This window comes from Tenacibaculum sp. XPcli2-G (genome assembly GCF_024124505.1).
GTDB lineage: Bacteria > Bacteroidota > Bacteroidia > Flavobacteriales > Flavobacteriaceae > Polaribacter > Polaribacter mesophilus.
On record NZ_JAMXSH010000004.1, the window covers coordinates 346029 to 403699 of the forward strand.

A 57671-nucleotide genomic window follows, 5' to 3' on the forward strand; every position below is an offset into this window, starting at 1 on the left:
TTCCAGGCCCCCTCCTATTTATTAGTTCTTTATTAAAATACAGAATTAAACACTGGTAGTTTATCTTAAAATAAGATACTAAAAAACAAAACATTACTACATAATTAATATTTCTATTTTTTAGAGTTTATTAATTACTGTAGTAGTACTAGATATTAATAGAATTAGTTACTTAAAACTTACATATACATGATACAAACAAACAAGCTGACAAAAAAATATGGTGATTTTATTGCTGTAAACAACTTAGACTTACAGGTTAATGAAGGTGAAATCTTATGTTTACTTGGTGCCAACGGTGCTGGTAAATCTACAACAATTAACATGTTATTAAACTTTATTAATCCTACATCTGGAATTGCAAAAATTAATGGTTTGGAGGTTACTAAACATCCAATCAAAACTAAAAATTTCATTACTTATATTCCAGAAAATCTAATGCTATATGCTTCATTATCTGCTATAGAAAATTTAGATTATTTTTTAAAACTCTCTGGAAAAAAAATTGACAAGCCTGAACTTAGTTTATTTTTAGAAGAAGCAGGTTTACAAAAAGAAGCTCATAATAAATATGTCAATACATTTTCTAAAGGAATGCGACAAAAAGTAGGAATTGCTTTAGCAATTGCTAAAGAATCTAAAGTTCTACTTTTAGATGAACCTACATCGGGTTTAGATCCTAAATCTAGTAATGAATTCTCTGATCTTTTATTAAAAATGAAATCTGAAGGAGTTGCTATTTTAATGGCTACTCATGATTTGTTTCGTGCAAAAGATATTGCTACTCACATAGGCATTATGCGTAATGGCACACTACAAAGTACTAAAGCTTCTGATGAAATAACATTATCAGAGTTAGAGAAATTGTACTTAGATATTATGAATTTTAAAAATGTAACAGCTTAATTATGAAAACTATTATTTGTAAAGAACTTACTGAACTACGGAGAGATGGACGCTTTGGGTTTTCTATAATCATAATACTTATACTCCTTTTAATTGCTGGTATTACTAGTTATAATCAATTTAAAACTATAAATAAACAATATAGTATTTCTAAAGAAAAGGAAAGGAGTATGTGGGATACACAAGGAGATAAAAATCCTCACTCTGCTGCTCATTACGGCACATATGCTTTTAAACCTAAGTTTGCTTTATCATTATTTGATAATGGTGTGAATAAATATACAGGAAACTCTATTTTCTTAGAAGCTCATAAAAGAAATGAAGCTGCTTATAGTGAAGCTTCGGATCAAACAGAACTAGCAAGGTTTGGTACATTATCTCTCAACTTTGTACTGTTATATTTGATTCCTCTGCTTATATTATTAATGGGCTACAATACTTTTACTAAAGAAAAAGAATTAGATACACTACGTTTGTTAAAAAGTCAAGGTGTTTCACCTGTAAAACTAGCTTTAGGTAAATGGTTTTCTATCTTTATTCCAGTTTTCATATTAAATACAATAGTTTTTCTTGTTGTTGGCATATTCCTTTCTTCCAACAGTTTTACAGGTCTTTTTAGTTGGAACAATTTAAGTCTACTTTATACCTCTTACTTAGTTTATTATATGATTATTGTTACCATAACTATACTTATATCATCAATTAGTAAATCTTCAGGAATTTCTTTAGTTGTAAATATGTCTTTATGGATCCTGTTTTGCTTCATTACACCGAAAATAGCTACCAACTTAGCAAACGACTTTCATCCTTACCCAACGAAACAACAATTTCAAGCTAGCATTAAACAAGATAAAGAAAAAGGACTAGATGGTCATAATCCATGGAGTAAAGAGGCTCAAATTTTAAAAGAAAAAACATTAAAAGAGTACGGTGTAGATAATATTCAGCAACTGCCTTTTAATTACGATGCTTACAGAATGCAAAAAGGAGAAGAACATGAAGCTAGAGTTTACAAAAAACATTATGGTTTTTTAAAAGAGGTTTTTGAAAATCAAAACACTACTTATCAAAAACTAGCCGTAATTTCTCCTTTTATACCAATTAGAATTCTTTCTATGGATATTGCCAATACTGGTTATATAGCGCATTGGAACTTTACCGATGCAGCCGAAAGTTATAGGGTTAGTACTCAGAAGTTTTTAAATGATGATTTCAAAAACAATTCAAAAACAGGAGATTGGAGCTACAAAACCGAAGCTGATAAGTTTTCAAAACTACCCGAATTTAAATATCATCCTCCAAATTTATCTACTATCATTACCTGGAACTTTAAGAACTTTTTTATTCTTTTTATTTGGTTGCTTGTACCTTTTTATTTACTAATTACTTTCTCTAAAAAATTATAATTATGTTTTTCCAAACCATAAATTACGAATTGAAAATTTTATTTAGAAATGGATGGATTACACTTTTAACTGTAATACTTCTTTCTATTATAGGTTTTGCTACATATAATGGACAAAAAAAAGTAAAACAACGTACCGACGATATTATTAAAGTAAAACAAAACTTAGTAGAGAGTGATACTAAAATGCTAAAAAACATTCTTGATATTGAAAACGGTATAGACACAGGACTCCCTTATTGGATGCTCCCTAACAATCCTTCAACTGTTGGTACAAGACACCCTAGGGTTGTTGCTATGGATGCTCAACCTCTATCTTTTATTGCTACAGGTCAAAGTGATTTATACACTCATTTTATGAAGCCAAGCATATTTGGCAATAATTTTGCACTAGATTATACAGAAATTGCTAACCCTGTCCAATTATTGTTTGGTACGTTTGATATTTCTTTTGTATTTATTTTCATTCTACCATTATTAATCATTGCATTTACCTATAATATTTTATCCCGAGAAAAAGAACTAGGTACATTAAGGCTTATCGGATCTCAACCTTTAACAATTAGAAAGTGGTTGATTCAAAAATTAGGTTTTCGTTTTATTTTATTTGCTAGTATTTCTTTAGTTGTTTTTTTAGTTTGTATTTTAATTTTTACAAAAAATGCTCTTTTAAACTTTTCTCAATTATTTGCTACTATTATGTTATTAATTGCTTACGAAGCTTTTTGGTTTTCGCTAGCAGGTATTGTTAATTTAAAGATCAATAATTCTTCTAAAAATGCTTTATCTCTTATTGGTCTGTGGTTACTAATTGTTTTAGTTATTCCTGCAACTGCTAATCAAATTAGTACCTCTATATACCCTACACCTTCTCGCTTAAATATGATTAATGAGATTAGAGAAGCAAATAGAGAAATTGAGAAAAAACAAGATGAAATTTTAGATGGGTATTTACGAGATCATCCTGAGTTAGCTAATAAAGAAAATAAAAATTTTACTTTCTGGCATCGTTATTTTGCCTCACAAGATTTACTTGAACAACAACTTTCTCCTTTATTATTAAACTATAATAAGGCTTTAAAAAAACAACAACAGGTTGTTGATTATTTTAAATACACATCTCCAGCTATTCTCATGCAAGAAGCTTTAAATAAAATTGCTGGAACCTCAGCTAACGATTACGAAAATTATAAACAACAAGTAGTATCTTTCTCCAATAAATGGAGAGACCACATTGTTCCGCTTTTATTTAAAAACAAAAAATACACAATAGAAACCTATGAGAGTCGTCCTACTTTTATATTTAAACCTTTAGAACAGAAAACAACAAAAAACTTAATAGCTATTTTAATCTTGACTTCTGTAGTGATAGTCACTGGTTTTCTTATTAAGAAAAAAACATCTTATTTTAGTTAGTCTTTTACCTTCCTAAAAAAGGGTATAGACTTCATTAGTATAAAAATTAAAAAACCTTGGAAAGTACCAAGGTTTTTTTGGATAAACTAAATATTTTAATAATACTCCTATAATAAAAACAATATTAATTTGCAGGATCTAATTTATTAATTGCTGTAATCGTTCCTCCTTCTACTTCGATTCCCTGTGTAGCTTTTGCTGTTCTAGCATCTATATTGTAAACATAGCTCCCGTTTTTTGTTGTTATACCAATATAAACTATTCCTTCAGCTTTAGACACATAATGCCCTTTTGATGCAATACTTTCTATTTCTTCTTTTGTAGGAAGCCCAGTTACATCTGTTAACGTTTTAGCATATACATCTACAATAGCCAAATCTTTTCCAGAACTATATGTCCCTTTTGAAGCTGTATCGTGCAAGTTTACTAAAAATTTACCATTTCCTAAATATAAATGAGAAGTAACATATCTATTACCTGAAGCTTCTTCAATGTTATAATAAAAAGCTTGGTCAAATGCTGTTTCTCCTTTTTTTATTCTTGTTATTGCTGATGGTTTTGTAGATGTTATTTCTCCATTAGTTGTTGCTACAGAAGAAGAAAAAGCATATGTATCTCCTTTTTCATCTACAGACAAACCATTGTTAAAATAACGTCCAATATGACTAGTTCTATCGTCATGAATCGTTTTTACATACTCCATTTCTGGATAAGAATACACTGCAATATTGGCTTCGTTAGGGTAGTTCGTTCCAAATCTATCTGTAGAATTTCCTTTAATTGTAAAATAAGGCAAATACACATAATCACCTACTTGAGTTATCCAAGTAAAGAAAGCTAACTCACCATTTTCCTTATTTGCTAAGTCCTTAGTATTAATTTGTCCTTCGGCTACAAATTGTGATGTTCTGGTATCAAGACGGTACCAAGAAGCTATAGGGGAGTCAGAACTTCTTGATATTTTTATTAATAGTAAATCGTCTTTAACTGGCGCAAACGCTTGTACAGTTTCTGATTGGAAGTTAGATAACTTTTCTAATGCTCCTTTATCGTCTAACTGATAAGTTGTAACAGCTCCTGGGTTTCCTTGTCCGTATAATAAACTAAAAAACTTATTATTACTAGTTACATAATAACGATATGTTCCATCTTGCTCAATACCGTTTCCTACTGTGCTAATTTTTCCTTGGGTTAAATTATCTGTTGTAAGTATATAATCTGCAACTCCTTCTGATGCTTTTGGTGTCGCAGTTATTAAGTATTTTGCTCCTTTTTGAGGTGTTTCTCCCTGTTTTGGAGTATTATCATCACTACATGACGTAAAAATTGCCGCTGCAATAAATAAAGCTGAATAAAGGTTTTTGTACTTCATTTGTTTTAATTTATAATTGTTATTTAATTATCTTCTATATATGTGTTCTTAAAAAAAAGTGTATTTAATTTTTCCTGTAAAATTTCTACTAGGTTTTTGTAAACTAAAATTGTCATAAAGCTCAGCATTTAACAAGTTTCTACATTCTAAAGTAAATTGTAGTTTCTTGTTTAATGAGTATGTAAAACTTATATCATGTGATATTTGTTGAGGAATTTCAAGTTTATTACTCCCTAAACTTGGCCAGTACAAATAAAAATCATGAACAAACAACAAGTTATAGGCTACATTTAATTTGTCTTCTTTATTCCATAGATTAGAAAAAGTGTAGCTCGCGTCAGCATTTCCAAATAAATAAGGCTCGTTAGGAACTCGATCTTTGTAAACAACACTAACTTCTGTTTGATTATCTTCATATTTTGTGTTATTTCTTAAGTTTTGATAAGTTATGTTTGCTCCTAGTGAGACTTGATTATTAAAGTTATATCTTGCCTCTGCTTCTACACCAAGGTTGGTTACACTCGCTAAATTATCCATAACTTGCCTACTTTGATTTTTATTAAGTGTAGGTCTAATGAAATCTTTTGCATCTCTATAAAAACCATTTGCATTAAAATTAAAAGAGTGATTACTGCTTGTATGCTTCCAAAGACTAACTCCTAAATTATAATTATTACTATTTTCTGGTTTTAGACTTAAGTTTCCTTCTAAATTAATTACATCTCCATAAAGTTCATTTGCTTCTGGTAAACGATAACTTTTTTCATAAGAAGCTTTTAATTGTATATCATCGTTTACAAAATATGTTGCCGCAAGCCCATACCCTGTATGATTAAACTTATTAACTTGATTTCTATACGCTACATCTCCGTAGTTTCCACTAGGATTATATGCCTCTGCAAACTTATTTCGTTGATAGTATTTTTTTATAAAAGCTGAAGTACTCCAGTTTGAACTTTTAAAATCATAACCTAAACCCATCACATTTTTCATCACTTTTTTGGGGTGTTCGTAAATTTCGTTATCTGGATTTAACTCATTATGCCCTACTCTATCAAACGTATTAAGAGTATTACTAAATGTAATTTTATGCTTATCATTCAACTTATAGTTTAAGCTTGTTGTTGTAATACCTGCGTTATTTTTGTATTTATATAAAGAATACGAACGTTCTCCTCCGGGGCCATCATATTCTTTAAAATCTCCAAACCAATTGTAACGCCTATGTAACGTATCAATATTTTTTTCTTCTCCCAAGTTGATATTAGCGGTTAACTTAAAATCTAAGTTTTTAAATATAAAGTCGTTCTTTTTATACTTTACACTAGGCATTATAATATTACCTTTTGTATGCCAAGCACCAAACACGCTTACCATTCTTGCTCCTGTTTGAATTTCTCTATAACTCTGTCCTAGGGTTATACCAAATAATAATTGATCTGCGAACTCAGTATTTACAAAACCTACATTAAGAATGGCTACTTCGTTATGGTAAGTATCATTAAAACGTTTTACTCTTTGGTTGGGAAAATATTCTCCCGTGTTTAAATCAGATACATCAACGTTTACTTTATAATTGTTATCAGAATAGTTTTGAAAAGCATTTAATTGCGCAGTAAACCCAGATTTTGCTACATAAACAGCATTTACATGTGATCTATGAGTATTAAACGAACCAAAAGAATACGAAGCTTCTAAATGACTTTTTTTATGCTGTTGTGTTATAATGTTTACAGCTCCTCCCAATGCATCTGCTCCTAAACCTATAGGTACTACTCCTTTATATATTTCTATGCGTTCTGCTAAACTTATTGGAATGTTATTAATTTGTAGAGATGAACCAAAATTATCCATGGGTAATCCATCAATAAAAAATCGAACTTGATTTCCTCTAAAACCGTTAAGTGAAAAATTCATTCGAGAACCAACCCCTCCACTTTCTCTAATGCGTACTCCTGCTACTCTATCTAACGCATGTCCTAAATCTAAAGAGGTATGATGTAACTGCTTAGCATCAACAACACCCACATTATATGCTTTTTCTTTTACTATTTTTACGATACTTTTTCCTGTTACAAGTACCTCATCTAACTCTACTGATGATTCTTCTAATTGTATTGATAATACTAGTTCTTCTCCCTCTTCTATCTTAAAAAATAGTTCCTTAGTTTTAAAGCCTACAAAAGAAACTTTAAGTACATATTTTCCTTTAAGCTTACCTTTAAAAAGAAAATGACCATTTATATCAGTTGAAATTCCTTTATTCGTGTCTTTTATAATAACTGTTGCTCCAGGAATTGGTTTTTTCCACGCATCTACTACTGTTCCGGATAATTTAGACTGTGTATATCCTACGAATAAAAATAGAAGGTTAATCGTTATAAAACTTATTGATTTCTTAAATATATTCACTTTGTTTTTATTTAGACTTAATTGAAATTAAAACAAAATTACTCCTATAAAACTGTAAGTTTTATACGCTAAACGGATAATTAGCTACGCTAAACGGAGTAAATAATATTGATTATTAAGATGATTCTTTTAAAGCTTTTTATTTCTTTTTATTTTGAAGAAAATACTAAATGCTGTTATTGAAAGTAGCAACCAAAAAGCATCTACCACAAAAATTTGTGAATATCCTTTTTGCCAAGAAATCCATAGCCAATTGCCTGTAATAGCACCATTTGAGATAGGTACTAGAAATCCTAAAATACTTCCTAATAAAAGTGATATTTTATTGGTAAAGTAATTGTCTTTTTTTACGATAAAAAGTGAGCTTAGTATAAGCCATCCCCAGAAAAATATCTGATAAATAAATACTTTTCTATTGTCTCCATTGCTGTCCGAAAAACATTTAACGCTAATAAAAACAAGAGCAGTTATTGGATATAAGCTTAAACATATAGCCATATAAATATTTACTAGCCAACTATTGAATTTACGTTTGTAATTAGGTACGCTTTTTTTATCTCTTGCAACTAACCAAATAAGTACACCAGATATGATTACAAAACAGGTAATAAAACCCAAAACCAAGTAAATTAATTTCATTCCATAACCACCAAAATCTCCAAAGTGTAATCTTTTTAAAAGATTTGTAGCTCCTTCTACATATGATAAGCTATTTTTTGAATCTTTTGTTTGCACTATATATCCATCTGAAGCTTTGAATGTGATTGACCCTGAACTTAAAAAGTTATCCTTATACTTTGGGTATCCTCCTACTTTTACATGCATATTTGCATCTCCATAATTAAATATTTCGACACTATTTAATTGTAAGCTTGGGTATTTTTTTTTAGTTCTAACTAAAAAATCATTAATAGAAATAGTTTTTTCTAATTCTACTGCTTTGTACTCATAATTTATATCTTTTTCGTAATTCAATGCTTCTGTTAAAGCTTTAGAATTATCATTAAAAATATAGTTTTGCACAGGTGCTAGCATTACCATATAACCAATAATTAGGTATGCGCCTGTAACAGCAAATATAAACTGATATGGTAGTCCTATTACACCGAGTGCAACATGCGCATCTGTCCAAATAGTTTTCCATTTCGTTTTTGGTCGAAATTGGTAAAAATTAGGTACTACTTTTTTCCAGTGAACGATAATTCCTGTTATAATTGCAAACAAAAAGAAAAAAGCTATTAAACCAGCAAAAACATACCCAGATCGTCCATAAAAATTTAATTGCGCAAAAAAATGTAGCCTGTAAAAAAATTCTCCTAAAGAATAGTTTTGGTTATAATTTGCTTTTTTAAAGGTTTTTAAATTTGTATAAAAAAAAGCTCTTTTAGGCTCTTTTTTTGGTGCCAATGTATCTTTAGACTGCCCCATTCTGGTGATTACATTTTGTCCTTCTATATTTCTATAAAAAGAAATGTCTCTACCTTTTAGGTAATACTCTTCTCCTAAATTATTTAATAAAGCATCAAAATCTCCTTCTAAAAAAAAGTTTTTTTCAACGGGCTCATTTCTTTCCCAAGCTATTATTTCATCTCTTAAAAAAGAAATAGATCCTGTAAAAAAAATTACATATAATGCTGCACTTATAACAATACCACTAATGGTATGTGTATGAAACATTATATTATATACTCTCTTAGTCATAATGGTATTTTAATATAATTGATTCGGATTATTTAAGTAAATGACTATAATAAATAGAAGACTAACAAGAGTATAAAGCGCCCATATTTTCCATGCACTTTTGGCTAAAAAGGCTAAAATCATTAAAACCGCCCACATAATAAATCCAAAAAAACGTAGTGTCATTATTACATTTGGTATGTTAAAAAAAGTCATTAACATGATGTGAAAGGTTTCTGTTACAACATATCCTCCTACAAAACCAGCACTTATTTTTGCAATACGCTGGATAGGTGAACTTGTCAAATATTTTTTATTTGCTGGCATAATTATTTAAGATAAACTTCAAGTAATAGTGATAAAATCATCATAACAACTAATATTGAGAATTTTAAAAAGCGTAAAGGTTCAATTAAAACAACTAAACTTGACACTAACATTAATAGAGTTAAATATGAAAATATTCCTGCGCCAAAACCTAAATATAAAATCGCGCTAGTTAAACCAATAATTAACAAGACTACACCTATATACTTTCCTTTTATTTTATTCTCATTAATTCATTTTTGAAGAGGTAAATAAAATGTTAAATCTGCTCTATTTGAAGTACTGTATAAAAAATAAAAACCTGTGAGAGCTAAACAGCCTATAATTGTTAACATGCTATTTTTTTTATAAGTTATAACTAAAATCGATTTTGTCATTTTTTATGTTAAAACTAATTTTACTTATTAAGACTAAATAAAAATAAATTATTTTTGTCTTCTGCAAAATTAATTTTTATTCGAAAATCGGGGGATACGTTAAACGGATAAAAAACATACGTTAAACGGAATAAGAAAGTATGAAGGTTACCATATATAATAATGAAGAAGCTATTTTTGATAAGCTATCTAATATTAAAAATATAAATGATAATTTTTACAAAACCTTAGTAACTAACTTTAATGAAGATAATTTTAAAGGTTGGTATAAGGAGCATGTATTTGAAAACTTCAAAATAGGTTTTGGCTCCATAAAAACTATAAAAGGCTATAAAATATCTTTTAATATTAAAGGAGAAAGTATAGAAATGTTATTTAACTTAAGAGGGAAATTTACTATACATATACCTGAAATAGAAAGTAAGTATTTTTTTAACTCTAACTCACATAATATTAACTTTTATAGCAATACAAAAGGCTTTTTAGAGTGTGGATCTTCAGAATCTTTTATTGTACGCCTTAACTTATCTCCTTTATTCTTCATTCAGTATTTACCCGATGATATTAGGTTTGATGATTTTAAAAAAATCATTAGTGATAAAAAATTTGGTAAACTTAATTCAGAAAACTGCTTAATAAATTCAAGAATGCATTTTTTGATAAAAGAAGTTATTGCCTCTGAATGGGATAATCATTTTCGAAAAATACATATTACCTCTAAAATATTAGATCTTCTTTTATTACAACTTTATCAGTTTACACCTAGTACTCCTAAAAAAAACACAACAAAGCTAACTACTACTGAAGCTAATAAAATTGAAAGGGTTTATGAATATATACTTAATAATTATACATCTACGCTAACCTTATCTTTGTTATGTAAAGAAATTGGCACCAATGAATATGCCTTAAAAAAAGGATTTAAAACCACATTTGGTATTACCGTATTTAAATTTATTGCTAATTTAAGAATGAATAAGGCTAAAGAACTATTATTAAAAGGCCATACCGTAAATGAGGTTTCTGAAAAGGTAAGTTATAAAAACCCACAACACTTTTCTACTGCCTTTAAAAAGAAGTTTGGTACTTCTCCTAGTAAATTTTTAAGTGAACTAAGTTTTTATGATATAAAAAATTAATAAGTACTTCTTTTTTAAAACAAAAAAACCTTGGAACTACATGATTCCAAGGTTTTACAACTAACTCTACAAATCTAACATACTTGCTTAACAAGAATGCTATTCTTTTAATAAGACTTCATCAAAAAATTTGTCTTTAAGTTTTTGATAAGCTTCTAAATTATTTTGATAATTCTCACGTAACCTATCGTACTCTTCTAAATAAGCCATATCGCACTGTATATCGTCACATTCTGCTACATTTACATAGGTATTTGAATATGATAAAACAGTTTTATAAAGCTCATTATTTACTTTTTTTATCTTAGAAAAGAGTTCTAGTATTTCTTTAGAAATAGTTTTATTGACTAAAGAGTATTCATGCAAGCTTAAAAGGTTCTCAATCTCTTTATTAATATACTGTAACTGATCTACCCATCCTTTTAATTCTACATGGTTGTATTTATGTACTACATCTATATCGCTACCGTGATTATTAAGTGTCATTTTTTTATCTTTAAATTAAGGTACTGAAACTTTCGTTCTTTTTTTCTTGAACTACTTTTAAAATTTTAACTTCTTTCTTCCCTCCTGGTAAATCCCAATGAACTACATCATTTAGAGCATAACCAAATAAAGCTATACCTATTGGCGTTAAAATAGAAACCTTGTTGGTTTTCAAATCCTTTTCAGTTGGTCTTACAATCTGAATAGTTTTTTCCCAAACATCTCCAGAAGCTATAGTCACAACAGTATTTAAGCGTATGACATCATCAAACATTTGTTCTTCATCTAAAATTTTTGCTGTTTTTAACTCCTCAGCAAACTTGCCTAATGATGTTTGTACTTTACTTTCTTCAGTATGCGCTGAAACATTAAGTAAACTCTTAATGTATACATACTCTTTTTTCTCTAAAACTAAACTTCCGTGTTTCATTTTACTCCTTTTTATGGAAAAATACCTCGTTGAACATACGCTTTTTCAATACGTTGTATCGCTATACAGTAAGCTGCTTTTCGCATATCAACACCTTCTAACTTTGCATAATCTGAAACTCTAGTATAGGAGTCTTTTAGCTTCTTGTCTAATCGCGTAATTACTTCTTCCATATTCCACAACTCTCCGTTACGGTTTTGAAGCCACTCGAAATAACTAGTGATTACTCCTCCTGAATTACATAGTATATCAGGTATAATTGTTACTCCTTTTTCTAAAAGAATTTTTTCTCCTTCAACATTTATAGGTCCGTTTGCTCCTTCAGCTATTAAATTAGCTTTGATTAAGTGTGCATTATCTTCAGTTATCTGATTACCCAATGCTGCTGGTATACAAATATCACAGTCAGTAGCAAAAAAATCTTCCTTCTCTATTGCTATTGATTCTGGGTACTCTACCAAACTTCCATTATTAGCTTTTGTATAATTGAAAAGGTCATCTACTTTAATTCCGTTCGTATTTTGAATACTTCCATAAGCATCTTGAACCCCTATCATTTTTGCTCCTTCTTGTTCTAAAAAGTAAGCCGCCCAATACCCAACGTTTCCAAACCCTTGAACAATAAAAGTTTTTCCTTCTAAAGTTTGGTTATTTTCTTCTACCCAAAACTTGATGGTTAAGAAAACTCCATAACCTGTAGCTCTATCTCTCCCTTCAAGACCTCCACTACCTATTGGCTTTCCAGTAACTACATGTTGATTCATTGAACGTTCAGCTGGTGCTTTTGTGCTCATATAGGTATCAGCCATCCACGCCATTGTTTGAGCGTTTGTATTAACATCTGGAGCAGGAATATCATGCTCTGGTCCAATATTATCTCCTAATGCAAACGTAAAACGTCTGGTAATACGCTCTAATTCATCTTTTGAATATTTTGCTGGGTCTATTTGAATTCCTCCTTTACCTCCACCGTATGGTAAGCCAGCAAGAGATGTTTTCCATGTCATCCACATAGCTAATGCTCTGGCTGCATCAATATCTACCGTTGGATGGTAACGTAAACCTCCTTTATATGGTCCCAAAGCATTGTTATGCTGCACACGATATCCTTGAAAAATTTCAACATCTCCATTATCCATCTTTACAGGAAAATTAACAATGATTTCGTTATTCGTAATACTTAATATCTTACGAATATTAGGGTGTAAACCAATTTGATCTGATGCACTATTAAACTGTTCTAGTACATTATCAACCATTCCTCTAGCATTCTTTCGCTTCGCTGGTTTTATTAATTCTTTGGTTAATGTCATCTCACTTATGTTTGAATTTATTTTACTTCCTAAAGTTTCACTTTTTGTATTATTCATACGTTATTTATTATACAGCTTGCATTTCTTGTTTCATAGCAGTTACGTCATCTTCTCTTGCTTTTTCTGCACTTACCTCATTATACTCACTACACGACCATACTTTTTCTTTAGATTTGGTTAACACACATATATTTATTTCTGTACATGATGGACAAATATTAAAGGGATTAGTGTTCATAAATTATATTCATTTTATTCTTCCCTTTAAAGGCAAATGACATGCCGCTAAACATGCCAAAAAAACAAAAACTTCTAAATCCCTTTATCTACAAAGGATTCAGAAGTTTTTATAAATTTTTACTTAAAATAAAAACGGGTAATTTCTCCTCAAGTGGAGAAAAAACACCCAGAAAAATTTTTGTTATTCTTTCAGCTTTTCTCGTAATGTCTTACGGTCTATTTGAAGAATTTTTGCTGCTTTTGTTTTATTGTTATTAGTTGCGTTTAATACATATTGTATATGACGTTTTTCCATTTCTTTTAAGGGGATTAATCTTTCCTCAGAAAAATCGACATTATACTTTAGTGAATCAGGTAAATGCTCTACTTCTACTATACGATCACACATAATTACCGCACGCTGTATTATATTTTCTAACTCTCTAATATTCCCTGGCCAATTATATCTTTGTAGTATAGCTAAAGCTTTAGGACTTATTTTCACAAACCTATCTTTATATTCCACCCCATATTTAAACAAAAACTTTTCTACTAACATAGAAATATCTTCTTTCCTTTCCCTCAAAGGTGGTACCTCTATTTCAACTACTGTCAACCTATAAAATAGGTCTTCTCGAAATGTTCTTTTTTGAATCATTTCTTTTAGGTTATTGTTGGTGGCAGCAATAATTCTTACGTCTACTTTCTCCGCTTTTTGAGCTCCAACCTTCACCACTTCTTTTTCTTGTAAAACCCTTAGTAATTTAGACTGTACATTTAATGAAGCATTGCCTATTTCATCTAAAAAAATAGTTCCTCCATTAGCCGCTTGAAAAAAACCATTTCTGTTACCGTCTGCTCCTGTAAAAGCGCCTTTTATATAACCAAACAACTCAGACTCTAATAAATTTTCAGGAATTGCTCCACAGTTTACCGCTATGTATGGTCCTTTAGCAAATTTCCCTTCATAATGTATTGCACGAGCCACTAACTCTTTACCTGTTCCACTTTCTCCTTTAATAGAAACTGTTGCTTTATTATTTTTTACTCGATCTATTATTTGAAAAATTTCATTAATCTTTTCTGAAGCCCCTATCATATCTCCATAAAAGTCCTTTTTCTCTTTTTCTTGAGTAGTTTTTTTATGACTTTTTTCTGCTTTTTTTAAAGCATCATCCATTGCTGTTTTCAACTCATCTTTTGTAAAAGGCTTCGTTAGATATGCTACTACTCCTGACTTAATGGCTTCTAATGAATCTTGAACAGATGGATATCCTGTTACTATAAGTTTAGGCAACTTTGGATAGTGTTCTGAAACAAATTTAACAAGCTCAAAACCATCCACTTCAGGCATTTTTAAATCGGTTATTAGCAAATCAATTGGGGTATCTCTTAAAATTGTAACTGCTTCTTTAACTGATACTGCCTTGTAGGTATGATAATTCCAAGATTGTAAATGTCGATGTAACAACTCTAAGATATGAACATCATCATCTACTATTAATATATTTTCCTTTTTTAACGGCATTTCTTTTATTTTGGTAATCTAACCTCAAAGATAGCACCTTTTTCAATGCCATTTTTAGCTGTTATTGTTCCTTTATGACTCAATACAATACCATGCACAACACTTAACCCTAACCCTGTTCCTTCTCCTGTTGGCTTTGTTGTATAGAAAGGCTGAAATACTTTTTCAAGACCTTCGTCACTTAATCCTATCCCTTCATCAGAAATTCTTAATATCACTTCTTTATCTGTTTGAAATGTTTCAATAGTCACCAGTCCATCTTTAGGTGAAAAGTAAATAGCATTAATAATAAGATTGAAAATAATCTGAGTAAGTTGAACCGTATCTGCCCGTAACCACAATTCAGATTCTTCTACTTTCACTAGGTATTTTACAGACTGTCTTCTAAAAGTAGCGTCCAGTAAATTTATTGCATCTTTTATACTCGGAATAATGTTTACTTTTTTCATTTCTTGTGGCATTTCACAAGCAAAATACATGAGTTTTTTTACTACTTCTCTTGAAAAAATTGTACTTTGAATAATTTTATCTACATCTGCCAAAGCCTTTTCATTACTAGACATATCTGCTTTCAATAATTCTGAGTAACCTAAAATATTAGCTAGCGGGGTATTTAATTCATGGGCAATACCAGCGGTTAATTCTCCTAAGATTGATAAACGATCGGCGTGTTCCATTTTACGCCTCATCGACAGCTCATTGTTCTTTATTTCAATACGCTCTAAAAGTCCCCCTATTTTTATAGCAACTGTATCAAATAATTCTTTTTCCTCTTTTAAATATAGATTATCCTTAAGTTCTTTTCCTTTTATAAATGCTGATATTTTTCCTTTAGGTATGTTAAATACCAGAATAGTACTTGAAATTATACAAAGCTCTTTCTTTGTTTTACTTTTCTCTTCAGAATACTCTTCTATATCGATAAAAACTTGGGTGCTTTTTGGAAACTGTAATGCTTTTTTTAAACTTTTCGTTATTGCTTTTAAAGTTACATCAACTTGATCAAGATTAGCGTTTATTATTAAAGATGTTACCTCATAAAGACAGGTTAACTCTTTTATACGCTCTTTTAGTTCTTTTTCTGTTGTACTTACTGACCTCATTGATTAGTTTTTATTAAGCTCTGATAAACTCTTGCTCTTTCTGGGAATAAAAATACAAAATAACTCTCCTTTGCTCACTTTGTCTTTAAAAACTCTTACATTATATATTCTTTTTTATGCTTTACCTATTTTATGTAAATTCGTAGTTATGGAATTACTTTTTATAGGTTTGGCAGGAGGAACCATTATATCCTATTATATTTTTAAAAAATTCACCTCAGTAAAAAGAAAAAATTTGACCGAAAAACAATCGGTAGTTTTGTTAGATAAAATAAAAAAAGTATCTAAATTAATTACTGTTGAAGGAGAATTTGCCGAAATATATCACCATGAAAACACCAAAGAAAAATTTTTAGGACTTGTTACCAGTAAGAAAAAAGCCATTATTCTAATTAATGCTAAAGTGCATATTGGTTTTGATTTTAAGAAAATAAAAATGCATACAGATACTAAGAAAAAAGTATTAGTTCTTTCTGAATTTCCTCAACCTGAAGTATTTTCAATAGAGCCTAATTTACGTTTCTATGATATTCAAAACGGATTACTTAACAAGTTTAGTTCTGAAGATTTAACTGAAGTAAATAAAGAAGCGAGAGAACACATTCTTCAAAAAATACCTGAAAGTAATTTAATGCAAACAGCAAACAAAGAAGCCCTAGAAGCAGTTACCTTAATGCAAAATTTAGTGGAAACTATTGGATGGAAACTAGACTACACTGCTTTAAAAATTCCTGAATCAACTCAAAATTTAATTGAATAATGAATATTGAAGAATTTCGTAACTATTGCATTACCAAAAAAGGAGTAACTGAACATTTTCCGTTTGATGATAATGTTTTAGTATTTAAAGTAATGAATAAAATGTTTGCTTTATCGGGTTTAAATAGTTGGGAGCAACATGAACCTAAAATTAATTTAAAATGTGAGCCTGAGCGTGCTTTAGAATTACGAACTGAATATGAAAGTATTAACCCAGGATTTCATATGAGTAAAAAACACTGGAACACAGTTACTTTGAACAATGATGTTTCTGATACTTTTGCTTTTGAATTAATTAACCATTCATACGAACTTATAGTGAAAGGATTAACAAAAAAACTTCAAGAAGAATTCCGAAATTTATGATAGAACAAGATAGTTTAGAATACTCCTTTGAACTTATAACTCCTAACTCTACAGAATTAAACTATAAACTGACAAAAGAATATTTTAAAGAAGGTAAGTTTAAGAGTGAAGAAAACTTTTTTCAATTAGAGTTTAAACAAGGATCAAAGTTAAAAAACGGACTTGTTCTCAACCCTCTTAAATGGAAAAGTCAATTTCAAATAACTTTTGACAACAATCTAGTTTTTGTAAAAGGACTTGTTGATCCTTCTAATCAGTTTGTTTCACAAGCAGAAATAAATTGTTGGAATAGATTCATCACAAACTTTAAAAACAGTCTTTTACAAAGAAAAAACTTATTCATACTTAACAAAGAGTTTGTAAAAACTTCAAAAAAATCCACGTTGAGTTATATTTCTTACGGTATAGTCTTAACAGTTTTACTTCTAGTAATAATAGGATTCACTGCCGATTACTTTAAGTTAAGTCTCACTCAAGTAGTCATTCCTTCTTCAGCGATTACTGCAATTGTGATTTTCTTAATTCAACGAAAAATGAATCAAAATAAAATCAGCTAACATGCTCAAATCTGACCTTAGAAAACTATACAAACAAAAGAGAAATACGCTTACTCAAACAGAAAAAGAAAAATTACAAGAGAGCATTTACCAACAAATATTCGAGTTACAAACTGATGATATTCATACTGTACATTTGTTTTTATCCATGCGAAAGTTTAATGAAATAGACACGAAGCCCATCATTGATTTTTTTAGAGGCAAAGGAAAAAGAATTATTGTTAGTCGTTGTAATTTCGAAGATGATACTCTTTCACATTTCTATTTTGAAAAAGACACTGAGCTAGAACTCAATAAATTTGGAGTTCCGGAACCTATAAATGCGGAAGAAGCTAATGTAAAAGATATTGATTTAGTTTTTGTTCCTATGTTAATTTCTGACGAACAGAACTATAGGGTTGGTTACGGAAAGGGCTTTTATGATCGATTTTTATCTGAATGTAGAGAAGATACTCGCACCATTGGACTTAACTTCTTTCCCCCTATCAAAAAGATAAAAGATACTCATAAGTTTGATGTTCCATTAGATTCTGTGATATACCCAAAATAAAAAATCCCGCTAAATGCGGGATTTTTTATTTTATATAACTGACGATTATCCGTTCATTGAAATCAGGAACTCCTCGTTATTTAATGATCTTTTAATTCTATCTTGAATAAACTCCATTGCTTCAATAGGGTTCATATCAGCTAAATACTTACGTAATACCCACATACGTTGTACAGTCTTTTCATCTAATAATAAATCATCACGACGTGTACTCGACTTAATTAAGTCAATTGCAGGATAAATTCTGCGATTAGCAATATTACGCTCTAATTGTAACTCCATATTACCCGTACCTTTGAATTCTTCAAAGATAACCTCGTCCATTTTCGAACCAGTTTCAGTAAGCGCAGTAGCAATAATAGTTAAAGAACCTCCATTTTCAATGTTACGAGCTGCCCCAAAGAAACGTTTTGGTTTGTGTAATGCATTAGCATCAATACCTCCTGATAAAATCTTCCCAGATGCTGGTGCCACGGTGTTGTATGCTCTTGCTAAACGTGTAATAGAATCTAATAAAATTACTACATCATGTCCACACTCTACTAAACGTTTTGCTTTTTCCAACACAATATTAGCTACACGAACATGTTTATCCGCTGGTTCATCAAAAGTAGATGCAACCACCTCACCACGTACACTACGTTGCATATCAGTAACCTCTTCTGGGCGTTCATCAATTAATAAAACAATCTGATAAACTTCAGGATGATTTGCTGCAATTGCTTTTGCTACATCTTTTAACAATACTGTTTTACCCGTTTTAGGTTGCGCCACAATCATACCACGTTGTCCCTTTCCTATTGGAGAAAACAAATCAATGATTCTAGTTGACAATGAACTTCCTTTTTCTGCTAAGTTAAACTTTTCATTAGCAAATAATGGTGTTAAGTGTTCAAAAGATACACGATCTCTTACGATGTTAGGATTTAATCCATTAATTTTTGATACTCTAATTAACGGGAAGTACTTTTCGCCTTCCTTTGGAGGACGTACGTTACCTCTAACTGTATCACCTGTTTTTAATCCAAATAACTTTATTTGAGACTGTGACACATAAATATCATCAGGTGATGATAAATAGTTGTAATCTGAAGAACGTAAAAAACCATATCCATCAGGCATCATTTCTAAGACACCTTCACTTTCAATAATACCATCAAACTCAAAATCAGGGTCACGGTACTTATTACCACTTTTATGATGCTGCTTATTAGTATTCTGGTTTTTATTATGCTTATTACCTCTATTATTGTGGTTTTTATTATGCTGCTGCTTTTGCTGTTGAGGTTGTTGCTTTTTATCCTCTGAAGCTTGAACTTGCTTCTTCTCTTCTTGTCTTTTCTTAGGCTTATTAACAACTTCCTTTTTTTCTGGAGTTACTTTTTCTGGAGTTTTTTTCACTTCAGTTTCGTTAACAACCTTTTCTGGATTTTCTGCAGTAATTTTAGCTTCTGTTTTAGCTATTCTTTTCCTTTTAGGCTTGTCTGCTTTAGGTGCAGCAGGTTTAGGTTTAGCCTCATTAGCACTTGCTTCTGCTTGCGCATCTAAAATTTTGTATACTAAGTCTAGTTTTTTTAGTTGACTAATCTTTGTTAATCCTATTGATTTGGCAATAACTTGTAAATCAGCTAATTTTTTAGTTTTTAATTCCGAAATATCGAACATTCGTTAAATAATTAAGTTACTAAAATTCCTTATTTGTAAAGAATTGTTTTGTATTAAGTTTTGTTTTGAGTGCTAATTATATAGGGGCTATATAATAATTTTGTGCGGTTACATACAAGGCAAATATATACAAATATTTTAACTTCTAATATTTCTTTTTAAAAAAAGAAGTATTACATTTGCTACCCGATAAAAAATTATGATACAAAGAATACAATCTATATACCTATTAGTAGCAGGAATTATCTCTGGAGGATTGACTTTTATAGTTAGTCTTTGGAGTAACTCCCAAACTAATACTATTTATGTTTTAGATTTATTTTCTGGGAACTCAATCTTACAAAAAAGTATTCCTGTTTTATTTTTTATTTCGGCTTTAGTAGCTATTGTAACAATATTTCTATTTAAAAATCGTCAGTTACAATTTGTACTAAACCGGTTAAACATATTGATAAACCTTTTTTTATTAGGACTATTGATTTATTTATCACAAACATTATCTGGAGAAGCTTTGGTTTCTGAGAAAGGTATTGGGATGTTCTTTCCTATCATTGTTATTTTGCTATTAGTTTTAGCAAATAGAGCCATTAAGAAGGATGAAGATCTTGTAAAATCTGTAGATAGATTACGATAAACCTAACATCTTAGTATATTTAGTGCGAAAAAAACCGAGATTTAATTCTCGGTTTTTTATTTTTGATTCCGTAGGCTATTCAAGCCCTCTAGCTTTAAATGTTAAAGAAATGTTAAAAAAAACTCAGGGTTTTCCCTGAGTCACTAATAAAACAATTAGGGATACTGTGTATTGTACACACTCTTTTAACCTCATAAATTTGTAACTGTAATAACAATCATGAATTACAACAAGATAAAAGTTCACATAGCAGATGACCATAAGATATTAATAGACGGTGTCATTGCTTTATTAAATACTGAAGATAATATTGAAGTTGAAGGCTATTCTTTAACTGGTAAGCAAGTAGTAAATTGGTCTTCAAAAAACACAGCTGATGTATTAGTTTTAGACATAAACATGCCTGAAATGGATGGTATTGAAGTTTTAAAAACGTTTAGAAAACGTAATACAACTATTAAAACAATAATTCTTTCTGGTTTGAGTGATCCAAAACTTGTTCAAGAAATGATTGCATTAGGAGCCAATGGTTTTGTTGATAAAAGTCGAGCTAATGAGCAAATAATTGACGCTATAAAAGTCGTTCACAATGGTATACAATACATTAGCGAAGACATTAAAGTAAAGTTATTAGACTTATATGCTTCAGATGCAAAAGACGAAGATGAACCAGAGTTTTTGCATGGAGATTTAACCGAGAGGGAAATTGCTGTATTAAGATTAATAGCAAAAGAAAAAAGCTCCAGTGAAATAGCAAAAAAACTAAATGTTAGTATTAAAACAGTAGAAACATATAGAAGTAATTTATATAAAAAATTAAAAGTAAAAAATGTAGTAGGTTTAGCGATGTATGCTGTGAGAAACAAAATAGTGTAAAGACATAATCAACCCTTCAAATTTTCTTTAGTCCCCCAGATTAAGAAGAAGCCCCCCGAGTCTATACACTTCATGCATCGCTAATCAACTGCTACTAATAATAAACCCAATAGCGATGTACGCGTTATTTAACATAGTATAGAAAACCCCTTCATTTTGTTTTCTTTTATCCCCTAAGAGATATTGTCCCCCGTCTCTTAACATCTATCCTAAGTACATCGCTATTTTTAAAAAAATCTAATCTCAATAAATATACAAGTCATGAAAAACTTTACTCCTTATTTACTAGCTTTGAGTCTTAGTGTTATTTTTGCTTCTTGTTCTTCTAACGAAGCAGAAGTTATAAAGAATAATCCAGAAAATTTATTACAATCATATACACTTAAAAGAGATGCAACTGGGGCCTACTCTATTGATTTTAATACAGCTAATAATACCGATGTAACTACATTGACTAATACAGACAATTCTAAAGAGATTATTTTAGCTGAAACTGCACAAAAGACATCTACAAAACACTCTAATGATTTTTCTATTGAAAACAATCATTTAAAAATTGGTTTTTTAGAAGCTAATAGAGGGAAAAAAACTGATATATATATTGAAGATGAAAACATTACCTTTGCTAAGGGTATTACCGAATTTTTGAACTCATATAGTATTACAGCAAATGAAGATGGTACATATCAATTAAATTTTACTATTAATAATAATGTTACTACAGATTTTGTATATAATAAAGGGATTGAAACTTACGAAGTGCATTTATCAAACGGTACCTCAACTCAAAAAACATTTTCAAGAGAATTAGAAATGAATCCTGAGTCTAAAATATTAAGATTAGATTTTGTTAATCATAAATATGTTGGTAGAATGGAAGTTGAATCTGTCGACAGAAAACCAAGATCTATTATTGTGGATCACACTATAATATAATAAAAATGTACAAAAGCTCTTTGCTCTTTTTCCTAATAACTACTATAACCTTTACTTCTATTTCTTCTCATAGCCAGAAAAAAAAGCATCCTTTATTTGATGAATATAATAAAGCTGAAGAACTCTTTAATGAAGAGAAATATAGTATTTCATTAGAAAAAAGTCTAAAAATACTTTCTGAAATAGATTCATCAGGTCATTTTGAATTAAAATATAAAACTTCATTTTTAATTGGAGATATTTTCAGGCAAATAAACGACCATGAAAAAGCTATTACGTACTACAAAAAAGCATTAGCTAACTTTAAATATAACTCTTCTTTTAAAAAAGAGCACTCGAATATAGTTGAAAATAATTTCAAAATAAACAAAATATTGTTACGTATTGGAGGACAATTTCATATTTCCAAAAAGAAAGACAGTGCTATTAAGTACTACAAAAAGATACTAGCTAGTAACTCATTTAACCAGCAAGACCTCACAACCAAAGCAAGCTCATACACCAACCTTTCTAATATATACAGAGAAGACTCTATTTACGATTTAGCCAAGGAGTATTCTTTAGAAGCTATAAAAATTTATAAGAATTCAAATAAGAAAGTTTTAGAATCCGCTGCACTCGGTAATTTAGCTAGTATTTATCTTGAACAAAAGGATTATGAGAAAGCAAAAAAAATATACTTAGAAGGTTTAGATTTAATAAAACAAGACTCAAGCAATAGAGCTACAAAATATAAAGAGTTTCTATATTTCAACCTAGCATATACTTTATATCTACAAAAAGACTACAGAGCTTATGATTATCAAGAAAAATCTTATAATATCAAGGACGACTTTAGGGATATTGAAATAAGAAGAATTGTCGATGAAATTTACACAAAACACGAACTTAACTTAGAAAAAGAAAAAACAGCCTTAGTTGAAGAACAACGTAAACTAGAAGAAGCCCAAGAAGCTAAAACCTCTATGCTCTTTGGTGCTTTAAGTTTTTTGGTATTAATTGTTTCAGGAGTAATTATATACAATTATAAGCTTCGTCAAAAAAACTTACGCCTCAAGTTATCTGAAAGTAAACTTATACAACAACAAAACCTTGAGAAAGTAAGATCAGAAGCACAAGTTAAAATTCTAAACGCTACGATTGACGGAAAAGAAACTGAACGAAAACTTATCGCAGAAATATTACACGATAATGTTAGCGCACTACTTTCATCTGCAAACATGCACTTAACAGCTACAAAAAAACAATTTAACGGCAATACTCCTCAAGAAATAGAAAAAACACAAGCTATTATTTCAGAAGCATCTCAAAAAGTAAGAGATTTATCTCATAATTTGGTTTCATCTATTCTATTAAAATTTGGGTTAGAATATGCTATTAAAGATGTTGTTAAAAAATATTCTAATAGCCAATTAAAACTTGAGGTTTCAGCAAAAAACATCAACAGATACAACCAAGAGTTTGAAATAAAAATATTTAATGTGATTCAAGAATTAATCAATAATATCTTGAAACATAGTAAAGCCAAACATGCACAAATAGATTTAAAAGAAGAGAAGAATCAACTAACCGTTCTCGTTAAGGATGATGGGGTAGGATTTTCTACCTCGTCTTCTTCTTTTTCTGATGGTATTGGACTTAACCAAGTTGAAGCTAGAGTTCACATGATGGATGGTAAGCTAACTATAAAGTCTCAAATAAATGTAGGCACTACAATACAAATTATAGTTCCAATATTAAGAAAAGAAAACAACTTTAACAAGTTAACCTCTGTTAGCTAATTCAATAATTTCCATATTTTTTATATTACTATTATCTATTTCAAAACGTAGCATCGTTCTAACTTTATGAAATCCATGATTTCCTGCTGCTCCTGGATTTAAATGTAACAAATTCAGATTCTTATCATACTGAACTTTTAATATATGCGAATGTCCACAAATAAACAGTTGTGGTGTATTACTTTTTAACTCTTCTCGAACCCTTTGATTATATTTATTCGGATAGCCTCCAATATGAGTTATCCAAACCGAAACACCATCTATTATAAATTTATTATCTAACGGAAATTCTGCCCGAGCACTTTTATCATCAATATTTCCATACACTGCTCTCAATGGTTTTAGCTTTTTTATACTATCAGTAACTTGTAGGTTTCCAATGTCACCTGCATGCCAAACCTCATCAGCTTGTTTTACAAACTTTAAAATTTGTTCATCTATAAAACTATGTGTATCGGAAAGTAATAAAATTTTCTTCATTGAAACAAAACTAATAAAAATCAAACCAACACATTATTAACTTATAAGTATTTTAGCAAAACTTAAAACATTATTTTACCTCATATCTAGTACATTTCAAGTTATAATTTTATAATTTAGCTGTTTAAAATCTTTACACTTCTTGAGGTATTTCATTGAATTAGCATACAACGGAAAAAATTATCATGGATGGCAAATACAACCACACGCAATGTCCGTTCAAGAAAAAATCAATAAGGCTATTAGCACTATTTTAAGAAAAGAAATAATTATCGTAGGTGCAGGAAGAACAGATGCTGGCGTGCATGCATCTCAAATGTTTGCTCATTTTGATGTAGAAACCCCACTAAACAGTAATTTCACCTACAAGTTAAACGCTATTTTACCTAATGACATCGTTATCTTTAATACTCAACTAGTACATAACGATGCTCATGCTCGTTTTGATGCACTTAGTAGAAGCTATGAGTACAAAATTTGGCTAGGTAGAAATCCTTTTTTATTAAATACTACTTGGCAATTACACCACCAGCAATTAAATATAGAGTTAATGAATAAAGCCGCTGCAACTCTATATGATTATGAAAATTTTGAATGCTTTTCAAAAGTAAAGACAGATGTACATACATTTAACTGTACTGTAACCAATGCTAAATGGATTAAAAATGGTAATGAGTTAACGTTTCATATCAGTGCCAATCGTTTTTTAAGAAACATGGTTCGTGCTATTGTTGGAACTTTAATTGACGTTGGTTTAGAAAAAATAACTGTAAATGATTTCAAAAAAATTATAGAAAGTAAAAATCGAAGTAAAGCAGGCGTATCTGTTCCTGCAAAAGGTTTATTTTTAACAAAAGTAAAATACGAATATATATAGTGAGTAAAACAACAGGAAAAGCATTCGATATTAAAATTTTTGCACGACTAATGAGTTTTGCAAAAAAGTATCGCATACGATTTATAATTGCAGCATTATCTACTATTTTACTAGCAGGGTTTGCTGTGCTAACCCCTGTCATTTTAATGGCTGCCATAGATGACTTTATTACAAACAAAGATTTTTCTAGACTATTGTATTTCACAATAGCCATGATTGTGGTTTTATTAATTCAAGTCTTTTTCCAATTTAGTTTTATTTACTACGCTAACTGGGTTGGACAACATATTATTAGAGACATAAGAGCTATCACTTTTAGAAAAATACTCCAATTTAAAATGGGATATTTTGATAACTCTTCAGTTGGAAAATTAGTAACTCGTGTTGTTTCTGATATAGAAACTATTGCTAATTTTTTTACACAAGGTGTTTTTATGATCGTTAGCGATGTTTTGAAAATGATTGTGGTAATAGTCGTAATGCTATATACCAATTGGAAACTAGCAATAATAGCACTTGCAACCTTACCTGTTTTAATTTATGCTACTAAATTATTTCAAATAGCCATAAAATCTACTTTTCAAGATGTAAGAAACCAAGTAGCAAACCTAAACAGCTTTGTTCAGGAAAGAGTTACGGGAATGAAAATAGTTCAGCTTTTTAATAGAGAAAAGATAGAGTATAAAAACTTTATTGATATTAATAACAAACATAAAAAAGCACATGTTAAAACAGTTTGGTATTATTCTATTTTTTTCCCTATCGCAGAGATTTTATCTTCAATTGCAATAGGTTTAATTGTTTGGTATGGTGGTTTACAAGTAGTTGAAAACAAAGCTGCAAGTGTTGGTGCCATTATTGGTTTTATAAAAATGGCTCAAATGCTTTTTAGACCCTTAAGACAAATAGCTGACAAATTTAATCAGTTACAAATGGGGATTGTTGCTGGTGAACGTGTTTTTAACATAATAGACACCGAGAGCTCTATAGATAAGAATGGATCAATTATTGCTAACAACATACAAGGAGCTATTAATTTTAAAGATGTAAAATTTAGTTATATAGAAGGGGAAGAAATTTTAAAAGGTATTAATTTTAGTGTTAAAAAAGGACAAACCGTTGCCATTGTTGGGGCTACAGGAGCCGGAAAATCAACTATAATTAATCTTATAAATCGTTTTTACGAAATAGATAGTGGTGAAATATCTATTGACAATATTCCTGTTCAAGATTACAAAATAACTTCTTTACGTCAAAAAATAGCTGTGGTATTACAAGATGTTTTTTTATTTTCTGATAGTATTTTAAACAACATCACTCTTAAAAATGATAAAATTTCTCTCAAAGAAGTACAAACTGCCGCTAAACAAATAGGAATTCATGAATTTATTATGAGTCTTCCTAACAATTACTATTATAATGTAAAAGAACGTGGTGGTATGTTATCATCTGGTCAACGCCAATTAATTGCTTTCTTACGAGCATATGTTAGTAAACCTAGTATTTTAATTTTAGACGAAGCTACTTCTTCAGTTGATGCACATGCAGAACAAATGATTCAATATGCTACGGATGAAATTACAAAAAATAGAACTTCTATTGTAATTGCTCATCGTTTAGCAACTATTAAAAAGGCTGATATGATTATAGTTATGGACAAAGGATCCATAGTCGAAAAAGGAAACCACATAGAGTTATTAAAAAAACACGACGGCTATTATAAGAATTTGTACGAAAAACAGTTTAATAATGAAACGGTAGTGTAAATAAATTTGTTTACATCAATCAAAATAGTACATTTGTTATTCAATCTAAAAATTAAAAATCAAAAACGATGAAAAAAGTAATTTTATCTGCATTTGTAGTTGCTTCTTTATTAGCAACCTCTTGTAAAAACACAAAAGAAGAAGCTAAAGACGTTAAAAAAGAAGCTGTTGAAACAGTAGACAAAGCTACTGAAGAAACTAAAGAAGCTGCTAAGGAAGTTGAAGAAACTACTGAAGAAGCTGTTAAAGCTGTAGAGTCTGCAATTGAAGGTATCGAAATTCCTGAATTTGAAGATCCAAAAGTAGGTGAATACTTACAGTCTTATACTGAGTATGCTAAAACATACATAGAAGCAAAAGGAGATGTAGTAAAAAACTCTGAATTAGCTCAAAAAGGTGTTGAATTAGCTAGTAAATCACAAGAAATTCTTGGTAATTTAAGTCAAGATGATGCTGTTAAGTTTAGCCAAGTTATGACTGCTATTCAATCTAAAATGGCTCCTGCTCAATAATCTTTTTTGGACAGAACATAAAAAAAGCTCGCAAGTTGCGAGCTTTTTTTATGCCATGACATCTTTTTCTAATTTTTTACGAAGTTCTTCCAGCGACTTATACAACACAAATTCACCATCTTTTATATAAGAAAGCTCACCTGTTTCTTCTGAAACCAATAAACAAAGGGCATCTGTTTTCTCACTAACCCCAATAGCTGCTCTATGGCGTAACCCAAACCTAGAAGGTATTTTAGTACTACTAGAAATAGGTAGTATTACTCGAGTAGCTACAATATAATTATCACGAATAACTGTTGCTCCATCATGTAACGGGCTATTTTTATAAAAAATACTCTCTATAATTGCTTCATTCACCAAAGCATTCATTTTATCTCCCGTATTAATTAAAAAATCAAGGTTGTTTGTTTTTTCAATGACTAATAATGCCCCTGTTTTAGTTTTTGACAAGTTAACACAAGCTGTTAAAATAGTTTCAACATCTGTTTCGGAATGAATTTCAGTTTTTAGAAACTTCAACTGATTTAAAAACCCCTTTTTAGTAGAAAAATTAGTAGTTCCTATCATTAATAAAAACTTACGAATTTCTTGTTGAAACACAATAATCAATGCTATAACACCACCAGAAAGTAAATAACCTAAAATACCACTTAACATCTCCATGTGCAAGGCTTGAGTAACTTTCCATATTAAAAATATAAATGCAATTCCTATTACAATGTTAATCGCTACGGTTCCTTTTAACAACTTATAGATATAGAAAAGCAACACAGCTACCAAAAAAATATCTAACACATCAAGAAACGAAAAGTTGATGAAATCTAAATTCATTAATTTTTTGAAGTTTTTTAACTTTAAAACAAGCTTTTAGGCATTTTGTCTTTACCTAATAAGTAAATGTAAGGATTTTATTACAACTGTTCCACAATTTTAACCGCCTCAACTGCTTCTTTTACATCGTGCACCCTTAAAATGTGTGTTCCGTTTAGCAAAGCAATTGTATTTGCTACAGTAGTAGCATTTAGAGCTTCTTGCGATGTAATTCCTAACAATTTATATAACATAGATTTTCTAGAAACCCCAGTTAAAATAGGAACATCTAAACTTTTAAACATTGATAACCTTTTAAGCAACTCATAGTTTTGATTAAGTGTTTTACCAAAACCAAAACCAACATCTATAATTACATCATTCACCTTTAGCTGGCGCAATTTAAAAAGCTGTTCTGCAAAAAAAGAAACCACTTCTGTAACCACATTTTCATATTGAGGATTTTGTTGCATATTTTGCGGTGTTCCCTGCATATGCATCATAATATATGGAACTTGTAATTTTGCCACTGTCTCAAACATTTTCACATCCATCTTTCCACCAGAAATATCATTTATAATTCCAGCACCTGCATTTATCGACTCTTCCACTACTCTACTTCTAAATGAGTCTACCGAAATAATAATTTCAGGAAAATTTTTAACCAACGACTCCACCACAGGAAGCATTCTTTGTAGTTCCTCTTCTTCCGAAATATGCTTTGCTCCTGGTCTTGAAGAATATGCACCTACATCAATAAACGTAGCCCCTTCACTCAACATCTTTTCTGCCTGTACAAGGATATCTCGTTCATTTTTATACTTTCCTCCATCAAAAAAAGAATCAGGAGTAACATTTAAAATCCCCATAACCTTAGGCTTAGTTAAATCCACCAAGGTTCCTTTACAATTAATTGTCATCATGCTAAATTTCCAAGTAAAAATAAATGAAAAGCTTGTAATATTTACTATTTTTGGTCGAATACTTTTAAACAGGAAAGATGCAAGATACCTCAAAACAGTATGATGCTGTAGTTGAAGAATGTAAAAGTTTATTTATAAAAAAAATGAGCGATTATGGTAGTGCTTGGAGGATTTTAAGACTTCCATCACTAACCGATCAGATATTTATCAAAGCTCAACGTATACGTCAATTACAAGAAAATACTGAGCGAAAAGTTGATGAAGGAGAAAAATCAGAATTTATAGGCATTATCAATTATTCAGTAATGGCATTAATTCAAATTGAGTTAGGTATTGTTGAGCAACCTGATTTAACTACCGAAGAGGCTACTACTTTATACGATAAACACATAAAAATCGCCAAAGAGTTAATGGAAAACAAAAACCATGATTATGGTGAAGCTTGGAGAGACATGAGAGTTTCTTCGTTAACCGATTTAATTCTGCAAAAACTACTTCGTGTAAAACAAATTGAAAACAATCAAGGCAAAACTTTAGTTTCTGAAGGAATTGATGCTAATTATCAAGATATGATTAATTATGCTATTTTTGCCATGATTCACCTTTCTGAATCAGATAATTAACCTAAAAAACACCCCTATGATTTTAAAAATGCTAACTCATATTTCAAGAGTACTTGTAGGACTTCTTTTTATTTACTCTGGATTTGTAAAATTGATAGATCCAATCGGATCTCAATATAAATTTGAAGAATATTTTGGCGCCGATGTATTAAATTTAGAATTCTTAATTCCTTTCGCTTTACCTTTTTCAATTCTTTTAATTGTTACCGAATTGGTTTTAGGTATTATGCTTTTAGTAGGTTACAAACCTAAACTTACTGTTTGGAGCTTATTTGGTTTAAACCTAGTTTTCTTATTTTTAACTTGGTACTCTTATACCTACAACAAAGTTACAGATTGTGGATGTTTTGGTGACGCTTTAAAACTTACACCTAAAGAAACATTTTACAAGAATGTTGTTTTTATGATTTTTATTGTGATTCTTATTATTGGAGTTAAACACATTAAACCTTTAGTTTCAAATAAATTTGCTTCTTTAACAACCTTTAGCTCTGTTTTTCTATCATTAATTATAACTTATTATGTTTTACAACATTTACCAATTATTGATTTTAGAGCTTATTCTATAGGTACAGATATTGCCAAAGGAATGGAATACCCAGAAGATAGCGACGAACTTCCTCCTATACATGATTTCATGATAGAGACAGACGAAGGAGATAAGTTGGAAGAAATGCTTGCAAAAGAAAAAGCAATGCTTGTTATTATGTCTAATTTAAAGAAAACAGAAAAAGAAGGTATCGCTGATGTTTCTAAGATTGCAAAACAAGCTAGCGAACAAGGTTATGAAGTTTATGTATTAACCGCTTCTTACATTGAAGATTTAGCTGCTACCCAAAAAGAATATGGCCTTCCTTACACCTTTGGTTTTTGTGATGAAACTGCTCTAAAAACCGTAATCAGAGCTAACCCTGGTATTGTTACTGTAAAAAAGGGAATCATTTCAGGAAAATGGAATTGGACAGATGCTGACGATGTAGAACTATAAACCGCTATAACATATATATAAAGAAAACCTCACAAATTTGTGAGGTTTTCTTATTTTCGCAATGACATGAAAAGCTCCTGTAGAGATTCTTACAACATCTCATTCAATAAAAGAGCAAAATTTGGCTATTAACCCAGAAGTATTTTTTGTGAAACAGTTATTATTAGTTTTTATAGGTGGTGGAGCAGGAAGCGTTTTACGATATATTATCGGAAAAGCTCTAAACAGCTCTCAAACAGGAATTCCGTACGGAACTTTTGTTGCTAACATTCTTGGTAGTTTACTTATTGGAATTATTTTAGGACTTGCTACTAAAAACGAAACCATAACACAAAACCACACTTTATTATTAGCTACTGGTTTCTGTGGCGGATTTACAACTTTTTCAACCTTTGCCTATGAAAATCATATCTTTCTAAAATCTGGAGATTTCGCCTCTTTTGCGCTATATACTGTTACTAGCTTTATCATCGGATTTTTAGCTGTTTTCGCAGGAATTTACTTAGTAAATTATTTTTGGACGAATTCACAAACTATTTAAACTACACTTTACCCTAAAAACAAATCTCACTTTGTGAGTAAATTTATATAACAAATGAGTGAACTTATACAATACAAATCAGAAGAAAACTATGTAATCATCACTATTACTAACGGAAAAGCTAATGCTATTTCTCATGAAGTGATTGATGCTTTAAACACCTCTTTTGACAAAGCTGAAAAAGAAGAAAAACCAGTAATACTAACAGGACAACCAGGAATATTCTCTGCTGGTTACGACTTAAAAAGCATGACTCAATCTCCTGAATCAGCTTTAAAATTGGTTACCAAAGGATCTAATTTATCACATAGAATGTTGTCTTTTCCTTACCCTATAATTGCTGCCTGTTCTGGTCATGCTGTGGCAAAAGGAGCTTTCTTACTCCTATCTGTTGACTATAGACTAGGAATTGAAGGTGATTTTAAAATTGGATTAAACGAAGTTTTAATCGGTATGACCATGCACAATGCCGGTATTGAAATAGCTAAAGTACGTTTAACCCCTGTTTATTTTGAAAGAAGTGTTAGTTGCTCTGAAATTTACAATCCACAAGATGCTATTACCGCTGGTTTTTTAGATAAAATTGTTCCTCAAGAACATCTATTACCTACTGCAATCAAAGTAGCTTCAATGTTTTCTAAACTAAACAAGAAAGCTCATAAAGAAACTAAACTCAAGGTAAGAAAACCATATTTGGATTCGTTAATAAAAGCAATTAAACAAGACAGTGAAGAAGGTTTAACACCTCCTTCAAAATAAAAGTGTCCTGCAATTGCAGGACACTTTTATTTTGGTTTTTTATATGCCATTACCCCTGCTTTAATTTCTGTATTTAGGTAATTATCACTTGGCGTAATTGGACAAGAATACCTATCACTGTAAGCGCAGTAAGGATTGTAAGCTTTATTAAAATCTACCTCTACAGTTCCATCTTCCTGTATATCGGTCGTATAAATATCTATAAAACGACCACCTTTATACGATGTTTTTCCATTTGTTTTATCTAAAAAAGGTAAAAACAAATGATTTGCATACTCAGGAGTAGGATTTACATCTTGATAAATAGTAAGCTTAAAGTCTTCTCCATCAATAGAAAAAGATAAAACTCCATATTTTCTATACATTACCACCCTGTTTGTTGTTGTAGGAAAATTAGTAATAGGAGTATTAAACGTCTTTTCTAAGTTAGCTTTTACAGTGTACTTTTTATCAATAGGAAAAAAATCTAAGCCTTTAAATTTCTTTAACCCTTTTTTTGTAAGCGGAGATCTTGAAGCATCTTTAAACTTAGCATTCATTTCCTTTTGAAAATTAGAATCTCCTAAAACACTTCTTTTTCCTTGACTGTTACAAGAAAATATTAAAACAACAAAAATTAAGAATAATAACTTTCTCATGTTCCTACTTTAACGTCTATATAAACGCAAAAGTACTGCATAATAACTAAAAACTCTCTCATTCCTTAAAAATTCACTAAATTAACCAGCTAAAACTGTTAATTTTCTATTAATAATTTGAAATAGCAAAATAAAATCGTTACTTTTATATTTATAGATAATACTTATAACTGATAATACGATGATGCTAAAAAATATTTTAGTCTTATAAGAAAAACTTATTAACTAATAAACCAAATTGATAAGCTTATTTGTTTAGAAACAGAAAGTTTCCCATATATTTGTCGCCCCAGTTATTTTTAGGCACATATCTTTTTTATCAGACAAAACCTAATAAAGAAATTTTAAATTAAATTGGTAAATTTTATGAATTCAGAATTAATCAATAAGGCGGAAGAATTTGAAAACAGAAAATTCAAGTTTATTACTACTAGTGATAGAATACTAGCCGCTAGAGAAGCAAAAGCTCTTATACTAGAGATTAATGAGGTATATAAACAAACAAAAGACAGCGCATTAATGGATTTAATGAAACGGTTAACAGCTGTAAAACAACGCATTGAAAAACGTTTAAAAGGAAAACCTTTAACAGCTTAAACAATAAATAATGTTTAAGCTCGTTTACAGTATACACAATAGGAATAGTAGTTTCATCAACTACCACTCTCATTATAATATTTATTCTTGATAAAGTTCTAAGTAAAATTACTTAGAACTTTTCTTTTTTAAATATATTTGTAACATCGGGATGTAGCTTAGTCCGGTTAAAGTGCTGGTCTGGGGGACCAGAGATCGGTGGTTCGAATCCACTCATCCCGACTTCTTTTATTTTTTTTCAAAAAAATTCTACCTCTCTAAATAATCAAAACAAACTAAAATTCAACAACTTAAAAAACTTCTAAAATCATTACAAAAAACACCTTTTAAAAAAAATAAAAAAAAGTTTTTTCAGTTTCAAAAAACATTATATATTTGCCACGCTTTTGAGGCAAACGCCGATGTAGCTCAGCTGGCTAGAGCAGCTGATTTGTAATCAGCAGGTCGTGGGTTCGAGTCCCTCCATCGGCTCAAAACTAAAAGCGCTAACAAAAAGTTAGCGCTTTTTTTATGCGCTTATTTTGCTAAATTTGTCATAACTCTATTTTTACAAAAACTTAATGAAGAATATATTTGTTATTGGTATTGCTGGAGGTACAGGAAGTGGAAAAACCACGGTAGTAAACCAAATTATTAACGAACTTCCTGCAGATGAAGTTTGCGTTATCTCTCAAGACTCCTACTACAAACAAACAGACAACCTAACTTACGAAGAACGTACTAAGATTAATTTTGACCATCCTAGAGCAATTGACTTTGATTTAATGGTAGATCACCTATCTGAATTAAAAAATGGATGTATTATCGAACAACCTGTTTATTCTTTCGTTGCTCACAATAGAACCAAAGACACCATAAAAACACACCCCAGAAAAGTTATTATAATTGAAGGTATTTTAATTTTTAATAGCAAAGAACTTCGTAACTTGTGTGACATAAAAGTTTTTGTTCATGCTGATGCTGACGAACGCTTGATTAGACGTGTAAGAAGAGACATTAAAGAACGAGGTAGAGATGTTGATGAAGTTTTAAACCGTTACCAAAGCACTTTAAAACCTATGCACCAACAATTTATCGAACCTACAAAAAATTATGCTGATATCATTATACCTAACGATAGATATAATACCGTAGCTATAGATATTGTAAGAACTGTAATTAACGACCGTTTATAACATGAGTTTAAAATCAATTAAAAACAAACCTTCCTTTAAAATAGTCACTAATATTTACGTGATTATACTCACTGTTTTTGTGGTTTGGATGCTTTTTTTTGATGAAAATTCTTACCTTACCCATAGAGAGTTTAATAAAGAGATTAATGAACTAAAGAGCTGGATTGATTATCATGAAAAAAAAATCAAGAAAGACAAAAAAACCATCCAACAACTACAAGACTCTCTTCAACTAGAACGCTATGCTAGAGAAAAGTACTTAATGAAGAAAGAAGATGAAGATATTTATATTATTGAATTTGATACCATAAAAAAGTAATGAGTAACTATTTATTTGACGAATTTCAAGGTGTTACCCCTGCAGAATGGAAACAAAAAATACAAGTAGACCTTAAAGGTGCCGATTATAACGATACACTTTTATGGAAAACTGAAGAAGGTATTACTGTAAAACCTTTTTACACTAAAGAAGACAGAACCAATATTCAGATTAATACCCCAAATAAAGGTTTTGCTATTTGTCAATCTATTAACATTGAGAATGAAGAAGAAGCAAATACATTTGCTATCGACTCAATTAAAAGAGGAGCAAACGCCATAAAATTCAGCGCAAAAAAAGAGTTTGACTACAATACCTTATTAAAAGGAATTGACACTCAAAAAACCTTACTTTACTTTACTTTTAATTTTTTATCATCACAATTTGTAAAAAAACTAGCTGATTTCACAAACTCGGACAAGTGCTACTTCAATATAGATGTTATAGGAAACTTAGCTAGCTCAGGAAACTGGTACTCTAATCTTAAAAGCGATCATACACAATTAGAAGAAATAGCAAAAGCTACTCAAAATGCTATTTGTGTTAATGCTTCCATTTATCAAAATGCAGGAGCAACCATAGTTCAACAATTAGCATATGCACTTGCACACGCAAACGAATACTTGAATCATTTTGGAAACTCAATTGAAAACAATATTCACTTTAATTTTTCTGTAGGAAGTAATTACTTTTTTGAAATAGCCAAACTACGAGCTTTTAGAATTTTATGGAGTGCTCTTTTAAAAGAATATAACATTGAAGCAACCGCTCACATTTTCGCTCAACCTAGTTTACGTAATAAAACTTTATATGATTATAACGTAAACATGCTGCGCACTACCTCTGAGTGTATGAGTGCTATTTTAGGAGGAACAAACACTATCGCCAATAACTCTTACGATAAAATTTTTCATCAACCGAACGAATTTGGTGAACGTATATCAAGAAATCAACTATTAATTCTACAGCAAGAAAGTGAGCTAGCAGAAGCTCAAAAGATTGCTGATGGTGCATACTACATTGAAACAATTACTCAACAACTTGCCCAAAAAGCACTAGAAGTTTTTAAATTAATAGAAAAAGGTGGTGGTTTCTTAAAACAATTAAAAGAAGGAGTTATCCAACGAAAAATAAAAGAGTCTGCAGATAAAGAACAACAATTATTTGACTCAGGAGAATTAGTGTTACTTGGAACAAACAAAATTCAAAACGAAAATGACAAGATGAAAAACGATTTAGAAGTTTCGCCTTTCTTGAAAATTCGTAACGAAAAAACACTAATTCAACCTATTATTCAAAAACGATTAGCTGAAAAGCTAGAACAAGAACGTTTAGAAAATGAGTAGAAAAGATATATCAAACATACAAATAGATAAAAGCCAAGAACAGCAAAACAAAAACTTTAAACACGAAGATTTTGTTGCAGGTATTGCACCTAACTTACGTGGACCTTACTCTACCATGTATGTTCGTAGACCTTGGACAATTCGTCAATATGCAGGTTTTTCTACAGCTGAAGAAAGCAATGCTTTTTACCGTAGAAATTTAGCTGCTGGTCAAAAAGGATTATCAGTTGCTTTCGATTTAGCTACACACCGTGGTTACGACTCAGACCACGAACGTGTACAAGGTGATGTCGGAAAAGCTGGTGTTGCTATAGATTCTGTGGAAGACATGAAAGTTTTGTTCGACCAGATACCTTTAGATAAAATGTCCGTTTCCATGACTATGAATGGAGCCGTTTTACCAATTTTGGCATTTTATATTGTAGCAGCTGAAGAACAAGGTGTAGCTCCTAAACTATTATCAGGAACTATTCAAAACGATATTTTAAAAGAGTTTATGGTGCGTAATACTTACATTTACCCACCTACTCCATCAATGAAAATTATTGCTGATATTTTTAGATATACTTCTGAAAATATGCCTAGATTTAATTCAATTTCTATCTCTGGATACCATATGCAAGAAGCTGGTGCTACTGCAGAAATTGAATTGGCTTATACTTTAGCTGACGGATTGGAATACATTAAAAAAGGGCTAGAAGCAGGAATGGACATTGACACCTTCGCTCCTCGCTTATCTTTCTTCTGGGCTATTGGAATGAATCATTTTATGGAAATTGCCAAAATGCGTGCAGGAAGAATGTTATGGTCTAAATTGGTAAAGCAATTTAACCCTAAAAATCCAAAGTCATTAGCATTAAGAACTCACTGCCAAACTAGTGGATGGAGTTTAACTGAGCAAGATCCTTTTAACAATGTAGCCCGTACTGCAATTGAAGCTATGGCTGCTGCTTTTGGAGGAACACAAAGTTTACATACCAACGCTTTAGATGAGGCAATTGCCTTACCTACCGATTTTTCAGCACGCATTGCTCGTAACACACAAATATACTTACAACAAGAAACCCATATTACAAAAACAGTTGATCCTTGGGCAGGTAGTTATCATGTAGAAAAACTTACTGAAGAAATTGCCAATAAAGCATGGGAGCTAATTCAAGAAGTTGAAGAATTAGGAGGAATGACCAAAGCTATTGAAAAGGGGATTCCTAAAATGCGTATTGAAGAAGCGGCTGCTAAAAAGCAAGCCAAAATCGATAGTGGACAAGATGTTATTGTTGGTGTTAACAAATACCAATTAGAGCAAGAGGATCCTTTACATATTTTGGAGGTAGATAATGAAGCAGTTCGTCAATCTCAAATTGACAGACTAAACGACTTAAAATCGAAAAGAAATCAAGCTGAAGTAGATAAAACTTTACGTGATTTAACTGAATCTGCTAAAACAGGTGAAGGGAATTTATTAGATTTAGCAGTAAAAGCAGCAAGAAACAGAGCTACTTTAGGTGAAATTTCTGACGCTCTTGAAACTATTTTTGGACGTCATAAAGCAGTACATAAAACAATATCTGGCGTGTATAGTAAAGAAATAAAAGACGACGAGTTATTTAAAAAAGCTACCGAATTAGCTGATAAGTTTTCAGAATTAGAAGGGCGACGTCCTCGAATTATGATTGCTAAATTAGGACAAGACGGTCACGATCGTGGTGCTAAAGTAGTTGCTACTGGTTATGCTGATTTAGGTTTTGATGTAGATATAGGTCCATTATTCCAAACACCACAAGAAGCCACCAAACAAGCTATAGAAAATGATGTACATATTTTAGGTATTTCATCATTGGCTGCAGGACATAAAACGTTAGTTCCGCAAGTTATTGCTGAACTTAAAAAATATGGCCGTGAAGATATTATGGTTATTGTTGGTGGTGTAATTCCAGCACAAGATTACCAATTCTTATTTGACGCTGGTGCTGTAGGTGTTTTTGGCCCTGGAACTAAAATTGCGCAAGCTGCCATTGATATGTTAACTATTTTAATTGATAGTGTAGAAGAATAACAGTTATGAAAATAAAATTTATTGATAGAAAAACAGGTAAAATAATTACCGAAACCCCTCCTGGAGAAGGGTATTTAAAATTGCTTTACAACAATCCGTTTGGAAAAATGGCTTTATTACCATTAGTTAAACGTAAATTTTTGTCATCGTGGTATGGTAAACTCATGAACAAACCTAATTCTATTAACAAAATAAACAGTTTTGTTAGAGAACTTCAAATCGACATGAGTGAAGCCGAAAGACCATCTGAAGACTACATTTCTTTCAATGACTTTTTCTATCGAAAATTAAAACCTGGTGCACGCCCTATTGAGGAAGGCTTTGTTTCTCCTGGTGACGGAAAAATGTTAGCATTTAAAAGCATTTCTGATATTCATAACTTCTTTATCAAAGGAAGAAAATTTACCTTAGAGGAATTTCTAGGCAATAAAGAGCTAGCCACAAAACATAAAAACGATTCTTTAATTATTTTACGACTCGCTCCAAATGATTACCACAGGTATCATTTTCCATACAACGGAACTCCTTCCGAAGTAACCAAAATTAAAGGACGCTACTTCTCAGTTTCTCCGCACGCTTTGGCTGCTAACTTCACTAGAGTATTCTGCGAAAACAAAAGAGAGTACTGTACTTTGGCAACACAAGACAAAGGAGATATTATCATTGCTCCCGTTGGAGCGACCATGGTTGGAAGTATTATTGAAACCTACAAACCTAATTCCGAAGTAAAAAAAGGCGATGAAATGGGATATTTTGCTTTTGGCGGTTCAACTATTGTGTTATTAGTTAATAGTTCCAAAATAACTATTGATGAAGATATTTTAACCAACACCAAAAACAAGATGGAAACCTTTGTTAAAATGGGAGAAAAGATAGGTATTTAATTATGCTAATTTTAACAATTCTTTTCTCAAAATAACACTCATTCTTTCAAAAAAGCGAGCTTTAATCCGTAAATTTGCAACGTTTTATACTTAGCAGATTTACTGATGAAAAAAATCTTAGATATTCTCTACTCTACCCGTTTAATGGCTGTATTATTTTTTGTTTTTGCCATTGCCATGGGAATTGCCACTTTTATTGAAAACGATTACGGAACCCAAACCTCTAAAGCATTAGTGTACAATACTTGGTGGTTTGAGTTGATTATGGTGTTCTTTGTTATCAATTTTTTTGGAAATATTTTTAAGTACCGATTATACAAAAAAGAAAAATGGTCTGTGTTATTATTTCATATATCATTTCTATTAATCTTAATAGGCGCCGGTATTACTCGTTATATTAGTTATGAAGGTTTAATGGTTATTGATGAAGGAGAAACAACCAATCAATTTTATTCTGAGCATACCTACTTAAATGTCATTATTGACAATGGTGAATTTCAAAAAACTACTGCAAACAAATTACTTTTATCTGCTTGGGGTAAAAACTCTGCAAGTTTTGAAGAAAACTTTCAACCTAAAAAGGCAGGAAAAAATCATACGGTTTCTTTTAATTTAGTTGACTATATTCCTTGGTCTGAAACAAAAATGGTTTTAGACGAAAACGGAACAGAGCATTTATTTTTTGTAGAAAGTTCTGATGGAAGCAGACACGAGCATTACATTAAGAGAGGAACTATTGAAAATATTCATAATATTTTGGTAGGCTTTGAAGCTCCTAATAAAGAGGCAGCTTCAATTAACTTCTTTTATGAAGACGGTAGCTTAAAAATGATTTCTAAAAATAATGGAGATTGGTTTAGAATGGCTGATCAAAAGAAAGGTTTAATAGTTAAAGATAGTGCTCAACATTTTCAATTATTAACACTTCACAACGTAAATGGATTACAATTTGTAGTCCCTAAGTCTCCAGAAAAAGGAGAGATTAAAACAGTTAGGGGTAAAAAAGATGATAAAAAATATGACACCGTAATTTTTGATATAACTACAAATGGAGAAACTGAACGCGTTGAGTTTTATGGAGGCAAGTTTAATGTAGACAATCAACAACAATTTAGTATTGGAAATTTAAATTTTAGAGCTTGGTATGGATCTAAATTGTTACAAACCCCTTTTAGCGTAAAATTAAATGATTTTCAATTAGAAAAATATCCAGGATCAGAAAGTGCCGCAGCTTATGCTAGTGAAGTTACTGTAATTGCTCCTAACGAAACATTCGATTATAGAATATTTATGAACCATATTTTAGATTACGGAGGGTATAAATTTTTCCAATCAAGTTATAAAATTGACGGTGAACACGAGCAAACACATTTATCTGTAAATCACGATTTTTGGGGTACTTGGGTCACGTACATTGGTTATTTCTTATTGTTCTTTGGTTTAACTGCTTCTTTATTTGTTAAAAATACTCGTTTTTACGACTTAAAACAATCATTAGTTAAAATACGAAACAAGAAATCCAAGCTATCTCTAATTGCTTTATTTATTTCTTTAGCTAGTTATACGCAACATAAACAACATGAACCAAAACAAGTTTCTCAAGCCCAAATTGATTCTATTTTAATCGCAAATAAAGTAGATAATAAACATGCTGATTTATTTAGTTCTTTAGTTATTCAAGATGCTGGTGGACGTATGAAGCCTGCCCACACCTTTGCTTCAGAATTAGTTAGAAAAGTAGCCCATGTAGATAAATTTAAAGACATGGATCCTAGCCAGATTTTACTTTCAATTACAGAAAGCCCGATGCTTTGGTTAAACGTTCCCTTTGTGTATCTGGAAAAAGGAAACACACAAATTAGAGAAATTTTAGGGCTTTCTGAAGATACTGAATATGCTCGTTTTATTGATTTTTACAATCCTGATGGCTCTTCAAAAATTAGCAAACTTGTTGTTGAAGCTGAGAAGAAAAGGATTCAAAATAAATTTGAACAAGATGCTATTAAGATTGAAAGAAGAGTTTGGTTGTTATCGCAAGCTTTAGGAGGTGGTATATTACGTATTTATCCAATTCCTAACGACGAAAATAACAAATGGGTTTCGCAGCCCGAAACACTACAGGCAAATTTTAAAGGAACAGATTCTGTTTTTGTTCGTCAGTCATTACCCGTATATTTACAGTTATTACAAGCATCAAAAAAATCGGGAGATTATACTGAAACCAATAAGGTTTTAAATGGAATTAAGAAATTCCAACAAAAATTTGGTTCAGAAGTTATTCCTTCTAAAGACAAAATCGATTTAGAAATAGCTTACAATAAGTTAAATATTTTTGTAAAACTTTCTAAATATTACGGATACGTAAGTTTACTTTTAATTGTTTTTGTTTTCTTACAAATTTTTAATAACAAACCATGGGTTAACAATATAGTTAAGATACTTATAGGAATTGTTATTTTCCTTTTCGTTTTTCATGTATTAGGATTAACAGCTAGATGGTATATTAGTGGCAATGCCCCTTGGAGTAATGCTTATGAGTCCATTATTTTTGTAGGTTTAGCAACTATGTTATTTGGGTTAATTCTAGGAAAAAAATCTTCATTAACCATAGCTGCTACAACATTTTTAGTCTCGATTATTTTAGCTTTTGCTCACCAAAATTGGTTAGACCCTGAGATCGCTAACTTACAACCAGTATTAAACTCTTGGTGGCTATATGTACACGTTTCTATAATTGTTGCTGCTTACGGACCTTTCTTCTTAGGAATGATTCTTGGTGTATTTGCTTTGTTTTTAATCGTTTTTACCAACAAGAAGAACAAAAAGAAAATGGATTTACACATTAAAGAATTAACTATTATAAACGAAATGGCATTAACTGTTGGTTTAGTAATGTTTACGATTGGTAACTTTTTAGGTGGAATGTGGGCAAATGAAAGCTGGGGACGTTATTGGGGATGGGACCCTAAAGAGACTTGGGCTTTAGTTTCTATTATGATATATTCTTTTGTATTACATATGCGTTTAATACCAGGTTTACGAGGAAGATACACTTTCAATTTAGTTTCTATTTTAGCCATCTCATCAATTATGATGACTTACATGGGGGTTAATTTTTACTTATCTGGCCTACATTCTTATGCAAGTGGTGATAAAGTAGTTACGCCAGCATCAGTTTATTATTCTTTAGCTTTTGTTGCTGTTTTAGGAACTCTTGCTTGGATAAAAAACAAAAAGTATTACAAAAAATAAGTTGATAGGTTTTCTGTTAAAAAAATGTATTTTTGCAAACCGATAAAAAGAAGAGACAATTATGTTCAATAAAAATATAAAATTAGTTTTAGCTACCTTAATTACTATATGGTCTGTATATGAGTTCACACAAGGGCACATTATGAACGGTATATCAATACTATTACTTGCTGGACTATTTATTTTATTTTATTTTAAAAATGAGTTTATTCTTTTAGCTTTCTTACAACTACGTAAACAAAATTTTGCTGGAGCTCAAAAATGGTTAGGGTATATTAAAAACCCATCTACTGCATTAACAAAAAAGCAAGAAGGGTATTATAATTACCTACATGGTATTATGCTATCTCAAACTAACATTACTCAAGCCGAAAAGTTTTTAAAGAAAGCTGTTAAGTTAGGTCTAGCTATGGATCATGACTTAGCCATGGCTAAATTACAATTGGCTGGAATAGCAATGACTAAACGTAGAAAAAGAGAGGCTACAAACTTAATGGCAGAAGCTAAAAAGCTAGATAAACATGGCATGCTTAAAGAGCAAATGCAAATGATGAAACAACAAATGAAGAAAATTTAATGCTTCATCTTATTTTTGATATTTTCCTTAACTCTTTTAGTAGTATATTTAGCTTGTAAATAAGATAAGAAATGGTTTTAATTGCCGATGGTGGTTCTACTAAAGCTGATTGGATAGCTCTCGATGATACTAAAAAAGAAGTTTTTAGAACAACTACTCTAGGTCTAAACCCGTCTGTTTTAACAAAAGATGAAATGCTTAGCACAATAAATAGTGCTAACAGCTTATTAAAAATACAAAACGACACTTTACAAGTCCACTTTTATGGAGCTGGTTGTGGAAGTCCTAAAGCTGCTAAAAGTTTACAAAATGTTCTAAAATCTATCTTTAAAAAAGCAACTGTATTTGTTTCTGAAGATACCTTAGCCGCTGTTTATGCTAGTACTGGTAAAAACCCTGGTATTGTGTGTATCTTAGGAACAGGTTCTAACAGCTGTTATTATGATGGAAAAGACATGATTACTACAGCTCCATCACTTGGCTACACTATTATGGATGAAGCTAGCGGGAATTATTTTGGCAAAAAATTATTACGTGATTTTTACTATAATAAAATGCCAAAAAAAATAGCTTCAGCATTTAAAACTTCTTTTGAACTTGATACTGATACCGTAAAAATAAACCTATATAAAAAACCATATCCAAATATGTATTTAGCTTCTTTTGCTAAATTTATGCTGGAGTATAGAGATGAAAAATACGTCAGAAAAATGATAAAAAAAGGGGTTCAAGAGTTTTTCAAGTATCGTATTCTTCCTTTTGAAAAAAATAGTCAAACACCAATTTATTTTATCGGATCAATTGCTTATTACTTTCAAGATATATTAGACAATGTCGCCTCTAAAAATAATTTATCTATTACTAATGTAATTCAACGTCCTATTGATAATTTGGTTAACTTTCACCGAAATAATTCTTTTTAAAAAAGCGCTACAACTCTTTCTAAAGCCATACCTCTAGAGCCTTTTACTAAAATTGTGCTACTCTCAATTTGGTTGTTCTTTATATATTCTTCAAACTCATAAAACCCATTAAACCTTTTATACTTAGTCGTGGTTTTATAAAAATTCTCACCTATAAGGAAAGCTTCGTCTAAGTTTAATTCTTTTATAAAATTTACAATACTCTGGTGTTCGTTTGAACTATATTTTCCAAGTTCAAACATATCTCCTAAAATTATTGTTTTATTATTAGCTTGCAGCTTACTAAAACTCTCTAAGGCTGCTTTCATACTTGTAGGGTTAGCATTGTAAGCATCTAGAATTATTCTATTAGTTTTTGTATTTATTACCTGAGACCTATTGTTAGAAGGGACGTAACTTTCAATTGCCTCTTTTATTAATTCTGTTGTTACATTAAAGTAATTACCAATAGTTATCGCCGCTGATATGTTAGCAAAGTTATAGGCTCCTATTAAATTACTTAATATCTCTGTATTATTATACGACAACTTTACAAATGGATTAGCCTCTATAAACTTTATGCTTTCATCAAAGGTAATACTCTCTATATCTTTTGTTTTAGCTATCTGCTTTTCATCATTGGGATTAACAAAAACTTTTTTGTTTTTGGCTCTCAAATAATCATATAATTCTGATTTAGCCTTTACCACACCTTCTAAAGAACCAAAACCTTCTAAATGTGCGCTTCCAAAATTTGTTATATATCCATAATCAGGGTTTGCTATTTCTGATAAAAACTCAATTTCTTTAGCATGATTTGCTCCCATTTCTACAATGCCAACTTCTGTATTCTTATTCATTGACAATAAAGTTAATGGTACACCAATATGATTATTAAGATTTCCTAAAGTTGCTGTAGTTTTATATTTTTTTGATAAAACTGAATTTATCAATTCTTTTGTTGTTGTTTTCCCATTACTTCCTGTTAATGCGATTACAGGAATTCCTAATTGATTTCTATGATGATTTGCAAGTTTTTGTAGAGTTTCCAAAACATTATCAACCAAAATTAATTTTTCTGAAGTTTTATAATCAGCTTCATCAATTATTGCGTAACGAGCTCCATTAGTTATTGCCTCTTCGGCAAACTTATTTCCATTAAAATTCTCTCCTTTTAATGCAAAAAAAAGTGTGTTTTTTCTAATAGTTCTAGTATCTGTATCTACTAAACCATGTGTGATATATAAACTGTATAACTCTTCTATCTTCATAAAGTAAAAATAAAAAACCTCATTGAAATTCAATGAGGTTTTGTTGTATAAAATACTATTTTATTATCTAGCTCTATCTGGTGTAGCTGTTTTTCTTTTATTTAGCACCATTGGTCCCATTTTATCTGTAGCACATCTAAACCCTATGTAGTTTGTTGCCATATATTCTGGGAAATATCTTCTTTGAGCTGGATCTAACCAGTACTCTCTGTCAGCCCAAGAACCACCTTTATATACTCTAGACTTATCACTAATTAATGTAGTTCTTCTCTTATCATCATATTTATAATTATTAACCACATTACCTAATGTGTCAATTTCAGCTTCTGGCTTTTGAGGAGAGTTATACATTCTTTTTGTACGATCTAATTGATCTTTATCTAATCCATAGAACTTAGAAGAAGCCTGATCTCCATCACCTAAACTAGAATTGTTAGCTAAGTTATAATTTCTTCTCATGTAAGTATCTTCTTTAGTAATAGGAATATACTTAACACTTCCTGGTAAATCTTTAGGAACAATTCTACCGTTTTCTAAAGTATCATACTCTACTTCACCATCTCCCACAATAACAACTTTACCCTCTTCATTGATTAATTTTTTAGTAAAAATGTTACCTCTAAAATAATTAAAGTCATTTGCTTCAGAATCGATAATTGGTCTATATACATCTTCTACCCATTCAGAAACATTACCAGACATATCATATAGTCCAAAAGCATTAGGAGGGTAACTTCTTACTGCATTAGGAATATCTGATCCATCACTACTCCATCCAGCAATACCACTATAATCTCCTTTTCCTTGCTTAAAGTTAGCTAATTGATCTCCTCTTCTTCTCTTATCTCTGTCACGAGTATACTTTCCACTCCAAGCATATTTTTTTCTTCCTCTAATATTATTATATTCACGGTTTTCAAAAATAGCTTTTGCAGCATATTCCCATTCTACCTCAGTAGGCAGTCTGAATTTTTGAGATAAAATACCATCTGAAGATGTAACCTGTCTACCTGTAAAGGTTCCTTTTTCTGGTTTTGGTTCTCCTTTTACCTTTGGAACTGGTATACCCTTTTTATAAATTGTAGAGTCTCCGTCGAATATCGCGTAAGGATCTGTTAAATAAGTATCGGTATCAAAATTATTTTCTCCTTTAAAGCTTATAGAATCTTCTTTAAAAATGTTTTTTATAACACCTTTATCCATTAAAATTTTCAAGTTAACAGCATTGGTACGCCACTTACAATATTTATTTGCTTGAATCCAACTAACACCTACAACTGGATATTCAGCATAAGAAGGGTGTCTTAAATAACTCTCTGATAAAAGATTCGTATTCCCTAAACCTTTCCTCCATACCAAAGTATCTGGTAATACCGAAGGATAAATATTTTTAAACTGTGGGTCTTCTGGAGGAAAAACATCTTTAGTATACTGCATAAATAACCCATATTCTGCATTCGTTACCTCTGTTTCATCCATATAAAAAGTACGAACATGCATTTTTTGTGGAGTTGTATTCCAATCAAACATAACATCATCTTGTACTAATCCCATGGTAAAAGTACCTCCTTCTATGTGAACCATCCCTGGTGGTACATTTTTTCCTTCTTTATACTCTCCCTTTAAATATCCTCCATAGTTTGGGTCATTAAAGTTCCAACCAGTTAATGAAGATTTACTCGACCCACCTCCATTACTTTTACAAGAAGTAATTAATAAACTAGTGATCGCCAATAAACTAAATAATTTCAACGTACTTTTCATGTATTTTTAACTGTTTTTTAAGGGTGTCGCAATTTACAATATTTCTAATTTCTTACAACTAATTTATTTATAAATTCACATTTAGTAACCTTATCTATGCTAGATTACAAACGACAGTTTTTATACTTTAGTATTACGAATCTAAGAAAAAGATTAAAAAACAGACCATTAAAGTTTATTATTTTTTAACAGCGTAAAAATATTTTTTTCATTATTACGTATACAATATATAATATTGTTTAAGCAAACTCGTTTAGTTAGTTAACTAATAAATAAACCATTAAGTTTTATTTATACGAAATCTAAAAAAAGTTACTAGTTATAAACTCCCTCAAGAAAAATTATATATTTGCTAAACAATTAATCAAATTTTACATGAAAAAATTATCTATCGTATTATTTTTTGTGTGCTTTACCCTTCAAAATAAAGCGCAAGCCCAAACATCAATAAACACAACGGCAATGCCTTTCTTATTGATTACACCTGATGCTCGTGCTGGTGGTATGGGAGATATTGGAGTAGCTACCTCTTCAGATGCTTATTCAATTTTTCATAACCCTGCAAAAACTGCATTTAATCAAAACAAAATTAGCATAGGACTCAATTACACGCCTTGGCTTAGAAACTTAACTGACGATATTTTTGTTGGTGGAGGCTCTTACGTTAATAGGTACAGTGAAAAATCTGCTTGGGGTGTTGACTTAAAATACTTTTCTCTTGGAGAAGTTAATTTAACAGATACTAATGGCGGTTCTAATGGAATTGAAAACCCAAATGAATTAGCTATTACTGGTATTTATTCATTAAAGTTGAGTGAAAATTTTTCTATGGGTATAGGTTTAAAGTATATTCATTCTAATTATAAAATCAGAAGTAATGACTCCAACTTAGATGCAGTTAATTCTTTTGCAGTTGATGTTTCTGGTTATTATCAATCTAAGGAAAAAAACTTTGGAAACTTTAATGGTCGTTACCGATTAGGTTTTAATATCGCTAATATTGGCCCAAAAGTAGAATATAGTCCTGGTGTTCCTAACTTCATCCCAACCAATGCAAAAATTGGTGGTGGTTTTGATTTCATTTTTGATGACAAAAACATTTTGGGACTTAACTTGGAACTTACAAAATTACTTGTTCCTTCAAGTCCTAACTCAGAGAGAAGTTGGTTTGAAGGAATGTTTACATCTTTAGGAGATAGAAGTTTTAGTGAAGAATTGCAAGAAACTACATGGGCTTTAGGTGCAGAATATCTGTATAACAATGCCTTTGCTCTTAGAGCTGGTTATTTTCATGAGAGTGAAGAAAAAGGACAACGTCAATACTTTACCTTAGGTACAGGATTTACTGCTAGAGCTTTTACTTTAGATTTATCTTATTTAATAAATACTGCAGCTGTTAACAACCCGTTAGAAAATACATTACGGTTTTCTTTATCTTTTGATTTAGGAGAACTATATGAGGTATATTAAAAAGTGGTATTTTTTTTATAAATTCGTATCAGAATACAAAAGCAGTCTTACCGACTGCTTTTTTTGACTAATTTATTTACGATGAAGAAAATTGACGTAACTACTAAAGCAACTGTATTTGATAATATATCACAATTATCAACTGAAGATGCTTTTTTAATTCAAAAAGCTATTGAGGCAAGACAAAAAGCTTACGCTCCTTACTCTAAATTTAATGTTGGAGCTGCTGTATTACTAGACAATGGTCAAGTTGTTTTAGGAAACAATCAAGAAAGCGCTGCTTATCCTTCAGGTATGTGCGCAGAACGAGTAGCTATTTGGAAAGCGGGCTCTGAATACCCTAACATGAAAGTACTAAAAATAGCCATTACTGCTGCTTCTGAAAACTCTACGGTAGATAAACCTGTTGGTCCTTGTGGAGCTTGTCGTCAAACATTATCAGAATATGAAATCAACCAAAAACAACCAATTGAAATACTATTTACAGGAGAAGTTGGACAAATAGTAAAAACGGAATCGTTACTTTCATTATTACCTTTTTCATTTGATAGCTCATATTTGTAACAACCACCGAGTATCAAAATCACAAAAAAAAGCACCTCTGATTTTAAAAAAAACAATTTAACTTGTTTTTTTTAAAAACATAACAAATATTTGAAATTGAATGTAAATAAAACGGTTATCATCAATAAAAATATTTTATTTGTAATTACCAACCCTAAAAAAATCATTTATTTCAATGAAGAAATCAGTAATTACAGGAACAGGTTCATTTATCCCATCTATCAAAAAGGAAAATGCTAACTTTAATAATCATTCATTTTTAAATGCCGATGGAACATCTTTTGACAACCCTAACCCTATAATTATTGAAAAATTCAAATCCATTACTGGCATTGAAGAACGTCGTTACGCTAAAGATGAATATAAAGCTTCAGATTTAGGTTTTTTTGCTGCGCAAAAAGCTATTAAAGATGCTAAAATTAATCAAGAAGAATTAGATTATATTATTTTTGCTCATAATTTTGGTGATGTTAAAAAGAATGCCATTCAAAGTGACATTCTTCCAAGTTTAGCTACTCGTGTAAAACATTTGTTACAAATAAAAAAACCTAACTGTGTTGCCTACGATATTTTATTTGGTTGTCCTGGTTGGGTTGAAGGTGTCATTCAAGCACAAGCGTTTATAAAAGCAGGAATTGCTACAAAATGTTTAGTTATTGGTGGTGAGACTTTATCAAGGGTTGTTGACATGAATGACCGTGACTCTATGATTTATAGTGATGGTGCTGGTGCCTGTATCATAGAAGCTACTGATAAAAATGATAGTGGAATTTTAAGCCATGCTTCACAAACCTTTACTAAAGATGAAGCCTACTTTTTATTTTTTGGAAATTCAAACGATAAAAACAAAGACAAAGACGTACGCTACATTAAGATGCATGGACGAAAAATTTATGAATTTGCCTTAACCAATGTTCCAAAAGCTATGCAAACTGCTTTAGATAAAAGTGGTGTAGCTATTGATGATGTAAAAAAAATATTCATCCATCAGGCCAATGAAAAAATGGATGAAGCTATTATTAAACGTTTTTATCGTTTGTACAAAAAACCAATTCCTGAAGGTGTGATGCCAATGAGCATTCATAAATTAGGAAATAGTTCAGTAGCAACCGTACCTACCCTACTTGATTTAGTTTTAAAAGGAAATATTGAAAACCAAGAAGTAAAAAAAGGAGATGTTATTATTTTAGCATCAGTAGGTGCTGGTATGAATATTAATGCTATAGTTTACAAGATTTAATAGTTTAAAAAACTCTTTAATTTCTTACTAAATATTCTCGCAAATATAAAATCTAAGTACTATTTTTGCGCATGCAACAACACAACGTACTTATATTAGATTTCGGATCGCAATACACACAGTTAATTGCGCGCCGTGTAAGAGAATTAAATATTTATTGTGAAATTCACCCTTACAACAAAATACCACAAAATTTAAACGATTTTAAAGCTGTAATCCTTTCAGGAAGCCCATCTTCAGTTCGTTCAGAAGAGGCTCCTCATCCAGATTTGTCTGAAATCAGAGGTAAGAAACCATTATTAGCAGTGTGCTATGGCGCACAATATTTAGCTCATTTTTCTGGTGGTTTAGTAGCTCCTTCTAATACTCGTGAGTATGGTAGAGCTAACTTATCTTTTATTAAAGAAGGAGAAGAGTTCTTTAAAGATATTTCTGAAGGAAGTCAAGTTTGGATGAGTCATTCAGACACAATTAAAGAGCTACCTACTGGAGGAACATTATTAGCAAGTACTCATGATGTACAAAATGCAGCATACAAAATTGATGGAGAGACTACTTATGCTATCCAATTTCATCCAGAAGTATATCATTCTACAGATGGTAAACAATTATTACAAAACTTTTTAGTTACTATAGCTGGGGTAGCTCAAACATGGACACCAGATTCTTTTGTTGACGAAACTGTAGCTGAATTAAAAGCTAAGATTGGTAATGACAAAGTTGTTTTAGGTTTATCTGGAGGAGTAGATTCTACCGTAGCTGCAGTTTTATTACACAAAGCAATTGGAAGTAATTTGCACTGTATTTTCGTAAACAACGGATTGTTACGTAAAAATGAGTTCACCGACGTATTAAAACAATACGAAGGTATGGGATTAAACGTTAAAGGGGTCGATGCTTCGGCACGTTTTTTGGACGAACTAGCTGGATTAAGTGACCCAGAAGCAAAACGTAAAGCTATTGGTAAGGTTTTTATTGATGTTTTTGATGATGAAGCACACCAAATAGAAGATGCCAAATGGTTAGCACAGGGAACAATTTATCCCGATGTAATTGAATCAGTTTCAGTTAATGGAGGTCCTTCAGCTACTATTAAAAGTCATCATAATGTAGGTGGTTTACCTGATTTCATGAAATTGAAAGTTGTTGAGCCTTTACGTATGATTTTTAAAGATGAAGTACGTAGGGTTGGTGCTTCTATGGGAATTGATAAAGAATTATTAGGTCGTCACCCTTTTCCTGGGCCTGGTTTAGCTATTAGAATCTTAGGAGATATTACAGCTGAAAAGGTTCGTATTTTACAAGAAGTAGATGCTGTATTCATCAACGGATTAAAAGAAAGTGGGTTGTATGATAAAGTATGGCAAGCTGGTGCTATTTTATTACCCATAAATTCTGTTGGGGTTATGGGAGATGAAAGAACCTACGAAAAAGTGGTAGCTTTACGAGCTGTAGAAAGCACTGATGGTATGACTGCTGACTGGGTAAATTTACCTTATGAGTTTTTACAAAAAACATCAAATAAAATAATTAATAATGTAAAAGGTGTAAACAGAGTTGTATATGACATTAGCTCTAAACCACCAGCAACAATTGAGTGGGAATAAAAATCCACCATTAATATAAAAAAAGAGTAGATGAAGAAATTACAGTTTTTACTATTAGTTTGTGTTTTAACTTTTGCCGTTTCTTGTGGCCAGCAAAAACGTTATGTATCCTACAAAATTCAAGAAGGTGAAACGATGCGAGACATTGCGGATCATTTAGACATAAAAACGAAAGATTTATTACGTTTAAACCCTGATGTCGGAAGACGTCCTGAAGCTAACACAGTAATTGTAATACCAAACCCTAAAATTAAAAAGAGTACTTCTTCGTCTACTACCTCAGCTGAAGAAGAGGTAAATACTACCGATACTAATAATAACAAAGGTACGGCTATTGAAACTGAAGAAGATGATACTGTTTTTCAACAAACAGTTGTTGAGTATGAAACTCACGAAGTTCAAAAGGGAGAAACTGTGTATCGTATTACAAAACAATATGGTATAACAAAAGAGGATTTAATTAAATTTAACCCTGAGTACACCAATATTCAAAGTAATAATTTAAGTATTGGTCAGATATTAAAGGTTAAGGCTTTAGAAAAAACAGTTACTATTAATAAAAATGAAGTTTTAGAAAAATTCTTAACGCATACTGTTAAGAGTAAAGAAACTATGTATAGTTTAACTCGTTTTTACAATGTATCTAAAGAGGACTTACTACTCTTGAACCCAGAATATCCAGATTTGGCTGACAATAAATTATCAGTAGGTCAATTATTAAAAATAAAACCTATTGAAGAGGTTAGTAAAAGAGAAAACTATTCTTTTTACAAAGATTCTATTCAAGTTAACACATCTATTAATCTTGCTATTTTACTTCCTTTCAAGGCTGATGAATATAGTGAAAAATCAAATAAAGATATTTTTGATGACAACCCTTTAACTAATATGGTAACTGACTTCTATATGGGAGCAGAAATTGCTATTGATTCTATAAAAAGACAAGGAGTTAAAGTAAATGTTAACGTTTTTGATACAGGAAATAGAGGAAAGAATGTAACCACAATTCTTGAAAATAAAAAATTAGAAAATACAGATGTAATTATTGGTCCTTTTTATTCTGATAAAGCAGAAGTTATTGCTCGTAATGTAAACTCTAAAGTCGTTTTTCCACACTACTCTAATAAACAAGATAAATTTTCTTCACCTAAGTTAATTAAGACAGCTCCTGAAAAAAACAGCTATCAGATATACTTAGCATCTTATTTAAAAGATAGTTATAAAGATCAAGAAATATTTATTGTCAGTGACGAAAAGAAAGACACAAATTCAAAAGTTTCTATAATTATATCTGAACTGAAAAAACATGATAGTATTAATAATATACATATCTTAAAGCCTGAAAAAGGCTATATAAAGAGAACGCGTTTTACAAGTAAGATGTCTTCTAAAAGACATAACTGGGTTATAATTGCTTCTGACGACAACGTAGTAGTTGCTGATGCTCTAAATAGTATGATTAGCTTACCTGACGAAACTAAAGTTCAGGTATTTGCTATTAGTAAAGGCAATGCTTACGATAAGATTGATAATAATAAACTTGCTAGTATAAATTTCACTTATGTTTCTAATACTTATTCAGACGAAAATGCCATAGAAACTAAAGATTTTAACAATAAATATTTACAAAAAAACAACACTATTCCTTCAGACTATGCTATTAAAGGTTTTGATATAACATATGATGTTTTAATGCGTTTGGCTTCAGGAAATGAACTTACAGACACCTTTAAAAAAGGTGTTTCTTTACGTGTTGAAAATAAATTTGACTACCATAAAAAGATGTTTGGTAGCAGTGGAAATCAAGGTTTATTTATTGTTAAATACAATGAAGATTTAAGTTTAAGTAGACTTAGATAAAATCTAATCTAAATTTTATAATACAAAAGCCAAAACTAAAAAGTTTTGGCTTTTGTATTACCCATACATTTCTTTGTAATATTTTTGGTACTCTCCACTTGTGACATTCTTAACCCAATCTTTATTTTTCAAATACCATTTAACTGTTTTTTCTATTCCTTCTTCAAATTGTAAAGAAGGTTTCCATCCTAGCTCATTCTTAAGCTTTGATGCGTCTATTGCATAACGAAAATCATGACCTGCTCTATCTTTAACGTGAGTGATAAGTTTTTCTGACGCTCCTTCATCTCTTCCAAGAAACTTATCTACTACTTTTATTAGAACTTTAATTAAATCAATATTTTTCCATTCATTAAGCCCTCCAATATTATACGTATCTCCAATTATCCCTTTATGAAAAATAACATCTATTGCTTTCGCATGATCTTCCACATATAACCAATCTCTTACATTTTCTCCTTTACCGTACACTGGTAAAGATTTGTTATTACAAATATTATTAATGAATAACGGAATTAATTTCTCAGGAAACTGATATGATCCGTAATTATTTGAACAGTTAGAAATTACGATTGGCAAACCATAGGTATTTTTGTATGCTCTTACAAAATGATCTGATGAAGCTTTGGATGCTGAATATGGTGATTGGGGATTATACGAAGTTTTTTCAGTAAAAAAACCATCATTTCCTAAGCTTCCATAAACCTCATCCGTAGAAATATGATAAAACAATTTTCCTTTGAAATTGTCTTTCCAACTATTTTTTGCTACTTCTAATAAATTTAAGGTCCCATAAACATTTGTTTTAACAAACAACAAAGGATCTGTAATAGAGCGATCTACATGCGATTCAGCTGCTAAATGAATAATTCCATCAATTGAATAGCTAGAAAACAATTTTTTCAATAAATCTTCATCGCAAATATCTCCTTTTACAAAGGTGTAGTTCGGTTGATGCTCAATGTCTTTTAAATTTTCTAGATTTCCTGCGTATGTTAACGCATCTAAATTTACTATGTGTTTGTTTGGGTATTTATTTACAAACAATCTTACCACATGAGAGCCTATAAAGCCAGCTCCTCCTGTAATTAATATATTCCTCATGAAAGTTTAGTATATAAACTCAAAGTTACTAATAAATAAACGGAGTTTTTAACTCTGTAAAAGTAGAAAGTTGTTGGTCTTTTGAAGAAAGTATTATGTCTTCAGTATCAATTCTCCAATCAATATTCAATGTAGTATCATTCCAAATAATTCCTGAGTCATATTCAGGGGCATACCAATTATCTACTTTGTATGCAAAAACAGCTTCTTTGGATAAGGTTACAAATCCGTGTGCAAACCCTCTCGGTATAAATAGTTGTTTTTTATTTTCTTCAGATAATTCTAAGGTGATGTGCTTACTATAGGTAGGTGAATCTTTTCGAACATCCACAACTACATCTAATACTTTTCCTTGGATACAACGGACTAGCTTCGCTTGTGCAAAAGGTGGTTGTTGAAAATGCAACCCTCTTAAGGTTCCGTAAGTTGATTTTGACTCATTATCTTGAACAAAATTTATGTGTTCAATATTATTTTCAAATTCTTTTTGATTGAAAGATTCAAAAAAATATCCTCTATGATCTCCAAAAACTTTTGGTTCAATAACAACAACTTCAGGAATTTCAGTCTTCGTAAAAATCATTATCTCTCTTTTGCTAAGTTTAATAAGTATTGTCCGTAGCTGTTTTTTTTCAAAGGTCCTGCTAAATTTCTGACTTGTTCCTTATTAATATATCCCATATAGAGCGCTATTTCTTCTATACATGCTACTTTTAAACCTTGACGTTTTTCAATAGTTTCAATAAATTGACTTGCTTCTAATAAAGAATCATGCGTCCCGGTATCTAACCACGCAAAACCACGTCCCATCAATTCAACCTTTAACTGTTCGTTTTCTAAATAATACTGATTTACTGAAGTGATTTCCAGCTCTCCTCTTCCTGATGGTTTTACATTTTTGGCTACTTGAATTACATCATTTGGATAAAAATACAAACCAACTACCGCATAATTAGATTTAGGAATCTCAGGTTTTTCAATAATAGAAATAGCATTTCCATTAACATCAAAATCTACTACTCCGTAACGTTGAGGATCTTTTACATTGTATCCAAAAACAGTGGCTTTATTTTTTTCTTTTATATTATCAATTGCAGATTGTAGCATTTCAGGTAATCCATGACCATAAAAAATATTATCTCCTAAAATAAGACAAACATCATCCTTCGCTATAAATTCTTCTCCTATTATAAAAGCTTGTGCTAATCCATCTGGTGAAGGTTGTACTGCATAACTTAAGTGTATTCCTAAATCATTACCATCTCCTAATAATTTTTGAAAACTTGGAAGATCATCTGGTGTAGAGATAATTAATATTTCTCGAATACCAGCTAACATCAATACTGATAATGGATAAAAAATCATCGGTTTATCATATACCGGAAGTAACTGCTTTGATACTCCTTTAGTAATTGGATATAATCGTGTTCCCGAACCTCCTGCTAATATAATACCCTTCATTTATTAAACGTTTAAAGTACGCTAATTTATAGAAAAAATAAAGCTCAGGAAAACCTGAGCTTTGAATTCTAAATTATTACTGTTTTTGCTGCCATTTCCAGGCGGATAGTAAAGCCTCTTCTAATGTTTCTTGAGGCTTCCATCCTAAAACTTCATTCGCTTTAGTTGTATCTGCATAAGCTGCTGTGATATCTCCTTCTCTTCTTCCTACTATTTTGTAATTCAACGATTGTTGAGTAACTTTTTCAAAAGTTTTTATAATCTCCATCACAGAACTTCCTTTGCCAGTTCCCACATTAAAAAACTCAAAATTTTCTTCATTTTCTTTATTCAACAAACGCTGTAATGCTTTTACATGAGCTCTTGCTAAATCTACAACATGAATATAATCACGAATAGCAGTTCCATCTGATGTTGGGTAATCGTCTCCAAAAACAGCTAGTTCTTCTCGAATACCAGCAGCCGTTTGCGTGATAAATGGAATTAAATTTTGTGGAATACCTAATGGTAACTCTCCTATTTTTATAGATTCATGAGCTCCTATAGGATTAAAATATCGTAAAGCTATAGCGTTCATATCATAAGCCTTACAACTATCTTTAATAATTTCTTCTCCTATTTGCTTAGTATAACCATAAGGAGATTCAGCAATCTTTACTGGAGCGTCTTCTGTAATAGGTAACTCGTCTGCTTGTCCATAAACCGTACATGATGAGCTAAAAATAAAATGATCAATATTCCTATTTTTCATTTCTTGTAACAGATAAACTAAAGCGTTGATATTATTCTCGTAATAATCCAATGGCTTTTGAACACTTTCTCCTACAGCCTTAAAAGCAGCAAAATGTATTACTCCATCAATTGTACCATCATTAAAAAAGCTACGTACTGCTTTTTTATCTCGTAAGTCTATCTGATAAAAGTCTGGTTTGATATTGGATATTTTAGTAATTTGTTCTAATACATCTATTTTAGAATTAGATAAATCATCGATAATCACTACCTCAAAACCTGAGTTTTGTAACTCTACTACGACATGAGATCCTATAAAGCCTAAACCGCCTGTTA

General features: G+C 30.8%; 54 protein-coding genes and 2 tRNA genes (1 of these 56 only partly in view). 35 read left to right on the top strand and 21 right to left on the bottom strand.

Features of this window, described 5'->3' with window-relative positions; all coding sequences use genetic code 11:
- The first annotated feature begins 189 nt into the window (after window positions 1-189).
- From NH341_RS12525 to NH341_RS12535, 3 genes are read left to right on the top strand one after another with little or no spacing between them, the layout of a single operon-like run.
- A complete protein-coding gene (locus tag NH341_RS12525; protein WP_253057085.1) occupies window positions 190-906 on the top strand; it encodes an ABC transporter ATP-binding protein in 717 nt (238 codons plus the stop codon).
- A gap of 2 nt (window positions 907-908) precedes the next feature.
- Window positions 909-2312 (top strand): DUF3526 domain-containing protein, encoded by a 1404-nt coding sequence (locus NH341_RS12530; RefSeq protein ID WP_253057086.1) that lies wholly within the window; start codon window positions 909-911, stop codon window positions 2310-2312.
- Window positions 2313-2314: 2 nt separating this feature from the next.
- A complete protein-coding gene (locus NH341_RS12535) occupies window positions 2315-3727 on the top strand; it encodes a DUF3526 domain-containing protein (protein ID WP_047790179.1) in 1413 nt (470 codons plus the stop codon).
- 124 nt (window positions 3728-3851) lie between these two features.
- Here NH341_RS12535 and NH341_RS12540 read toward each other — a convergent pair whose 3' ends face one another.
- The 4 genes from NH341_RS12540 to NH341_RS12555 all read right to left on the bottom strand — a co-directional run bounded on the left by NH341_RS12540 (window position 3852) and on the right by NH341_RS12555 (window position 9518).
- Window positions 3852-5099 (bottom strand): DUF4374 domain-containing protein, encoded by a 1248-nt coding sequence (locus NH341_RS12540; RefSeq protein WP_159495272.1) that lies wholly within the window; start codon window positions 5097-5099, stop codon window positions 3852-3854.
- A gap of 48 nt (window positions 5100-5147) precedes the next feature.
- The gene (locus NH341_RS12545) at window positions 5148-7511 is read right to left on the bottom strand and encodes a TonB-dependent receptor domain-containing protein (RefSeq protein WP_253057087.1); all 2364 of its coding nucleotides are present in this window, start codon (window positions 7509-7511) and stop codon (window positions 5148-5150) included.
- A gap of 129 nt (window positions 7512-7640) precedes the next feature.
- Complete coding sequence (locus tag NH341_RS12550) at window positions 7641-9212, bottom strand: PepSY domain-containing protein (RefSeq protein ID WP_253057088.1); 1572 nt, start codon at window positions 9210-9212, stop codon at window positions 7641-7643.
- A 9-nt stretch (window positions 9213-9221) separates the two neighbouring features.
- The gene (locus NH341_RS12555; RefSeq protein ID WP_253057090.1) at window positions 9222-9518 is read right to left on the bottom strand and encodes a hypothetical protein; all 297 of its coding nucleotides are present in this window, start codon (window positions 9516-9518) and stop codon (window positions 9222-9224) included.
- A 517-nt stretch (window positions 9519-10035) separates the two neighbouring features.
- Here NH341_RS12555 and NH341_RS12560 point away from each other — a divergent pair.
- On the top strand, window positions 10036-11034 hold the full coding sequence (locus NH341_RS12560; protein ID WP_253057092.1) for a helix-turn-helix transcriptional regulator: 999 nt from the start codon (window positions 10036-10038) through the stop codon (window positions 11032-11034).
- A gap of 99 nt (window positions 11035-11133) precedes the next feature.
- Here NH341_RS12560 and NH341_RS12565 read toward each other — a convergent pair whose 3' ends face one another.
- The 6 genes from NH341_RS12565 to NH341_RS12590 form a co-directional block, all read right to left on the bottom strand.
- Window positions 11134-11520, bottom strand: coding sequence for a hypothetical protein (locus NH341_RS12565; protein WP_159615398.1), 387 nt, complete (start codon window positions 11518-11520; stop codon window positions 11134-11136).
- A gap of 10 nt (window positions 11521-11530) precedes the next feature.
- Window positions 11531-11950 carry a GreA/GreB family elongation factor gene (locus NH341_RS12570; protein WP_047790199.1) on the bottom strand — a complete coding sequence of 140 codons (420 nt, stop codon included), beginning with the start codon at window positions 11948-11950 and terminating at the stop codon, window positions 11531-11533.
- Between the two features lie 11 nt (window positions 11951-11961).
- Window positions 11962-13263, bottom strand: a complete 1302-nt coding sequence (locus tag NH341_RS12575; protein WP_159615404.1) for a Glu/Leu/Phe/Val dehydrogenase — start codon at window positions 13261-13263, stop codon at window positions 11962-11964.
- Between the two features lie 67 nt (window positions 13264-13330).
- The gene (locus NH341_RS12580; RefSeq protein ID WP_253057094.1) at window positions 13331-13501 is read right to left on the bottom strand and encodes a hypothetical protein; all 171 of its coding nucleotides are present in this window, start codon (window positions 13499-13501) and stop codon (window positions 13331-13333) included.
- A 183-nt stretch (window positions 13502-13684) separates the two neighbouring features.
- Entirely contained in the window at window positions 13685-15010 is a 1326-nt protein-coding gene (locus NH341_RS12585) for a sigma-54 dependent transcriptional regulator (RefSeq protein ID WP_159615396.1), read from the bottom strand.
- Window positions 15011-15015: 5 nt separating this feature from the next.
- The gene (locus NH341_RS12590; RefSeq protein ID WP_159615394.1) at window positions 15016-16113 is read right to left on the bottom strand and encodes a sensor histidine kinase; all 1098 of its coding nucleotides are present in this window, start codon (window positions 16111-16113) and stop codon (window positions 15016-15018) included.
- Window positions 16114-16261: 148 nt separating this feature from the next.
- Here NH341_RS12590 and NH341_RS12595 point away from each other — a divergent pair, with 148 nt between their 5' ends.
- From NH341_RS12595 to NH341_RS12610, 4 genes are read left to right on the top strand one after another with little or no spacing between them, the layout of a single operon-like run.
- Window positions 16262-16873: a DUF4230 domain-containing protein gene (locus tag NH341_RS12595; protein WP_253057096.1), complete on the top strand. Its 612-nt coding sequence runs from the start codon at window positions 16262-16264 to the stop codon at window positions 16871-16873.
- Window positions 16873-17238 carry an MmcQ/YjbR family DNA-binding protein gene (locus NH341_RS12600; protein ID WP_047790204.1) on the top strand — a complete coding sequence of 122 codons (366 nt, stop codon included), beginning with the start codon at window positions 16873-16875 and terminating at the stop codon, window positions 17236-17238. The genes NH341_RS12595 and NH341_RS12600 overlap by 1 nt, the downstream gene beginning before the upstream one ends.
- Window positions 17235-17795 (top strand): hypothetical protein, encoded by a 561-nt coding sequence (locus NH341_RS12605; RefSeq protein WP_047790205.1) that lies wholly within the window; start codon window positions 17235-17237, stop codon window positions 17793-17795. The genes NH341_RS12600 and NH341_RS12605 overlap by 4 nt, the downstream gene beginning before the upstream one ends.
- Window position 17796: 1 nt before the next feature.
- Complete coding sequence (locus tag NH341_RS12610; RefSeq protein WP_159615390.1) at window positions 17797-18345, top strand: 5-formyltetrahydrofolate cyclo-ligase; 549 nt, start codon at window positions 17797-17799, stop codon at window positions 18343-18345.
- A 45-nt stretch (window positions 18346-18390) separates the two neighbouring features.
- Here NH341_RS12610 and rho read toward each other — a convergent pair whose 3' ends face one another.
- A complete protein-coding gene (rho, locus tag NH341_RS12615; protein WP_159615388.1) occupies window positions 18391-20010 on the bottom strand; it encodes a transcription termination factor Rho in 1620 nt (539 codons plus the stop codon).
- 199 nt (window positions 20011-20209) lie between these two features.
- On the opposite strand from rho, the gene NH341_RS12620 reads away from it, so the two are divergent.
- The 4 genes from NH341_RS12620 to NH341_RS12635 all read left to right on the top strand — a co-directional run bounded on the left by NH341_RS12620 (window position 20210) and on the right by NH341_RS12635 (window position 24237).
- On the top strand, window positions 20210-20644 hold the full coding sequence (locus NH341_RS12620; RefSeq protein WP_159494553.1) for a DUF4293 domain-containing protein: 435 nt from the start codon (window positions 20210-20212) through the stop codon (window positions 20642-20644).
- A 219-nt stretch (window positions 20645-20863) separates the two neighbouring features.
- The gene (locus tag NH341_RS12625) at window positions 20864-21520 is read left to right on the top strand and encodes a response regulator transcription factor (RefSeq protein ID WP_073184660.1); all 657 of its coding nucleotides are present in this window, start codon (window positions 20864-20866) and stop codon (window positions 21518-21520) included.
- A 261-nt stretch (window positions 21521-21781) separates the two neighbouring features.
- Window positions 21782-22456 (top strand): hypothetical protein, encoded by a 675-nt coding sequence (locus NH341_RS12630; RefSeq protein WP_159615384.1) that lies wholly within the window; start codon window positions 21782-21784, stop codon window positions 22454-22456.
- A gap of 5 nt (window positions 22457-22461) precedes the next feature.
- Window positions 22462-24237, top strand: coding sequence for a tetratricopeptide repeat protein (locus NH341_RS12635; protein WP_159615382.1), 1776 nt, complete (start codon window positions 22462-22464; stop codon window positions 24235-24237).
- On the opposite strand, the gene NH341_RS12640 is transcribed toward NH341_RS12635, so the two are convergent.
- Window positions 24220-24717 (bottom strand): metallophosphoesterase, encoded by a 498-nt coding sequence (locus NH341_RS12640; protein WP_159494549.1) that lies wholly within the window; start codon window positions 24715-24717, stop codon window positions 24220-24222. The genes NH341_RS12635 and NH341_RS12640 overlap by 18 nt on opposite strands.
- A gap of 142 nt (window positions 24718-24859) precedes the next feature.
- Between NH341_RS12640 and truA the strand changes: the two genes are divergently transcribed.
- The 3 genes from truA to NH341_RS12655 all read left to right on the top strand — a co-directional run bounded on the left by truA (window position 24860) and on the right by NH341_RS12655 (window position 27872).
- The gene (gene truA / locus NH341_RS12645; protein ID WP_159615380.1) at window positions 24860-25594 is read left to right on the top strand and encodes a tRNA pseudouridine(38-40) synthase TruA; all 735 of its coding nucleotides are present in this window, start codon (window positions 24860-24862) and stop codon (window positions 25592-25594) included.
- Complete coding sequence (locus tag NH341_RS12650) at window positions 25594-27360, top strand: ABC transporter ATP-binding protein (RefSeq protein ID WP_047790213.1); 1767 nt, start codon at window positions 25594-25596, stop codon at window positions 27358-27360. The genes truA and NH341_RS12650 overlap by 1 nt, the downstream gene beginning before the upstream one ends.
- Window positions 27361-27428: 68 nt before the next feature.
- Complete coding sequence (locus NH341_RS12655; protein ID WP_047790214.1) at window positions 27429-27872, top strand: hypothetical protein; 444 nt, start codon at window positions 27429-27431, stop codon at window positions 27870-27872.
- 48 nt (window positions 27873-27920) lie between these two features.
- On the opposite strand, the gene cdaA is transcribed toward NH341_RS12655, so the two are convergent.
- Window positions 27921-28703 carry a diadenylate cyclase CdaA gene (gene cdaA, locus NH341_RS12660; RefSeq protein WP_047790215.1) on the bottom strand — a complete coding sequence of 261 codons (783 nt, stop codon included), beginning with the start codon at window positions 28701-28703 and terminating at the stop codon, window positions 27921-27923.
- Window positions 28704-28783: 80 nt separating this feature from the next.
- On the bottom strand, window positions 28784-29602 hold the full coding sequence (gene folP, locus NH341_RS12665; RefSeq protein ID WP_047790216.1) for a dihydropteroate synthase: 819 nt from the start codon (window positions 29600-29602) through the stop codon (window positions 28784-28786).
- 80 nt (window positions 29603-29682) lie between these two features.
- Here folP and NH341_RS12670 point away from each other — a divergent pair, with 80 nt between their 5' ends.
- The 4 genes from NH341_RS12670 to NH341_RS12685 all read left to right on the top strand — a co-directional run bounded on the left by NH341_RS12670 (window position 29683) and on the right by NH341_RS12685 (window position 32516).
- The gene (locus tag NH341_RS12670; RefSeq protein ID WP_253057098.1) at window positions 29683-30228 is read left to right on the top strand and encodes a DUF1599 domain-containing protein; all 546 of its coding nucleotides are present in this window, start codon (window positions 29683-29685) and stop codon (window positions 30226-30228) included.
- 16 nt (window positions 30229-30244) lie between these two features.
- The gene (locus NH341_RS12675) at window positions 30245-31216 is read left to right on the top strand and encodes a BT_3928 family protein (RefSeq protein ID WP_253057100.1); all 972 of its coding nucleotides are present in this window, start codon (window positions 30245-30247) and stop codon (window positions 31214-31216) included.
- A 148-nt stretch (window positions 31217-31364) separates the two neighbouring features.
- Window positions 31365-31757 carry a fluoride efflux transporter CrcB gene (gene crcB / locus NH341_RS12680; RefSeq protein ID WP_047790268.1) on the top strand — a complete coding sequence of 131 codons (393 nt, stop codon included), beginning with the start codon at window positions 31365-31367 and terminating at the stop codon, window positions 31755-31757.
- 54 nt (window positions 31758-31811) lie between these two features.
- Complete coding sequence (locus NH341_RS12685) at window positions 31812-32516, top strand: crotonase/enoyl-CoA hydratase family protein (protein ID WP_253057102.1); 705 nt, start codon at window positions 31812-31814, stop codon at window positions 32514-32516.
- Between the two features lie 26 nt (window positions 32517-32542).
- Here the strand turns inward: NH341_RS12685 and NH341_RS12690 are convergent, their stop codons facing one another.
- Window positions 32543-33154 carry a DUF1684 domain-containing protein gene (locus NH341_RS12690; protein WP_047790220.1) on the bottom strand — a complete coding sequence of 204 codons (612 nt, stop codon included), beginning with the start codon at window positions 33152-33154 and terminating at the stop codon, window positions 32543-32545.
- 366 nt (window positions 33155-33520) lie between these two features.
- On the opposite strand from NH341_RS12690, the gene NH341_RS12695 reads away from it, so the two are divergent.
- The 11 genes from NH341_RS12695 (at window position 33521) to NH341_RS12745 (ending at window position 44283) form a co-directional block, all read left to right on the top strand.
- Complete coding sequence (locus NH341_RS12695; RefSeq protein WP_047790221.1) at window positions 33521-33751, top strand: hypothetical protein; 231 nt, start codon at window positions 33521-33523, stop codon at window positions 33749-33751.
- Window positions 33752-33898: 147 nt separating this feature from the next.
- Window positions 33899-33973, top strand: a tRNA-Pro gene (locus NH341_RS12700).
- Window positions 33974-34148: 175 nt separating this feature from the next.
- Window positions 34149-34222: transfer RNA gene (locus NH341_RS12705), tRNA-Thr, on the top strand.
- Window positions 34223-34320: 98 nt separating this feature from the next.
- On the top strand, window positions 34321-34926 hold the full coding sequence (gene udk / locus NH341_RS12710) for a uridine kinase (RefSeq protein ID WP_047790269.1): 606 nt from the start codon (window positions 34321-34323) through the stop codon (window positions 34924-34926).
- Between the two features lies 1 nt (window position 34927).
- Window positions 34928-35245 carry a septum formation initiator family protein gene (locus NH341_RS12715; RefSeq protein ID WP_047790222.1) on the top strand — a complete coding sequence of 106 codons (318 nt, stop codon included), beginning with the start codon at window positions 34928-34930 and terminating at the stop codon, window positions 35243-35245.
- Window positions 35245-36591: a methylmalonyl-CoA mutase subunit beta gene (locus tag NH341_RS12720; RefSeq protein ID WP_253057104.1), complete on the top strand. Its 1347-nt coding sequence runs from the start codon at window positions 35245-35247 to the stop codon at window positions 36589-36591. Before NH341_RS12715 ends, NH341_RS12720 begins: the two co-directional genes overlap by 1 nt.
- Complete coding sequence (gene scpA / locus NH341_RS12725) at window positions 36584-38647, top strand: methylmalonyl-CoA mutase (RefSeq protein WP_253057107.1); 2064 nt, start codon at window positions 36584-36586, stop codon at window positions 38645-38647. The genes NH341_RS12720 and scpA overlap by 8 nt, the downstream gene beginning before the upstream one ends.
- A 5-nt stretch (window positions 38648-38652) precedes the next feature.
- The gene (locus NH341_RS12730; protein ID WP_073184692.1) at window positions 38653-39531 is read left to right on the top strand and encodes a phosphatidylserine decarboxylase; all 879 of its coding nucleotides are present in this window, start codon (window positions 38653-38655) and stop codon (window positions 39529-39531) included.
- A gap of 105 nt (window positions 39532-39636) precedes the next feature.
- Window positions 39637-42783, top strand: coding sequence for a cytochrome c biogenesis protein CcsA (ccsA, locus tag NH341_RS12735; RefSeq protein WP_253057109.1), 3147 nt, complete (start codon window positions 39637-39639; stop codon window positions 42781-42783).
- A 61-nt stretch (window positions 42784-42844) separates the two neighbouring features.
- Window positions 42845-43360 (top strand): DUF2892 domain-containing protein, encoded by a 516-nt coding sequence (locus tag NH341_RS12740; protein ID WP_167714256.1) that lies wholly within the window; start codon window positions 42845-42847, stop codon window positions 43358-43360.
- Window positions 43361-43431: 71 nt separating this feature from the next.
- Window positions 43432-44283 carry an N-acetylglucosamine kinase gene (locus NH341_RS12745; RefSeq protein ID WP_253057111.1) on the top strand — a complete coding sequence of 284 codons (852 nt, stop codon included), beginning with the start codon at window positions 43432-43434 and terminating at the stop codon, window positions 44281-44283.
- Here NH341_RS12745 and murF read toward each other — a convergent pair.
- Window positions 44280-45533 (bottom strand): UDP-N-acetylmuramoyl-tripeptide--D-alanyl-D-alanine ligase, encoded by a 1254-nt coding sequence (murF, locus tag NH341_RS12750; protein WP_253057113.1) that lies wholly within the window; start codon window positions 45531-45533, stop codon window positions 44280-44282. The genes NH341_RS12745 and murF overlap by 4 nt on opposite strands.
- 63 nt (window positions 45534-45596) lie before the next feature.
- Window positions 45597-47297, bottom strand: coding sequence for a gliding motility lipoprotein GldJ (gene gldJ, locus NH341_RS12755; protein WP_047790231.1), 1701 nt, complete (start codon window positions 47295-47297; stop codon window positions 45597-45599).
- 375 nt (window positions 47298-47672) lie between these two features.
- Here gldJ and porV point away from each other — a divergent pair, with 375 nt between their 5' ends.
- The 5 genes from porV to NH341_RS12780 all read left to right on the top strand — a co-directional run bounded on the left by porV (window position 47673) and on the right by NH341_RS12780 (window position 54038).
- On the top strand, window positions 47673-48767 hold the full coding sequence (gene porV, locus NH341_RS12760) for a type IX secretion system outer membrane channel protein PorV (protein ID WP_159615360.1): 1095 nt from the start codon (window positions 47673-47675) through the stop codon (window positions 48765-48767).
- Window positions 48768-48848: 81 nt separating this feature from the next.
- The gene (cdd, locus tag NH341_RS12765; protein ID WP_047790233.1) at window positions 48849-49331 is read left to right on the top strand and encodes a cytidine deaminase; all 483 of its coding nucleotides are present in this window, start codon (window positions 48849-48851) and stop codon (window positions 49329-49331) included.
- A 175-nt stretch (window positions 49332-49506) separates the two neighbouring features.
- The gene (locus NH341_RS12770) at window positions 49507-50571 is read left to right on the top strand and encodes a 3-oxoacyl-ACP synthase III family protein (protein WP_159615358.1); all 1065 of its coding nucleotides are present in this window, start codon (window positions 49507-49509) and stop codon (window positions 50569-50571) included.
- A gap of 71 nt (window positions 50572-50642) precedes the next feature.
- Entirely contained in the window at window positions 50643-52178 is a 1536-nt protein-coding gene (guaA, locus tag NH341_RS12775; protein ID WP_159494538.1) for a glutamine-hydrolyzing GMP synthase, read from the top strand.
- Window positions 52179-52208: 30 nt separating this feature from the next.
- Window positions 52209-54038: a LysM peptidoglycan-binding domain-containing protein gene (locus tag NH341_RS12780; RefSeq protein ID WP_253057115.1), complete on the top strand. Its 1830-nt coding sequence runs from the start codon at window positions 52209-52211 to the stop codon at window positions 54036-54038.
- Between the two features lie 57 nt (window positions 54039-54095).
- Here the strand turns inward: NH341_RS12780 and rfbB are convergent, their stop codons facing one another.
- The 4 genes from rfbB to galE all read right to left on the bottom strand — a co-directional run.
- Window positions 54096-55142 (bottom strand): dTDP-glucose 4,6-dehydratase, encoded by a 1047-nt coding sequence (rfbB, locus tag NH341_RS12785; protein WP_253057117.1) that lies wholly within the window; start codon window positions 55140-55142, stop codon window positions 54096-54098.
- Between the two features lie 28 nt (window positions 55143-55170).
- The gene (rfbC, locus tag NH341_RS12790; RefSeq protein WP_253057119.1) at window positions 55171-55725 is read right to left on the bottom strand and encodes a dTDP-4-dehydrorhamnose 3,5-epimerase; all 555 of its coding nucleotides are present in this window, start codon (window positions 55723-55725) and stop codon (window positions 55171-55173) included.
- On the bottom strand, window positions 55725-56603 hold the full coding sequence (gene rfbA / locus NH341_RS12795; protein ID WP_253057122.1) for a glucose-1-phosphate thymidylyltransferase RfbA: 879 nt from the start codon (window positions 56601-56603) through the stop codon (window positions 55725-55727). The genes rfbC and rfbA overlap by 1 nt, the downstream gene beginning before the upstream one ends.
- Window positions 56604-56679: 76 nt before the next feature.
- A protein-coding gene (galE, locus tag NH341_RS12800) for a UDP-glucose 4-epimerase GalE (protein WP_159615350.1) crosses the window boundary here: on the bottom strand, window positions 56680-57671 show its 3' portion. 16 nt of this gene lie beyond the right edge of the window; 992 of the gene's 1008 nt are visible here — the last part of the coding sequence; its start codon lies off the right edge, out of view — the gene reads right to left on this strand; it ends in the stop codon at window positions 56680-56682.

Coding starts and splice junctions, on each gene's coding strand:
- NH341_RS12525 (WP_253057085.1), top strand. CDS start 190: ATGATACAAACAAACAAGCTGACAAAAAAATATGGTGATTTTATTGCT.
- NH341_RS12530 (WP_253057086.1), top strand. CDS start 909: ATGAAAACTATTATTTGTAAAGAACTTACTGAACTACGGAGAGATGGA.
- NH341_RS12535 (WP_047790179.1), top strand. CDS start 2,315: ATGTTTTTCCAAACCATAAATTACGAATTGAAAATTTTATTTAGAAAT.
- NH341_RS12540 (WP_159495272.1), bottom strand. CDS start 5,099: ATGAAGTACAAAAACCTTTATTCAGCTTTATTTATTGCAGCGGCAATT.
- NH341_RS12550 (WP_253057088.1), bottom strand. CDS start 9,212: ATGACTAAGAGAGTATATAATATAATGTTTCATACACATACCATTAGT.
- NH341_RS12555 (WP_253057090.1), bottom strand. CDS start 9,518: ATGCCAGCAAATAAAAAATATTTGACAAGTTCACCTATCCAGCGTATT.
- NH341_RS12560 (WP_253057092.1), top strand. CDS start 10,036: ATGAAGGTTACCATATATAATAATGAAGAAGCTATTTTTGATAAGCTA.
- NH341_RS12565 (WP_159615398.1), bottom strand. CDS start 11,520: ATGACACTTAATAATCACGGTAGCGATATAGATGTAGTACATAAATAC.
- NH341_RS12570 (WP_047790199.1), bottom strand. CDS start 11,950: ATGAAACACGGAAGTTTAGTTTTAGAGAAAAAAGAGTATGTATACATT.
- NH341_RS12575 (WP_159615404.1), bottom strand. CDS start 13,263: ATGACATTAACCAAAGAATTAATAAAACCAGCGAAGCGAAAGAATGCT.
- NH341_RS12580 (WP_253057094.1), bottom strand. CDS start 13,501: ATGAACACTAATCCCTTTAATATTTGTCCATCATGTACAGAAATAAAT.
- NH341_RS12585 (WP_159615396.1), bottom strand. CDS start 15,010: ATGCCGTTAAAAAAGGAAAATATATTAATAGTAGATGATGATGTTCAT.
- NH341_RS12590 (WP_159615394.1), bottom strand. CDS start 16,113: ATGAGGTCAGTAAGTACAACAGAAAAAGAACTAAAAGAGCGTATAAAA.
- NH341_RS12595 (WP_253057096.1), top strand. CDS start 16,262: ATGGAATTACTTTTTATAGGTTTGGCAGGAGGAACCATTATATCCTAT.
- NH341_RS12600 (WP_047790204.1), top strand. CDS start 16,873: ATGAATATTGAAGAATTTCGTAACTATTGCATTACCAAAAAAGGAGTA.
- NH341_RS12605 (WP_047790205.1), top strand. CDS start 17,235: ATGATAGAACAAGATAGTTTAGAATACTCCTTTGAACTTATAACTCCT.
- NH341_RS12610 (WP_159615390.1), top strand. CDS start 17,797: ATGCTCAAATCTGACCTTAGAAAACTATACAAACAAAAGAGAAATACG.
- rho (WP_159615388.1), bottom strand. CDS start 20,010: ATGTTCGATATTTCGGAATTAAAAACTAAAAAATTAGCTGATTTACAA.
- NH341_RS12620 (WP_159494553.1), top strand. CDS start 20,210: ATGATACAAAGAATACAATCTATATACCTATTAGTAGCAGGAATTATC.
- NH341_RS12625 (WP_073184660.1), top strand. CDS start 20,864: ATGAATTACAACAAGATAAAAGTTCACATAGCAGATGACCATAAGATA.
- NH341_RS12630 (WP_159615384.1), top strand. CDS start 21,782: ATGAAAAACTTTACTCCTTATTTACTAGCTTTGAGTCTTAGTGTTATT.
- NH341_RS12635 (WP_159615382.1), top strand. CDS start 22,462: ATGTACAAAAGCTCTTTGCTCTTTTTCCTAATAACTACTATAACCTTT.
- NH341_RS12640 (WP_159494549.1), bottom strand. CDS start 24,717: ATGAAGAAAATTTTATTACTTTCCGATACACATAGTTTTATAGATGAA.
- NH341_RS12655 (WP_047790214.1), top strand. CDS start 27,429: ATGAAAAAAGTAATTTTATCTGCATTTGTAGTTGCTTCTTTATTAGCA.
- cdaA (WP_047790215.1), bottom strand. CDS start 28,703: ATGAATTTAGATTTCATCAACTTTTCGTTTCTTGATGTGTTAGATATT.
- folP (WP_047790216.1), bottom strand. CDS start 29,602: ATGACAATTAATTGTAAAGGAACCTTGGTGGATTTAACTAAGCCTAAG.
- NH341_RS12670 (WP_253057098.1), top strand. CDS start 29,683: ATGCAAGATACCTCAAAACAGTATGATGCTGTAGTTGAAGAATGTAAA.
- NH341_RS12675 (WP_253057100.1), top strand. CDS start 30,245: ATGATTTTAAAAATGCTAACTCATATTTCAAGAGTACTTGTAGGACTT.
- NH341_RS12685 (WP_253057102.1), top strand. CDS start 31,812: ATGAGTGAACTTATACAATACAAATCAGAAGAAAACTATGTAATCATC.
- NH341_RS12690 (WP_047790220.1), bottom strand. CDS start 33,154: ATGAGAAAGTTATTATTCTTAATTTTTGTTGTTTTAATATTTTCTTGT.
- NH341_RS12695 (WP_047790221.1), top strand. CDS start 33,521: ATGAATTCAGAATTAATCAATAAGGCGGAAGAATTTGAAAACAGAAAA.
- NH341_RS12715 (WP_047790222.1), top strand. CDS start 34,928: ATGAGTTTAAAATCAATTAAAAACAAACCTTCCTTTAAAATAGTCACT.
- NH341_RS12720 (WP_253057104.1), top strand. CDS start 35,245: ATGAGTAACTATTTATTTGACGAATTTCAAGGTGTTACCCCTGCAGAA.
- scpA (WP_253057107.1), top strand. CDS start 36,584: ATGAGTAGAAAAGATATATCAAACATACAAATAGATAAAAGCCAAGAA.
- NH341_RS12730 (WP_073184692.1), top strand. CDS start 38,653: ATGAAAATAAAATTTATTGATAGAAAAACAGGTAAAATAATTACCGAA.
- ccsA (WP_253057109.1), top strand. CDS start 39,637: ATGAAAAAAATCTTAGATATTCTCTACTCTACCCGTTTAATGGCTGTA.
- NH341_RS12740 (WP_167714256.1), top strand. CDS start 42,845: ATGTTCAATAAAAATATAAAATTAGTTTTAGCTACCTTAATTACTATA.
- NH341_RS12745 (WP_253057111.1), top strand. CDS start 43,432: ATGGTTTTAATTGCCGATGGTGGTTCTACTAAAGCTGATTGGATAGCT.
- murF (WP_253057113.1), bottom strand. CDS start 45,533: ATGAAGATAGAAGAGTTATACAGTTTATATATCACACATGGTTTAGTA.
- gldJ (WP_047790231.1), bottom strand. CDS start 47,297: ATGAAAAGTACGTTGAAATTATTTAGTTTATTGGCGATCACTAGTTTA.
- porV (WP_159615360.1), top strand. CDS start 47,673: ATGAAAAAATTATCTATCGTATTATTTTTTGTGTGCTTTACCCTTCAA.
- cdd (WP_047790233.1), top strand. CDS start 48,849: ATGAAGAAAATTGACGTAACTACTAAAGCAACTGTATTTGATAATATA.
- NH341_RS12770 (WP_159615358.1), top strand. CDS start 49,507: ATGAAGAAATCAGTAATTACAGGAACAGGTTCATTTATCCCATCTATC.
- guaA (WP_159494538.1), top strand. CDS start 50,643: ATGCAACAACACAACGTACTTATATTAGATTTCGGATCGCAATACACA.
- NH341_RS12780 (WP_253057115.1), top strand. CDS start 52,209: ATGAAGAAATTACAGTTTTTACTATTAGTTTGTGTTTTAACTTTTGCC.
- rfbB (WP_253057117.1), bottom strand. CDS start 55,142: ATGAGGAATATATTAATTACAGGAGGAGCTGGCTTTATAGGCTCTCAT.
- rfbC (WP_253057119.1), bottom strand. CDS start 55,725: ATGATTTTTACGAAGACTGAAATTCCTGAAGTTGTTGTTATTGAACCA.
- rfbA (WP_253057122.1), bottom strand. CDS start 56,603: ATGAAGGGTATTATATTAGCAGGAGGTTCGGGAACACGATTATATCCA.